At 74.2% G+C, this 56627-nt stretch carries 47 protein-coding genes and 1 riboswitch (2 of these 48 cut by a window edge); of the genes, 22 read left to right on the top strand and 25 right to left on the bottom strand.

Features of this window, described 5'->3' with window-relative positions; translation table 11 throughout:
* On the bottom strand, positions 1 to 579 hold the start of the coding sequence (locus ACZ3YO_RS32300; protein WP_465576486.1) for a serine/threonine-protein kinase. The gene continues 1299 nt to the left of window position 1, outside the view; 579 of the gene's 1878 nt are visible here — the first part of the coding sequence; it begins with the start codon at positions 577 to 579; the stop codon falls past the left edge of the window.
* Between the two features lie 336 nt (positions 580 to 915).
* On the opposite strand from ACZ3YO_RS32300, the gene nadE reads away from it, so the two are divergent.
* Both nadE and ACZ3YO_RS32290 read left to right on the top strand, forming a co-directional pair.
* Positions 916 to 1746 (top strand): ammonia-dependent NAD(+) synthetase, encoded by an 831-nt coding sequence (nadE, locus tag ACZ3YO_RS32295; protein ID WP_465576483.1) that lies wholly within the window; start codon positions 916 to 918, stop codon positions 1744 to 1746.
* Between the two features lie 128 nt (positions 1747 to 1874).
* On the top strand, positions 1875 to 2666 hold the full coding sequence (locus tag ACZ3YO_RS32290) for an MOSC domain-containing protein (protein WP_465576481.1): 792 nt from the start codon (positions 1875 to 1877) through the stop codon (positions 2664 to 2666).
* Positions 2667 to 2752: 86 nt separating this feature from the next.
* Here ACZ3YO_RS32290 and ACZ3YO_RS32285 read toward each other — a convergent pair whose 3' ends face one another.
* From ACZ3YO_RS32285 to ACZ3YO_RS32275, 3 genes are all read right to left on the bottom strand, one after another.
* Positions 2753 to 3394 (bottom strand): DUF4232 domain-containing protein, encoded by a 642-nt coding sequence (locus ACZ3YO_RS32285; protein ID WP_465576478.1) that lies wholly within the window; start codon positions 3392 to 3394, stop codon positions 2753 to 2755.
* 158 nt (positions 3395 to 3552) lie between these two features.
* The gene (gene cobC, locus ACZ3YO_RS32280; RefSeq protein WP_465576475.1) at positions 3553 to 4623 is read right to left on the bottom strand and encodes an Rv2231c family pyridoxal phosphate-dependent protein CobC; all 1071 of its coding nucleotides are present in this window, start codon (positions 4621 to 4623) and stop codon (positions 3553 to 3555) included.
* Complete coding sequence (locus tag ACZ3YO_RS32275) at positions 4620 to 5825, bottom strand: cobalamin biosynthesis protein (RefSeq protein ID WP_465576473.1); 1206 nt, start codon at positions 5823 to 5825, stop codon at positions 4620 to 4622. The genes cobC and ACZ3YO_RS32275 overlap by 4 nt, the downstream gene beginning before the upstream one ends.
* A gap of 261 nt (positions 5826 to 6086) precedes the next feature.
* On the opposite strand from ACZ3YO_RS32275, the gene ACZ3YO_RS32270 reads away from it, so the two are divergent.
* The 4 genes from ACZ3YO_RS32270 (at position 6087) to ACZ3YO_RS32255 (ending at position 10368) form a co-directional block, all read left to right on the top strand.
* On the top strand, positions 6087 to 7007 hold the full coding sequence (locus ACZ3YO_RS32270) for an alkaline phosphatase family protein (protein WP_465547885.1): 921 nt from the start codon (positions 6087 to 6089) through the stop codon (positions 7005 to 7007).
* Positions 7008 to 7012: 5 nt separating this feature from the next.
* Entirely contained in the window at positions 7013 to 8338 is a 1326-nt protein-coding gene (locus tag ACZ3YO_RS32265; RefSeq protein WP_465576470.1) for an MFS transporter, read from the top strand.
* The gene (locus ACZ3YO_RS32260) at positions 8335 to 9372 is read left to right on the top strand and encodes a TolB family protein (RefSeq protein ID WP_465576467.1); all 1038 of its coding nucleotides are present in this window, start codon (positions 8335 to 8337) and stop codon (positions 9370 to 9372) included. Before ACZ3YO_RS32265 ends, ACZ3YO_RS32260 begins: the two co-directional genes overlap by 4 nt.
* A gap of 105 nt (positions 9373 to 9477) precedes the next feature.
* Complete coding sequence (locus ACZ3YO_RS32255) at positions 9478 to 10368, top strand: hypothetical protein (RefSeq protein ID WP_465576465.1); 891 nt, start codon at positions 9478 to 9480, stop codon at positions 10366 to 10368.
* Between the two features lie 17 nt (positions 10369 to 10385).
* Here ACZ3YO_RS32255 and ACZ3YO_RS32250 read toward each other — a convergent pair whose 3' ends face one another.
* Together ACZ3YO_RS32250 and ACZ3YO_RS32245 are read right to left on the bottom strand one after the other, a co-directional pair.
* On the bottom strand, positions 10386 to 10997 hold the full coding sequence (locus ACZ3YO_RS32250; RefSeq protein ID WP_465576462.1) for a DUF3995 domain-containing protein: 612 nt from the start codon (positions 10995 to 10997) through the stop codon (positions 10386 to 10388).
* Between the two features lie 87 nt (positions 10998 to 11084).
* On the bottom strand, positions 11085 to 12176 hold the full coding sequence (locus ACZ3YO_RS32245; RefSeq protein WP_465576460.1) for an alpha/beta fold hydrolase: 1092 nt from the start codon (positions 12174 to 12176) through the stop codon (positions 11085 to 11087).
* Positions 12177 to 12295: 119 nt separating this feature from the next.
* Here ACZ3YO_RS32245 and ACZ3YO_RS32240 point away from each other — a divergent pair, with 119 nt between their 5' ends.
* Positions 12296 to 13021, top strand: a complete 726-nt coding sequence (locus ACZ3YO_RS32240) for a TetR/AcrR family transcriptional regulator (protein ID WP_465576457.1) — start codon at positions 12296 to 12298, stop codon at positions 13019 to 13021.
* Positions 13022 to 13089: 68 nt separating this feature from the next.
* Here the strand turns inward: ACZ3YO_RS32240 and ACZ3YO_RS32235 are convergent, their stop codons facing one another.
* Both ACZ3YO_RS32235 and ACZ3YO_RS32230 read right to left on the bottom strand, forming a co-directional pair.
* Positions 13090 to 14685, bottom strand: a complete 1596-nt coding sequence (locus tag ACZ3YO_RS32235) for a D-alanyl-D-alanine carboxypeptidase/D-alanyl-D-alanine-endopeptidase (protein WP_465576454.1) — start codon at positions 14683 to 14685, stop codon at positions 13090 to 13092.
* Between the two features lie 214 nt (positions 14686 to 14899).
* Positions 14900 to 16126, bottom strand: a complete 1227-nt coding sequence (locus ACZ3YO_RS32230) for an FAD-dependent monooxygenase (RefSeq protein WP_465576451.1) — start codon at positions 16124 to 16126, stop codon at positions 14900 to 14902.
* A gap of 107 nt (positions 16127 to 16233) precedes the next feature.
* Here ACZ3YO_RS32230 and ACZ3YO_RS32225 point away from each other — a divergent pair, with 107 nt between their 5' ends.
* On the top strand, positions 16234 to 16821 hold the full coding sequence (locus tag ACZ3YO_RS32225) for a TetR/AcrR family transcriptional regulator (RefSeq protein ID WP_465576449.1): 588 nt from the start codon (positions 16234 to 16236) through the stop codon (positions 16819 to 16821).
* A gap of 123 nt (positions 16822 to 16944) precedes the next feature.
* Here the strand turns inward: ACZ3YO_RS32225 and cpt are convergent, their stop codons facing one another.
* The 6 genes from cpt to ACZ3YO_RS32195 all read right to left on the bottom strand — a co-directional run bounded on the left by cpt (position 16945) and on the right by ACZ3YO_RS32195 (position 24196).
* A complete protein-coding gene (cpt, locus tag ACZ3YO_RS32220; RefSeq protein ID WP_465576523.1) occupies positions 16945 to 17487 on the bottom strand; it encodes a chloramphenicol phosphotransferase CPT in 543 nt (180 codons plus the stop codon).
* Positions 17488 to 17544: 57 nt separating this feature from the next.
* On the bottom strand, positions 17545 to 18921 hold the full coding sequence (locus tag ACZ3YO_RS32215; protein WP_465576446.1) for a cobyrinate a,c-diamide synthase: 1377 nt from the start codon (positions 18919 to 18921) through the stop codon (positions 17545 to 17547).
* A gap of 89 nt (positions 18922 to 19010) precedes the next feature.
* On the bottom strand, positions 19011 to 19616 hold the full coding sequence (gene cobO / locus ACZ3YO_RS32210; RefSeq protein ID WP_465576442.1) for a cob(I)yrinic acid a,c-diamide adenosyltransferase: 606 nt from the start codon (positions 19614 to 19616) through the stop codon (positions 19011 to 19013).
* A 5-nt stretch (positions 19617 to 19621) separates the two neighbouring features.
* Positions 19622 to 21724 (bottom strand): putative cobaltochelatase, encoded by a 2103-nt coding sequence (locus ACZ3YO_RS32205; protein ID WP_465576439.1) that lies wholly within the window; start codon positions 21722 to 21724, stop codon positions 19622 to 19624.
* Positions 21717 to 23234, bottom strand: a complete 1518-nt coding sequence (locus ACZ3YO_RS32200) for a cobyric acid synthase (protein WP_465576437.1) — start codon at positions 23232 to 23234, stop codon at positions 21717 to 21719. The genes ACZ3YO_RS32205 and ACZ3YO_RS32200 overlap by 8 nt, the downstream gene beginning before the upstream one ends.
* Positions 23231 to 24196 (bottom strand): cobalamin biosynthesis protein, encoded by a 966-nt coding sequence (locus ACZ3YO_RS32195; protein WP_465576434.1) that lies wholly within the window; start codon positions 24194 to 24196, stop codon positions 23231 to 23233. The genes ACZ3YO_RS32200 and ACZ3YO_RS32195 overlap by 4 nt, the downstream gene beginning before the upstream one ends.
* A 93-nt stretch (positions 24197 to 24289) precedes the next feature.
* A riboswitch (cobalamin riboswitch) is annotated at positions 24290 to 24450 on the bottom strand.
* A 224-nt stretch (positions 24451 to 24674) separates the two neighbouring features.
* Between ACZ3YO_RS32195 and ACZ3YO_RS32190 the strand changes: the two genes are divergently transcribed.
* From ACZ3YO_RS32190 to ACZ3YO_RS32180, 3 genes are all read left to right on the top strand, one after another.
* Positions 24675 to 25385: a helix-turn-helix domain-containing protein gene (locus ACZ3YO_RS32190; protein WP_465576431.1), complete on the top strand. Its 711-nt coding sequence runs from the start codon at positions 24675 to 24677 to the stop codon at positions 25383 to 25385.
* Positions 25386 to 25637: 252 nt separating this feature from the next.
* Positions 25638 to 26753 carry an alpha/beta hydrolase gene (locus ACZ3YO_RS32185; RefSeq protein ID WP_465576428.1) on the top strand — a complete coding sequence of 372 codons (1116 nt, stop codon included), beginning with the start codon at positions 25638 to 25640 and terminating at the stop codon, positions 26751 to 26753.
* Between the two features lie 449 nt (positions 26754 to 27202).
* Positions 27203 to 28528 (top strand): hypothetical protein, encoded by a 1326-nt coding sequence (locus tag ACZ3YO_RS32180; RefSeq protein WP_465576426.1) that lies wholly within the window; start codon positions 27203 to 27205, stop codon positions 28526 to 28528.
* A gap of 96 nt (positions 28529 to 28624) precedes the next feature.
* Here ACZ3YO_RS32180 and ACZ3YO_RS32175 read toward each other — a convergent pair whose 3' ends face one another.
* The 9 genes from ACZ3YO_RS32175 to ACZ3YO_RS32135 all read right to left on the bottom strand — a co-directional run bounded on the left by ACZ3YO_RS32175 (position 28625) and on the right by ACZ3YO_RS32135 (position 40302).
* On the bottom strand, positions 28625 to 29503 hold the full coding sequence (locus ACZ3YO_RS32175; RefSeq protein WP_374105984.1) for a CDP-alcohol phosphatidyltransferase family protein: 879 nt from the start codon (positions 29501 to 29503) through the stop codon (positions 28625 to 28627).
* Complete coding sequence (locus ACZ3YO_RS32170; RefSeq protein WP_396324209.1) at positions 29490 to 30182, bottom strand: phosphatidylserine decarboxylase; 693 nt, start codon at positions 30180 to 30182, stop codon at positions 29490 to 29492. Before ACZ3YO_RS32170 ends, ACZ3YO_RS32175 begins: the two co-directional genes overlap by 14 nt.
* A gap of 531 nt (positions 30183 to 30713) precedes the next feature.
* The gene (locus ACZ3YO_RS32165; protein WP_465576423.1) at positions 30714 to 31916 is read right to left on the bottom strand and encodes an acyl-CoA dehydrogenase family protein; all 1203 of its coding nucleotides are present in this window, start codon (positions 31914 to 31916) and stop codon (positions 30714 to 30716) included.
* A 253-nt stretch (positions 31917 to 32169) separates the two neighbouring features.
* Entirely contained in the window at positions 32170 to 32673 is a 504-nt protein-coding gene (locus ACZ3YO_RS32160; RefSeq protein ID WP_030059972.1) for a MaoC family dehydratase, read from the bottom strand.
* A gap of 19 nt (positions 32674 to 32692) precedes the next feature.
* Positions 32693 to 33655: an HpcH/HpaI aldolase/citrate lyase family protein gene (locus tag ACZ3YO_RS32155; RefSeq protein ID WP_396324207.1), complete on the bottom strand. Its 963-nt coding sequence runs from the start codon at positions 33653 to 33655 to the stop codon at positions 32693 to 32695.
* 25 nt (positions 33656 to 33680) lie between these two features.
* On the bottom strand, positions 33681 to 35708 hold the full coding sequence (locus ACZ3YO_RS32150) for a protein meaA (protein ID WP_396324206.1): 2028 nt from the start codon (positions 35706 to 35708) through the stop codon (positions 33681 to 33683).
* Between the two features lie 10 nt (positions 35709 to 35718).
* Positions 35719 to 37056, bottom strand: coding sequence for a crotonyl-CoA carboxylase/reductase (gene ccrA, locus ACZ3YO_RS32145; protein ID WP_465576417.1), 1338 nt, complete (start codon positions 37054 to 37056; stop codon positions 35719 to 35721).
* Positions 37057 to 37426: 370 nt separating this feature from the next.
* Positions 37427 to 38344 carry a TetR family transcriptional regulator gene (locus tag ACZ3YO_RS32140; protein ID WP_465547928.1) on the bottom strand — a complete coding sequence of 306 codons (918 nt, stop codon included), beginning with the start codon at positions 38342 to 38344 and terminating at the stop codon, positions 37427 to 37429.
* Positions 38345 to 38526: 182 nt separating this feature from the next.
* The gene (locus ACZ3YO_RS32135) at positions 38527 to 40302 is read right to left on the bottom strand and encodes a 3-hydroxyacyl-CoA dehydrogenase family protein (RefSeq protein WP_465576414.1); all 1776 of its coding nucleotides are present in this window, start codon (positions 40300 to 40302) and stop codon (positions 38527 to 38529) included.
* A 517-nt stretch (positions 40303 to 40819) separates the two neighbouring features.
* Here ACZ3YO_RS32135 and ACZ3YO_RS32130 point away from each other — a divergent pair.
* The 5 genes from ACZ3YO_RS32130 to ACZ3YO_RS32110 all read left to right on the top strand — a co-directional run bounded on the left by ACZ3YO_RS32130 (position 40820) and on the right by ACZ3YO_RS32110 (position 48487).
* Positions 40820 to 43516 carry an MXAN_6230/SCO0854 family RING domain-containing protein gene (locus tag ACZ3YO_RS32130; RefSeq protein WP_465576412.1) on the top strand — a complete coding sequence of 899 codons (2697 nt, stop codon included), beginning with the start codon at positions 40820 to 40822 and terminating at the stop codon, positions 43514 to 43516.
* Positions 43517 to 43592: 76 nt separating this feature from the next.
* On the top strand, positions 43593 to 45044 hold the full coding sequence (locus ACZ3YO_RS32125; protein ID WP_465576409.1) for a type I glutamate--ammonia ligase: 1452 nt from the start codon (positions 43593 to 43595) through the stop codon (positions 45042 to 45044).
* A gap of 11 nt (positions 45045 to 45055) precedes the next feature.
* Positions 45056 to 46174, top strand: coding sequence for an amidohydrolase family protein (locus ACZ3YO_RS32120; protein WP_465576406.1), 1119 nt, complete (start codon positions 45056 to 45058; stop codon positions 46172 to 46174).
* A gap of 271 nt (positions 46175 to 46445) precedes the next feature.
* Complete coding sequence (locus tag ACZ3YO_RS32115) at positions 46446 to 47951, top strand: S8 family peptidase (protein WP_465576403.1); 1506 nt, start codon at positions 46446 to 46448, stop codon at positions 47949 to 47951.
* 170 nt (positions 47952 to 48121) lie between these two features.
* The gene (locus ACZ3YO_RS32110; RefSeq protein WP_465576400.1) at positions 48122 to 48487 is read left to right on the top strand and encodes a hypothetical protein; all 366 of its coding nucleotides are present in this window, start codon (positions 48122 to 48124) and stop codon (positions 48485 to 48487) included.
* 12 nt (positions 48488 to 48499) lie between these two features.
* On the opposite strand, the gene ACZ3YO_RS32105 is transcribed toward ACZ3YO_RS32110, so the two are convergent.
* Together ACZ3YO_RS32105 and ACZ3YO_RS32100 are read right to left on the bottom strand one after the other, a co-directional pair.
* Positions 48500 to 49393, bottom strand: coding sequence for a HipA family kinase (locus ACZ3YO_RS32105; RefSeq protein ID WP_465547941.1), 894 nt, complete (start codon positions 49391 to 49393; stop codon positions 48500 to 48502).
* 10 nt (positions 49394 to 49403) lie between these two features.
* Positions 49404 to 50303: a winged helix-turn-helix transcriptional regulator gene (locus tag ACZ3YO_RS32100; RefSeq protein WP_465576396.1), complete on the bottom strand. Its 900-nt coding sequence runs from the start codon at positions 50301 to 50303 to the stop codon at positions 49404 to 49406.
* 123 nt (positions 50304 to 50426) lie between these two features.
* Here ACZ3YO_RS32100 and ACZ3YO_RS32095 point away from each other — a divergent pair, with 123 nt between their 5' ends.
* From ACZ3YO_RS32095 to ACZ3YO_RS32070, 6 genes are all read left to right on the top strand, one after another.
* Positions 50427 to 51230 carry an ABC transporter permease gene (locus ACZ3YO_RS32095; RefSeq protein ID WP_405365194.1) on the top strand — a complete coding sequence of 268 codons (804 nt, stop codon included), beginning with the start codon at positions 50427 to 50429 and terminating at the stop codon, positions 51228 to 51230.
* A 140-nt stretch (positions 51231 to 51370) separates the two neighbouring features.
* On the top strand, positions 51371 to 52378 hold the full coding sequence (locus ACZ3YO_RS32090; RefSeq protein WP_465576392.1) for an ABC transporter ATP-binding protein: 1008 nt from the start codon (positions 51371 to 51373) through the stop codon (positions 52376 to 52378).
* Positions 52375 to 53358: an ABC transporter permease gene (locus ACZ3YO_RS32085; protein WP_465576389.1), complete on the top strand. Its 984-nt coding sequence runs from the start codon at positions 52375 to 52377 to the stop codon at positions 53356 to 53358. Before ACZ3YO_RS32090 ends, ACZ3YO_RS32085 begins: the two co-directional genes overlap by 4 nt.
* Positions 53359 to 53420: 62 nt before the next feature.
* Positions 53421 to 53861, top strand: coding sequence for an SRPBCC family protein (locus ACZ3YO_RS32080; protein WP_396324181.1), 441 nt, complete (start codon positions 53421 to 53423; stop codon positions 53859 to 53861).
* Positions 53862 to 54001: 140 nt separating this feature from the next.
* A complete protein-coding gene (locus ACZ3YO_RS32075; RefSeq protein ID WP_465576385.1) occupies positions 54002 to 55156 on the top strand; it encodes a glycosyltransferase in 1155 nt (384 codons plus the stop codon).
* Positions 55157 to 55489: 333 nt separating this feature from the next.
* Positions 55490 to 56627: the 5' portion of a sugar transferase gene (locus ACZ3YO_RS32070; protein ID WP_465576382.1), read on the top strand. Its footprint extends 386 nt past the window's final position; the window shows 1138 of its 1524 coding nt (coding positions 1–1138); its start codon is at positions 55490 to 55492; its stop codon lies off the right edge, out of view.

Below are 56627 nucleotides of genomic sequence, written 5' to 3'. Positions count from 1 at the left end.
GACGGCCTTCCCCTCGGCCTGTTCGGGGGCCATGTAGAGCGCCGTCCCGATCACCGCGTGGGAGGCCGTGATCCTGGTGCTCGCCACGGCCCGCGCGATGCCGAAGTCGGTCACCGTCAGCCGGTCGTCGGGCCGGGCCATGAGGTTGGACGGCTTCACGTCGCGGTGCACGATGTCCTGCCGGTGCGCGGCGTGCAGCGCGTCCAGCGCGGTGGCGAGCAGCCCGAGCGCCCGCGCCGGAGCCATCGGGCCGCCTTCGGCGAGCACCTTGTCGAGCGGCCGCCCGTCCACCAGCTCCATGACGATGTAGGCGACCCGGTCCTCGGAGTCGTCGCCGCTCTCGCCGTAGTCGTGGACGTCCACGATGCCGGGGTGCTTGAGTGCGGCCAGCAACTGGGCCTCGCGCCGGAACCGCTTGACGAACGTGCCGTCCTCGACCAGCCCCGGATGCAGGATCTTCACCGCGACCTGCCGTGCCAACACCTCGTCGTCGGCCCGCCAGACGGCGCCCATGCCCCCGCCACCGATGCGCTCGGTCAGCGTGTAGCGCCCTCCGAGCACGGTTCCCCGGCTGCTCAATGCCCCGCCCCCATGTCATGCCCCGGCCCAAAAGGTCACTGCGCGCACAGTCTGCCAGAGGCGTCAGACCCCCCGGCCGTGTGCGTGCCCATGCTACGGATCGCTCCCGACGGATCGTCAGCGGGTGTGTGCGCCAAGGGCGGACGGAGGGCGGACGGAGGACGGGCGGAGGACGGCGGCCGCGAGGGCCGCCTTCCGGCCGGGGCGGCCGGTGCGGCGCGTCGCACCGGCGTCGGCGGGCCCGGCCGGCGCCTGCCCGGTGGGCCGTCCCGCCGGGCATCGGGGCTGAGTAGGGTGGGTGCGACAGCACCTCGTGAACCAGACCAAGGAGCAGACGTGAGCGAGTCGGCGCCCCTCGCCGTGCAGCAGGAGATCGCCCGGGAGCTGGAGGTCGCCGAGACCTTCGAGGCCGAGCGGGAGATCGAACGCCGGGTGGCCTTCCTCACCGAGCGACTGACCTCCACCGGTCTGCGCTCCCTCGTGCTGGGCATCAGCGGCGGCGTCGACTCCACCACCGCCGGCCGGCTGTGCCAGCTCGCGGTCGAGCGGGCCCGGGCCGCCGGGCACGAGGCGAGGTTCCACGCGATGCGGCTGCCCTACGGGGTCCAGGCCGACGAGCACGACGCGCAGCTCGCGCTCTCCTTCATCCGGGCGGACGACGTGCTCACCGTCGACATCAAGCCCGCGAGCGACGCCGCGCTCGATGCCGCGGTGGCCGCCGGACTGGCCTTCCGTGACCCCGCCCACCAGGACTTCGTGCACGGCAACATCAAGGCCCGCCAGCGCATGATCGCCCAGTACGCGGTGGCCGGCGCGTACGACGGCCTGGTCGTCGGGACCGACCACGCGGCGGAGGCGGTCTCCGGCTTCTTCACCAAGTTCGGTGACGGCGCCGCCGACCTCGTCCCGCTGACCGGCCTGACGAAGCGCCGGGTGCGCGCCGTCGCGGACGCGCTGGGCGCGCCCGCCGAACTGGTGTGGAAGGTGCCGACGGCCGACCTGGAGACCCTCGACCCGGGCAAGGCCGACGAGGACGCGCTCGGCGTCACCTACGACGACATCGACGACTTCCTGGAGGGCAAGCCGGTGGGCGAGCAGGCCTTCGAGACGATCGTCCGCCGCTACCGCCTCACCGACCACAAGCGCCGGCTGCCCATCGCACCGTAGGCGGCCCGGGTCGGGACGGCGGCCCGCGAACCCGGTCCGGCGCCGGCCCCGAAAGACCGGCCCCGAACTCGGTCCGGGTGGGGGACACTTCGCGGTACTGAGGCGCTGCGGTGGGCGGAGGTGGTGGCATGAGGATCGGGACGGTGGACCGGCTCCGGCGGTACCCGGTGAAGTCGATGCTGGGGGAGGAGTTGGGCGAGGCGGCCGTGTCCGAGCGCGGGCTGCACGGGGACCGGGTGCTGGGGCTGCTCGACGCCGAGAGCGGGAGGGTGGCGAGCGCCAAGAACCCGCGGCTCTGGGCGGGGATGCTCGGGTTCACGGCCGTGCTGGACGCCGGCGGCGTCGTGATCACCGGGCCGGACGGCCGGGTGGTGCGCGAGACCGAACTCTCCGGGCTGCTGGGCCGCAAGGTGAGCCTGGTGGGCGAGCGCCCCGCCGGTGCGACCGTCGAACGGGCCGTGCCCGAAGAGGTGCTGGCCCGCGGGACCTCGGCGGAGGTCGCCGTCACGGAGAACGAGATCGGCCGGGCCGCCCCCGCCGGGACGTTCTTCGACTTCGCCCCGCTGCACCTGCTCACCACCTCCACCCTGGACGCCGTGGCGGCCGGGGCGGAGCGCTACCGCCCCAACCTGGTGATCCGCACCGAGGGCGAGGGCTACGTGGAGAACGAGTGGGTGGGCCGTGAGCTGCGGATCGGCCCGGACCTCCGGCTGCGCGTCCTGGTCCCCACTCCCCGCTGCGCCGTCCCGACCCTCCCGCACGGCGAACTGCCGCGCAGTACGGCGGCGCTGAAGGTCCTCGCCGCCCAGAACCGGCTGGTGCCGCTGGAGGGGATGGCCGCGCTGCCCTGCGCAGGCGTGTACGCGCAGGTGGTGGAGCCCGGGAGGGTGCAGGTGGGGGACGCGGTCGGTCTCTGCTGACGCCTGCGGCGGCGTCCGGCGCCGGCCCGGAGCGGTCTCCACTCCACGCGGTCGGGACACGGTGGCCGACGGCCGGCCGTCGGCTATCAGACGCCGGGGACGGCATCCTTAGCGCTGGTGTGCCAGTTGGTGACGACCGGCTTGTCGACCTTGATGGAACCGACGGGAATGCTCACCGGGTTCGGGTCCGTGCGGCCGATGGCGACGATGACGTCCTTGAACTCGACGGCCTGGTTGTCCTTGGTGCTCTTGGGGTTGATCCCGGCGTAGGCGACCGTGGAACCGCTGAGCGTGATCGGCGTGCCGACGGCCTGCTCGGCGTTGGCGGCCTCGATGCCGCCCGAACCGAAGGCGATGACCGGGTGCTCGCCCGACAGGACACAGGTGATACCCGGCTTGGCCTTGGCGGTGATCTGGAGGTAGCCACCCGCCTGGGTCTCCAGCTTGGCGCTGAACGTGAGGTCGTTGGCTCCGCAGGCCTGGCCGTAGCCGGTCTTGTCGCCCGCCCCCGGGGCGGCGGCCGAAGGCTTCGCCGACTTGGCCGGCGCGGCGGGCGTCGGCGAGGCGGGCGTCGGCGCGGCAGCCGGGGGAGTGGTGGTCGCGGCGGCAGCGGTCGTCGGGGCGGGGCCCGCAGCGGACGGCGCGTCACCGTTCTCCGGGCCGCAGGCGGTGGCGGCGGCCGCGAGTGCGGTGACCGCAAGGGCGGTGAGGGCGATTCGCGCGCGCATGGAGGTCCCAACTTCCGTCTGTCGAGGGGGGATCGCTGTCTGCCTCCACGCTAGGGCCGGGTTGATCACCGGCTGGTGCGTGAGTTGTCCCGGTCCTGTCCCAGGACTGAAGTCGGCGCGCTCGGCGTCGGGGCTCGGGTCAGGGGTCGGGGCTCGGGTCAGGCGTGGGGCCCGGGCGTACGCGCACCGGCACCCGACACCGCGTCGAGTGCGGCCAGGAAGCGGTCCGTCGTCGTCGCGTCCCGGACGGCGATCCGCAGCCAGTCGGGCCCGAGGCCGGGGAAGGTGTCGCCCCGGCGGACGGCGAAGCCGTGCTCACGCAGGCGCTCGCGGACGGCGGCGGCGCCCGGCAGTTCGATCAGGACGAACGAGGCGGCCGGCTCGCCGTGCACCCGGACGGACGGGAAGGCGGCGAGGCCTTTCAGCAGGTGGTCGCGGCAGAGCGCGAGGTCCTGGGCGGCCTGCTCGGCCTCGGCCAGGGCCTCGGGCGTGCTGCACGCCTCGGCGGCGGCCAGCGCCGGGGTGGAGACCGGCCAGAGCGGCTGGGCGGCGCCGAGGGCGGCGATGAGCGGTGCCGGGCCGAGGGCGTAGCCGATGCGCAGGCCGGCCAGGCCCCAGGTCTTGGTGAGGCTGCGCAGGACGACCACCCGGCCGGGCAGGCCCCGTACGGCGGCGAGGGATTCGGTCTCGCCGGGCACGGTGTCCATGAAGGCCTCGTCGATCACCAGCGTGCGGCCGGGGCGGGCGAGGGCGGCGACGGCGGCGGCCGGGTGCAGGACGGAGGTCGGGTTGGTGGGGTTGCCGAGGACGACGAGGTCGGCCTCCGCCGGCACCGCGCCCAGCCGGAAGCCGTCCGATGGTGTGAGCAGCACCCGGTCCACGGCGTGCCCGGCGTCCCGCAGCGCGGCCTCCGGCTCGGTGAACTGCGGGTGCACGACGACGATGTGACGTGGCGTCAGTACGCGGGCCAGCAGGACGAACGCCTCCGCCGCCCCCGAGGTGAGCAGCACCTCCTCCACCGGCCGACCGTGCCGGGCGGCGACGGCGGCGCGGGCGGCCGTCCCCTCGGGGTATGCCGCGAGGTCGCCGAGCGTCGCCGCGAGGTGCTCGCGCAGCCACTGCGGGGGCGTGCCGGTCCGGACGTTGACGGCGAGGTCGACCAGGCCGGCCCCGTCGTCGCGCACCTCCGCGTCACCGTGGTGGCGGAGGTCGGGGTCGGGGGCGGTCACGAGTGGTCTCCATCGGCATGGGGAAGGGGCAGCCCGGGGATCCGCACGAGTGCGTAGCGGTCGGAGGGGGGTGGTGCGTAGGCGAGCCCGTCCCCGAGCGCGACCAGGGCGACGGCCTCCCGGTGGGAGGCGAGTTCGACGGCGGCCCGGAGGCAGTCCTCGGCGGTGAGCCGCCGGGCGGCCGGCCGCAGCAGCCCGGCGGCGACCGCCAACGCGCCCGGCACGCCGACCACCACCGACGCCCGCCGCAGCTCCGCCTCGGCGCGCGGGACGATCAGGTCGCGCTCCCCGGGGCCGAGGCCGATCACCGCGAGCCGGCCGCGTACGGCCGCGCGGGCGACCGCCACCGTCGCCGTGGACGACTTCCGCTTGGGGACGACGAGTTCGCCGCCCGGTGCGCTCGCCAGCGCGGCCGCCTCCGCCACGCTCATGGTGCCGACCGCCTCGCCGACGGACGCCGACGGGTTGGGCACCGCGACGGCCGACAGTTCCTCGGCCGTGTGCTCGTCCACCGGGAGGCCCAGCAGGGCGGCGGCCCGGCGGACGGCGGGGTGACCGCCCTTGCCGGTCAGGGTCGAGAGCCGGGCGACGGCGGAGGCCGGCAGCCCGGCCTCCCGCAGCGTGCGGCGGATCAGCCGGGTCACCTCGGGCGCCGCGGCGGCCTCGCGCAGGCCGACCCCGACGACCAGGCCGCCCGCGCGCGGTCCCGGGGGGCGGGTCGGCGGCGGGGGGCAGACCAGGACGTCCTCGTCCCACCCGGGGAGGTCCCACCCAGGGAGCTCGTGGCGCCCCACGGTGGCGTCGTGCCCGACGCCGGCCGGGCGGGCGGGGGTGCGCGGGGCGCGGGCCCGGCCGCTGGTGATCACCGGGCAGGTGTCGAGGAGGGCCGACACCTCGCCGGCCAGGTCGTCCGCGCCCCCGGCGGCCCCGGTCAGCGACACGGCGAAGCGCCGCTCCGGGTCGACACAGACCACGCCGGGCAGGGGACGGCCGATGGGCGGGCGGCGGAGCAGCATTCGTACGGTCGCACCGACGGGCGCGAAACAGACCAGCTGCCGGCAGCCGCGCAGCGCGGTCTCCAGGAGCTCGTCCGCGCCCTCGCCGTCGTCCTCCGCCCGGAGGACCAGGCTGTCCGGCCAGAGCCGGTGCACCGCGTCGGCGAGCGGGCGACCCGCCTCGCCGAGGGCCAGCAGCCCGATCACGTCGCGTTCCCTTCACCCGGTAGCCGCCCATGAGCCGCTGAACAGCCGCTCGACAGCCGTTCGCCGGCCCACGAGATCCCACCACGGTCGCGACGAACGGGTCAATCGGGGCGCCTGTGACCTCCGCCGCCCCCGCGCGGCGGCTGTTCGCCTGTTCTTCACCTTCCTTGTGCCGTGACCGCCACCGCCGCGCTCCTACTGTTCTCGGCGCTCCAGACCCGGCAGTTCCCGACGGCAGTTCCCGACTCAACGGAGGACACCATGCCCTTCGCACGAACCCGCACCAGTGACAGCGACGCCCGCACCGGCGGCACCCGTCCCCGCCGCACCCTCACCGCCCTGACGGCCGGCCTCGGCCTGGTCGCCGGCTCGCTCGGACTCTGGGCGGCCACCGGCTCCAGCGCGCAGGCGGCGACCCTCCCCACGCCCGACCACGTGGTCGTCGTCGTGCTGGAGAACCACGCCTACTCGCAGATCATCGGCAGCTCCGGCGCGCCGTACATCAACAACACCCTGAAGGCCGGCGGCGCCACCCTCACCCAGTCGTTCGGGATCACCCACCCGAGCGAGCCCAACTACTACCAGCTGTTCTCCGGCTCCAACCAGGGCCGCACGGACGACAGCTGCGTGCCGGTCGGTTCGATCAACAAGCCCAACCTGGGCTCCGAGCTGATCGCCGCCGGCAAGACCTGGGGCAGCTACAACGAGGGCCTGCCGAGCCAGGGTTCGACCACCTGCAGCAGCGGCAAGTACGCGCAGAAGCACAACCCGTGGTTCGGCTTCAGCAACGTACCGACCAACACCGCGTACACCTTCACGCAGTTCCCGACCGACTACAGCACCCTGCCGAAGGTCTCCTTCGTCGTGCCCGACCTCTGCAACGACATGCACGACTGCTCGGTCTCCACCGGCGACACCTGGATCCAGAACAAGCTCGGCGCGTACGCGGCCTGGGCCAAGAACAACAACAGCATCCTCGTCGTCACCTTCGACGAGGACAACAGGCTCTCCGGCAACCGCATCCCCACCGTCTTCTACGGCGCGCACGTCACTCCCGGCGCCACCACCGCCACCACCTACAACCACTACAACGTGCTGCGCACGCTGGAGGACCTCGCCGGGCTGACCACCCACGCGGGCAACGCCGCCTCCGCCGCCACCATCACCGGCATCTGGAACTGACGCCCGTGTACGTCGCGGAATCCCGCAGCTCCAAGGCCCCCGTCGCCCCGGCCCCCCGGCCGGGGCGGCGGGCGGCCGCCGCCGTGCCCGGAACCGTGCTGGCCCTGGGCACCGTCAGCCTGGTGACCGACGTCTCCTCGGAGATGGTCAGCGCGGTGCTGCCGCTCTACCTGCTCACCGGGCTCGGCCTCTCCCCGCTCGGCTTCGGGCTGCTGGACGGCATCCAGAACGGGTTCAGCGCGTTGGTCCGCCTGGCCGGCGGCCACCTCGCCGACCGGCGCGGCGCCGACGGCGCGCCCCGGCACAAGGCGGTCGCGGCGGCCGGGTACGGGCTGTCGGCGCTCTGCAAGCCGCTGCTGCTGCTCGTCCACACCGTGCCGCTGATCGGTGCGGTGCTCGCCGTCGACCGCACGGGCAAGGGGCTGCGCACCGCGCCCCGGGACGCGATGATCTCGCTCGCCACCGAACCCGCCCACCGGGGGCGGGCGTTCGGTGTCCACCGGGCGATGGACACGGCGGGCGCGCTGCTCGGACCGCTCACCGCCTTCCTGGTGCTCCGCCTGGCCGGCGGGCCGATGCTCGCCGACGGCGGCGAACGGCACGGCTACAACGCGGTCTTCACGGTCAGCGCCTGCGTCGCCCTGCTCGGTGTGCTGGTACTGCTGCTCTTCGTCCCGGGCCGCCCGGCGCCGGCCGACGACGGGCCGGCTCCGGCTCCCGGCCTGCGCGACGGCCTCGCCCTGCTGCGCCTGCCCGGCCTGCGCCGGCTGGCCCTGTGCGCGGTGCTGCTCGGCCTGACGACCGTCAGCGACTCCTTCCTCTACCTGCTCGTGCAGCGCCGGCTCGGCCTCGCCGTCGACCTCTTCCCGCTGCTGCCGCTCGGCACCGCCGCGGCCTTCCTGCTGCTGGCCGTCCCGCTCGGCGCGCTGGCCGACCGGATCGGCCGCCGCCGGCTCTTCCTGGCCGGCCACGGCCTCCTGCTGCTGGCGTACGGGATGCTGCTCTCGCCGCTGCGCGGGCTGCCCGTGGTGGTCTGCGTCCTCGTCCTGCACGGTGCCTTCTACGCCGCGACCGACGGCGTGCTGGCCGCCGCGGCCGCCGACGCCGTCCCTGCCGCGCAGCGCGGCGCCGGGCTGGCACTGGTCGGCGCCGGGCAGGCGCTGGCCCGGTTCGCCTGCTCGCTGGTGTTCGGCGCGCTGTGGAGCGCGGTCGGCGGCAGCGCCGCACTGGCCTGGTCGGCGGCCGCGCTGGCCGGCTGCGTCCTCGGGGCCGCCTTCGTGCTCCGGGACTCCCACGACGTCCCCGCCACCGACTCCGAGGTGCCCTCGTGACCCCACCGCTCCAAAGCCGTACCAGGGTGCTGATCCTGCTGGTCGCCGTGCTGCTGCTCGGCTCGGTCGGCACCGGAGCCGTGCTCCACGCGTCCGGCCAGTCGGCCCGCAAGGACCAGGTGCAGCCCGGCGGCCCGGTGGTCACCCCCGGGCCGGCCTCGCTGGGGAAGCCGTCCGGCCGGCGGCAGCTGGTGTTCCGCAACATGGCCTGGGGCCCGCACCGCGACGAGCTCGCCACCGTCCCCGCCGACCACCCGGACGGCCCGCGCACCTCCTCCGGCGTCCAGTGCCTGCGCTTCTACACGGCGGGCGGCACCGGCATCTGCCTCCAGGCCGAGCGCGGCGCGCTGCAGGACACCTACCGTGCCGTCGTCCTCGACGACCACCTGCGTGAGCTGCGGTCCTTCCCGGCCGCCGGCATCCCCACCCGCTCCCGGGTCTCGCCCTCCGGCCACCTCGCCGCCTGGACGGTCTTCGTCAGCGGCGACTCCTACGCCGGCACCGACTTCTCCACCCGCACCTCGATCGTCGACGTCCGCGACGGCAACCTCCGGGAGAACCTGGAGGCCTTCGACCTGATCAAGGACGGCAAGCCGGACCGGGCGCCCGACGTCAACATCTGGGGCGTGACCTTCGCCGACGACGACACCTTCTACGCCACCGCGGCCACCGGCGGCCAGACCTACCTCGTCCGCGGCGACCTCGCCGCCCGCACCCTCACCACCCTCCACCAGAACGTCGAGTGCCCCTCGCTCTCCCCGGACGGCACCCGGATCGCCTACAAGAAACGCGTCCCCGGCCTGCCCGCGGACGCGCCCTGGCGGCTCTACGTGCTCGACCTGGCCACCATGACCGAGACCGCCACCGCCGAGCAGCGCAACATCGACGACCAGGCGGTCTGGACCGACGGCTCCACCCTGCTCTACGCCCTCCCCGGCGACTTCGGCGCCGACCTGTGGAGCGTCCCCGCGGACGGCAGCGGCTCGGCGCGGCGGACGATGGAGGCGGCCGTGGCCCCGGCCTATCCGGGCTGACAGGGGCGGTTGGCAGCTCCCGGACCCACGAGCGTAGGGTCCACGTCGGGCAGTGCGAGTGGCGCGCGTGGCCCGAGCGGTGCGAGGCGGGGGAGCTGGGGAGCGGTGAAGGAAGCAGGGCGCGCCGCGCCGGAACGGATGGTGAGCGACTCCTGGCCGGCGCTGCACGGCCGGCCGGTGCTGCGACGGACGGTCGCGATGGGCCTGGTGCTCTTCGTGGCGGTCACGGCGGCCCTGGCGGTCCGCGGCATCAACGCGCTCTCGCTGGGCCGGGGCGTCATCGAGACCGACCGCGACCGCGCCGAGCTGCTGGCCGGTCTCCACCCCTCCCAGCACCCGGGCGCGGGGCGGTACTACGTGCCCGTGGGCGCGGTGTACACGCGGACGGCCGACGGCGCGCCCGTCGCGTACCTGCACTACCGGCTGGCCGGCGGCCAGGACGTCGGGCTGGGCGACTTCCTGCGCACCTACGACCTGCCGGTGCCGGGCCCGAGTGCACCGCTGCCGTCCGACCTGGCGGCCGCCCTCGGCGGCGACGAGCCGGCCGAGGCACCGGAGCTGCCCGGGGCGGTGACCGCCGTCCCCGGCCCGACCACGCCGCCCACGCCCGGCCCGACGGCCACGGCCACTCCCACCCCCACGGCCACCGGCACGGTGACGCCCGCGCGCGACGTGACGCCTGACGCGACGCCTGCGGAGACCGAGCCGGACCTGCCGGCCGAACCGGTCGCCTCGCCGTGCCCGGCGGACGACGCCAGGGAACCCGCTCCCGCCGCCCTCCCGGCCGAGGAGCCGCAGCCCACCCCCGCCGATCCCGTGCCCGTCGATCCCGCGCCGGCCGTGCCCCCCACGCCCACCGCCACGACGACGCCCGCCCCCACGCCCACCCCCGAGCCGGCACCCGCGCGCCTCGGCCCGGGCCGGCGGATCTACGTCGCCGCCGACCCCGGAGGACTCCCCGGCGCGGCCGACATCTACGTCCGCGCCACCGGCTGACCCCGCGGCCCCGCTCCTCAGCCGACCCCGGCGACGGTCATCGCCAACGACAGGACCAGCGCGCCGAGCGCGCCCGCCGCACCGAGCAGCCGCAGGCCGCGCCGGTCGTCGTCCGCACGGACGTGGCGCACGGTGGCGGTGGCGAACGCCAGCCCGCCGGCGACGAACCACGGTCCCCACAGGTAGAGGTACCAGTGGCTCAGCCGGAGCAGAGCGGGATCGAAGGAGACGGCCCCGGCCTCGACCAGCAGCCCGTGCGCGACGAAGAGACAGCCGTGCCAGACCAGCAGGACGGTCGCACCGCCGCCGCAGAACACCAGGAACCGGCCGGTCCGCAGGCCGCACGCCCTGACCAGGCCGATGCCGACCACCGCCCCGAAGAGCTTGAGGAACCCGGTCGCCCACAGGACGGCCAGGAACCACGGCACCCCGTCGCGGGCGAGCTGCACCAGCTCCGGCGCCACCGTCGACTCCGCGCCGACCGTGCCGCCCAGTGCCCAGACGAAGCTGGGGACCGCGAACAGGACGCCCCACACCGCCACCGCGTACCCCGGCCACCGGCCCGGGCGCGGCGCCGGGCGCGGCACCGGGCGGACGGTGGCGGCACCGGGAGAGGTTTCGATCTGCATGGGCTCCACGGTGCCGGACCGGAGCCGGCGGCACGTCGTCTGCACGGAGGAGCGCCTCCCCCCGAGGAGCTACCCCCACGCCGGCGTTCACCGGCCGGCGGTGTGGAAGCCGCCGGTGACGACGGGCCGGACCTTGGCCAGCATCAGCTCCAGGAACCGGTCGGGGTGCTGGAAGGACGCGAAGTGGCTCGCGTCCTCGATGAGGGCGAACTCCTTGACCGGGGCCTGGACGTCGTCGAAGAAGCGCTTCGCGCGGTCGGTCGGGGTGAGGACGTCCCGGTCGCCCTGGAAGACGAAGAACGGCAGGTCGAAGCGGGTGCCGTCGGCGCGGTCGTCGAAGCCGGCGGTGGCGGGGAGGACCCGCTCGGAGAGCTTCATGCCCTTGCCGAGGGTGCTCAGCTCGCTCAGCGAGTGCAGCGGGGAGAACCAGAGCGACTTCATGACCACGGACTTCATGGTGGAGAAGGTCAGCGGGTCGGTGGTGGCGACGATCTTGGCGTAGGCGCCGTGCTGCTCGGCGGTCCGGGTCCGCAGGTCGGGGCCGATCTCCTCGACGGCGGCGAGCTCCTTGCGCTTGCCGGCGGCGTGCAGCCGGGCCAGCAGGGCCAGGTGGTCGCCGGTGTCGCGGCCGGCGTCGTGGATCTTCTGGTCGGTGCCGACGTAGGCGCTGTAGCGGTCGGGGTACTGGCGGGCCAGGCGCAGTCCGAAGGTGCTGCCGAAGGAGTTGGCGACGAGGAGGACCTGCTCGACGCCGAGCCGGGCACGTGCGTGGTCGGTGACCTCGACGGCGTCCTCGTACATCCGGGTGAAGCTCAGCTCGCCCTGGCCTTCGGCGCCGCCGCGGCCGAGGGTCTTGCCGGCGCCGCGCATGTCCCAGCGGACGATCGTGAAGTGCTTCTCCCAGGCCCGGGTGCGCGGCCCGTAGATCGCGTTGGAGGCGCCGGGCCCGCCGTGGATCTCCAGCATCACCGGGTTGGTGCGGTCCTCGCCGCGGATCGAGATCCACTGCTCGATCCCGCCGATGCGGACGAAGCCCTGCTCGTCGATGCCGTTCGGCGTGTCGATCCGCATCAGCCGGGCGCCTGCAGCCTGCTTGATCCGGCGGTGGCCGAGGGCTGCGGCTACGGGGGCGGCGACGGCGGAGGCGACGGCGGAGGCGAGGAGAACGGTGCCGAGCATGGGGTGACTCCCTTGAACTGTGTATCGGATACGCAATTGAGTGTATGTTATACACAGTTCTGAGAGGGCGTCAATCGCCCGCCGGAACCAGCACGAGAACCACAAGGGAGCTGACGCGTATGGCCGGAAGCCGGGAGAAGAAGCGCGACCCGAAGGCGAGCCTGGCGCTGCTGTGGGGGGAGCAGGACCAGCCCCGCCGCGGTCCGAAGCCCTCACTGACCGCCGAGCGCATCGTCGCCGGCGCCATCGAGGTCGCCGACGCGGAGGGCCTGGACGCCGTCTCCATGCAGCGGGTCGCCACCGAGCTCGGCGTCACCACCATGGCGCTGTACCGGTACTTCCCCGGCAAGGCCGAACTGGTCGACCTGATGGTCGACTCCGCCCTCGGCGCGCCCCCCGGGTCCATCGGCCGCCAGGACGGCTGGCGCCCCCGGCTGACCGAGTGGGCCCGCCAGTGCTGGGCGCTGTACCGCCGCCACACCTGGATCCTGGCCGCCACCGCCATGCGCCGCCAGCTCATGGGTCCCAACCAGCTCGCCTGGATGGACTCGGCCCTGGCAGCCCTGGCCCCGACCGGGCTCTCCGCGGCGCAGCAGCACGACACCGTGCTGCTGATCATCGGCCACATCCGCAGCCTCGCCCAGCAGCTCGTCGACGCGGACGAGGAAGGCGGTGAGGAGTGGAACCGGCTCGCCGGCGAGGTGCTGGAGCGCCACGGAGACCGGTTCCCCGCACTCACCGCGGCGATCGCCGCCGGAGCCTTCGCCCCGCAGGGCGGCGACCCGCTCGACTTCGGCCTGGAGCGCATCCTCGACGGGGTCACCCCCCTGGCCGATCGGGGCTGAACCCCTGCGGACCGGCGAGGGCCCCGGCTGCCTGGCAGCCGGGGCCCTCGCCATCCTGTGGTGCGCTGTCAGGACCGCGCCTCCGCCTGCTCCTGGAGGAGGCCGGCGATCCGGTTCAGGTCGTTGACGACGTCGAAGAAGGTGTTGATGTTCGGGGTGGAGGCGCCGTTCACGGCCAGGTAGAAGGTGTGCAGTCGGCCGTGGCCCGCGGCGAGGTAACCGCCGAGGGTCTCGCCGCCGACGGCGAGCCGGTCGTTGACCGCGTCGTAGCCGATGACGGAGCCGGGCTTGGCCCACACCTTGCCCTTGCCCGGGCAGGTCGGACAGCCGTCGCAGGCACTGGCGAGTGAGCCGTCCACGCCGAGGATCGGCAGCGCCTCCCGGAACCGGTCGGCGTCGGCGGTGCCCTGCCAGTAGTGCAGGATCTCGTTCTCCACGTCAGGGGTGACCCGGTCGACGGGGTTGCCGCCGCGGCCGTCCAGCAGCTGCACCTTGGTCGGGTCGATCCCGGCGCCGGTCAGGAAGTCCCTGAGGACGGGGAAGCCGTCCGCGCACTGGTGGCTGCCGGTGGTGACGGCCATCAGGCAGATGCCGAGGTTGGCGCCGAGGTTGTGGCTGACCTTGAGGATCAGCCGGGCGTACTGCTCGTAGACCGGGGAGACGTACGCGGCGACGCGTTGGGTGCCGTCGTACGAGTCGGGCAGCAGGCCCGTCGGGTTGGGGCCGGTGGGCGGGGCGGTGACGGTGACGCCGGCGCGGGCGAGCGCCTCGATCAGAGCGGTGCGGCCGAAGGCGTTCGGGTCCAGCACGTGGGAGACCCGCAGGGTCGGCGGCGCGTCGGCCGCGATGGTGCCGGACAGGGTGATGTGCGTGCCGTCCGGCGAGGTGGAGAACGCGATGTCGGTGGTGCCGCCGGCCTCGACCGTCCGCACGGTCGACTCCACCTGGTACGGCGCGACCTGCGGCCGCCAGCTGAGCTGGGCGGGCTGTCCGGGGGTGGTGGCGGTGGACAGCAGGTCGATCAGGTTGTCGTTGACGATCAGCGGGGTCGGGGTGGGGTCCAGCCCGGGGTCGGGGGCGAAGAGCCGGGGGTCGATCGCGACGTCCCCGTGCACCTCGGTGATGCCGGACGCGCGCACCTGCTGGGCGATCGAGTCGAGGCCGGCGAGCGGGTCCTCGGGGGTGAGCGTCGCGCCGGGGACGTCGTCGGCGTAGGTGTGGTCGATCGGGGTGAAGTCGACCGAGCCGTCCGGCTTCGTCCGGCCGCCCATGGTGAGGTCGCCCTGTGCGACCAGGGCCAGCGACCCGTCCAGCACCGACCCGGACCGGTTGCCGATGGCCTGGACGGGGGTGGTGAACCGGTGGTCGCCGCCGAGCGTGTGCCAGGTGCCCGACACGCTGACCAGTTTGGCCGTCGAACCGGGGATGAAGAACTGGTTCGGGTACTGGGAGTGGATGACCTCGCCGGTCGTGTCGTCGATCTCCAGTAGGCCCCACTGCGCGTGTTCGTAGGCGGGCTTGTGCATGATCGCCAAGATGTCGGGGCTGAGCCCGCCGTAGTCCTGGACGGGCGCCGCGCCCGCCGGGCCGACCGTCACGACCATGGCCGCCACCGTCGTGACGGCGGCGGCCACGGCACGCCGACTTCGAGAAAACGCTCTCATGAACCCACCTGTGTTCCGGGCCGCACGCCGGCCACCCTGACGGCTACTCAGCCCGAGCAGGGATACCGCGCGGAACCTGCCCGCCGAACCGCCCCACCCGGCCGTTCACCCGCATGCCCCGTGAATGCGATCTCCTGCGAGGGCGAGCGGAACGAGGGAAGCCGACGGCGGGTCACGAATCGCGCGAGCCCGGTCAGGTCGACGGTGTCCGAGGTCAGCGGGACGACCGGCCGCTGCTGCCGGGCTCCGGCTGGTGCCTGCCGGTGGGGGCCGGGGGGTGCCAGTCGTAGGTCGCGCCGGCGCGGCCGAGCAGGACGCGGTCGGGGAGGAGGCCGCCGAGGGTGAGGGCGGCGTCGCGGAGCAGGACGGCGAGCGGGGAGCGGCGGGCGACCAGGGCGCCGATGCGGCGGGAGCCGGCGACGACCGACGTGGCGCGGGGGAGGCGGGCGGCGGTGTAGGCGGGGAGGGTGGCGGCCGGGTCGGTGCCGGGGGCGATGCCGGCGGCGAGGACGACCGCGTCCTCGATGGCCTGGCAGGCGCCCTGGCCCTGGAACGGGCACATGGCGTGGGCGGCGTCGCCGAGCAGGGCGACCCGGCCGCGGTGGTGGGCGGGCAGCGGGTCGGCGATCTCCCAGACGTCGTGGCGCAGCACCTCGGCGGGGTCGGCCGAGGCCAGCAGCTCCGGCACGGGCGCGCACCAGTCGCCGTACAGCCGCAGCAGTTCGGCCCGCTCGTCGCCGTCCGCCGCGCGGGCCCCGGCGGGGGCGAGGGCGGCACCGTACACGTACACCCGGCCGTCGGCGAGCGGGACGATGCCGACCAGCCGGCCGCGCCCCCAGATCTCGCCGGCGGCGAACGGGGCGCGCGGCGGCTCGGTGACGATGGTGCGCCAGGTGGTGAAGCCGGAGTAGCGCGGGCCGGGGTGGTGCGGGAAGAGCAGCGCGCGGCTCGCCGAACGAATGCCGTCGGCGGCGACCACCAGCTCGGCGGGTCGCTCGCCCGCTCGGGTGCGGACCACGGCCAACCGGTCGGCGTCGCCCGGGTCGGCCAGTTCGGCGGGGGAGCCGGTGTGGATGCTCCCGGCCGGGAGGGCGTCGACCAGGGCGTCGACGACGGCGGCGCGCGGGACGGCGATCACCTTGTCGCCGAAGAACGCCTCGACCGCGTCGGTGCCGGTGCGGGCGAGCCAGCGGCCGGAGGGGCGGCGAAGGCCGACGGCGGGATGCGGGGACGCGAGGGCGCGCAGCCGGTCGCCGACGCCGAGCCGGTCGAGGGCGCGGAGCGCGTTGGGGGCCAGGGCGAGGCCGGCGCCGACGGGTTCGAGCGAGGCGGCGCGCTCGTGGACGGCGACGGTGACGCCCTGGTGGTGGAGGGCGACGGCGGCGGCCAGTCCGCCGATGCCGCCACCGATGACGACGGCTTGTGGCTCTGCCTGGTCCATTTGGGCTCCCCTCTCGAACTACACCTGTAGTTTCGGTATCGAGAGCACCGTACTACATCTGTAGTGTGAGTTGGGTGCTTCTCCCGGGACCCGCGAAAATCGGACCCATGACACCCCCGCGTCCGACGCTGATCGCCGACACCGCCATTGCCCTGATCGCCGAGCGCGGCCTGCGCGGGCTGACCCACCGCGCGGTGGACGAGGCGGCCGGACTGCCCGCCGGCTCGACCTCCAACCTCGCCCGGACCAGGGCCGCCCTGCTGGAGCTGGCGCTGACCCGGATCGCGGAGCTGGAGTCGCCGGGCGTCCTCGCGGCGGCAGGGCCGGCCACCCCCGGGGCCGGGCCGCGCGACCTGCTCGCCCAGGTCGCCGCCGATGCCGTGCACCAGGCGCTGACGGCCGGCCGCGCGCTCACCGTGGCCCGCTTCGAACTGGCCCTGGAGGCCACCCGCCGCCCCGAACTACGCGCCGTCTACGACCGGTTGGGTGCGGGCTTTCTCGACTTCGCGGTCTCCGCGCTGGAGGGCTGCGGCTCCCGCGCGCCGGACGCGGACGCCCGCCGGCTGGTCCGCTGGTGCGAGGGCGTGCTGATCAACGTGACGGCAGGCAGCGGCCATGGCCGCATGCCGGAACGGGCCGAGCTGCACGAGGACGTGGCGGGCTACCTCGCCGCGCTGCTCGACCGGGAGCCGTAGGGCGACTACGCCGCCACCGTCACCACCGGCTCGTGCCGGACCGGGAAGTTCACCGAGTTGGCCTGACCGCTTCATTGGAACGGCTCGGGCACCCAGTCGACCGTGGCGCCGGCGGGCCGCGTTTCAGCGGATGGCCCGCTTCGCGACGAGTCGGGCGCAGGCCGCCGCGTCGGTGCGGGAGGTGTCCACCTCCAGGTCGTAGACGACGCCCCGGTGCACGGCCTCGGCCTGGGCGGCGGCCATGCCGGTGGCGCGGTCGCCCCGGGCCCGTTCCCGGGCGGCGGCGACCTCGGGCGCGCAGTGCACACCGACCCAGAGCACGTCCAGGCCGTCCAGGGCCCGGCTCCAGCGCTGCTGCGAGGCGGTGGTGCCGAGGAAGACCTCGTCGACGATGATCCGGGCGCCGGCCCGGGCCATCGCCGCGACGCCGACGGTCCAGGCCTCGTCCAGTGCGGCGAAGGCGGGCCCGACGGTCACCGTGCCGTCGCCGTCGTCCAGCCCGCCGATGCCCTGGCCGTCGCCGTCCTGCCCGTCGCGCAGCGCGGCGGGCAGCGCGTCGACCAGGGTGTCGGCCCCGAGGGTCAGCCACGGGTCGGGCAGCAGCTCCTGGAGGTGGCGGGCGATGCTCGATTTCCCCGAGCTGGAGCCTCCGTTGAGGACGATCACCTGTGCAGCGCTCATCCCGCCACCCTAGACCGACGGCCTGGACCGACGACCTCCCGCTCAGCCCGCCCGGTGCGCGGCCGCGGCGGCCGCGAAGGAGGCGGCGAGCTGCGGTGATCCTGCCCAGTGCAGGTGCAGATACGAAGCGTGAACGTTGTCGGGGGTGCCGCCGGCGAAGCCCTCGGTGCGCGGACCGGTCGGCAGCCGCCAGCCCCAGGCCGGCCGTTCGCCCGCCGCGGGCTCGCAGACCGTGCGGTGGAACTCGTGCCCGCGTACCCGGGTGCCGGCCGGTGCCAGCGGCGAGTCGTGGAGTGCGACGGCCTCCCGGTAGCCGAGGGTCAGCCGTTCGGTCATCCGGGCCGCCGTGTCCAGCACGCCGCACATCGGCAGGCCGTCCAACTCCCGCCCGAGGTAGAGCAGTCCGGCGCACTCGGCGGCGATCGGCGCACCCGAGGCGGCGAACGCGGCGATCGCTGTGCGCAGTTGGGAGTTCGCGCTCAGCTCCCGGACGTACAGCTCGGGGAAGCCGCCGCCGATCACCAGACCGGCCGTGCCCTCGGGCAGGTCGTCGGCGTGCAGCGGGTCGAACGGGACGACCTCGGCGCCCGCCGCGGTGAGCAGCTCGGCGTTCTCCGCGTACGAGAAGGAGAACGCGGCGCCGCCGGCCACCGCGATCCGGGGCGTGCCGGCGACCGGCGTGACCTCGGCGGTGGCGTCCCAGGGGGCGGCGTCCAGCGGGGGAGCGGTCCGGGCCAGCGCCAGCACCGCGTCCAGGTCCACCGAGGCGGCGATCAGCCCGCCCATGTCGGCCACCGCCTTCAGGGCCTCCGCCGAGCGTTCCACGGCCGGGATCAGGCCGAGGTGACGGGACGGCGTGGCGACCGCCGCCGAGCGGCGCACCGCGCCCAGCACGGGTACACCGGAGCCCTCCTCCAGCGCCTCGCGGAGCAGCAGCTCGTGCCGGTCGGAGGCGACCCGGTTGAGGATCACCCCGGCGAGCCGGACCTCCGGGTCCCAGGAGGCGAAGCCGTGCACCAGCGCGGCCACCGAGCGGGACTGCGAGGAGGCGTCCACCACCAGCACCACGGGTGCCCGCAGCAGCTTGGCCACGTGGGCGGTGGACGCCAGCTCGCCGCGCCCGGACGCGCCGTCGAACAGCCCCATCACGCCCTCGACCACCGCCACGTCCGCACCGGCCGCGCCGTGCAGGAAGAGCGGCGCGACCCGCTCCGGCCCGCACATGAACGCGTCCAGGTTGCGGCCCGGCCGCCCGGCGGCCAGCGCGTGGTAGCCCGGGTCGATGTAGTCCGGGCCGACCTTGTGCGGGGAGACCGCCAGCCCGCGTGCGGCGAGCGCGGCGATCAGGCCGGTGGCGACGGTGGTCTTGCCGGAGCCGGAGGACGGCGCGGCGACGACGAGACGGGGGATGGTGTTCAACGGCCTACCACTCTCAACGGGCTGCCACTCTCAACGGCAGGCCACTCTCGACGGCCTGCCACTCTCGACGGCAGGCCACTCTCAACGGGCTACCACTCGATACCGCGCTGGCCCTTGCGGCCGGCGTCCATGGGGTGCTTGACCTTGGCCATCTCGGTGACCAGGTCGGCGAAGTCGGTCAGCGCCTCGGGGGCGTACCGGCCGGTGATGACGACGTGCTGGCTGCCCGGGCGGTCCTTGAGCACGGACACCACCTCGTCCGGGTCGATCCAGCCCCAGTGCATCGGGTAGGTGAACTCGTCCAGCACGTAGAAGCGGTAGGTCTCGGCGGCCAGGTCGCGCTTGACCTGCTCCCAGCCCTCCTTGGCGGCCGCCTCGCTGTCCATCTCCATCTCGCTGGAGCGCTGGATCCAGGACCAGCCGGAGCCCATCTTGTGCCAGTCGACCGTGCCGCCCTCGCCGGAGGCGCCGAGTACGCGCAACGCGTTCTCCTCGCCGACCTTCCACTTGGCGGACTTCACGAACTGGAAGACCCCGACCGGCCAGCCCTGGTTCCAGGCCCGCAGCGCCATGCCGAACGCGGCGGTGGACTTGCCCTTGCCGGGGCCGGTGTGCACGGCCGTGATCGGCAGCGTGCGGCGCTGACGGGTCGTCAGGCCGTCCTCGGGAACGCTCTCGGGAACACCCTTGGGCATCGGGATCAGGCCGCCTTTCGTATCGCGTGGGTGGAGCGGTTCTCGCGGACGAGCGAGGCCACGCCCTCGGCGCGCAGCTCGTCCAGGGTCACGGCGGAGGCGCCGAGTTGCGCCGCCAGCGTACGGGCCAGACCGAGCCGGACCGGCCCGGACTCACAGTCCAGCACAACGCTCGCCACGCCCTGCGCGGCCAGCAGTCCGGCCGCCCGCCGCGACTGCGCGACGGCGTCCCGGGCGCCGGTGGCCCGGCCGTCGGTCACCACGACCAGCAGCGGACGGCGGTGCGGGTCGCGCATCCGCTCGACCCGCAGCACCTCGTGGGCGCGCAGCAGTCCGGCCGCCAGCGGGGTCCGGCCGCCGGTGGGCAGCGACTCCAGCCGGGCCGCGCCGACCTCGACGGACGAGGTGGGCGGCAGCGCCAGCTCGGCGGACGCGCCGCGGAAGGTGACCATGCCGATCTTGTCGCGGCGCTGGTAGGCGTCCATCAGCAGCGAGAGCACGGCGCCCTTGACGGCGGTCATCCGCTGCCGGGCCGCCATCGAGCCGGAGGCGTCCACCACGAAGAGCACCAGGTTGGACTCCCGGCCCTGGCGGACCTGCTCGCGGAAGTCGTCCTTCTGCAGCAGCAGCGCCCGGGACGCCCGCCCGCGCGCCACCTGGTGCGGCGCGGCGGCCTGCAGGGTGGCGCTCAGGTGCAGCCGGGCCAGCCGGCCCTGCGGGCGGCGGGCGCGGATGGTGTGGCCGCCGTCGGTCTCGGCGGGGGAGCGGCGGCCCTGGGCGCCCTTCCCGGTGCCGTCCACCTTGAACAGCTTCGTCCGGTACGGGTCGCCGGCCGCCACCGGGGCGGACTCCCGCGCGGGGGCGGGGTGCTGGGCCGGTACCGGCTGCTGCTCGGGGGCGTCCTGGGGTGCGTCGGGGGTGGGGGCGTCGGCGCCCGCGGGGGCCTCGGGCCCGGCCGGCTCGGGTGCGCCGCCGCCGCCGTTGTCGGGGCCGCCGCCGTCCGGGCCGGGGCCGTCGTCCTCGGGGCCCTCCGGCTGCGGGTCGTCCGGTCGCGGGTCCTCGGGCTGGGGGTCCTCGGGCTGCGGCTCCTCGGGCTGGGCGTGCTCCTCCAGCGTCCGGTCCAGCTGCTCCTCGTCCAGCCCGGGCGCGTCGAAGGGGTTGCGCCGGCGGCGGTGCGGCAGTGCCAGCTGGGCGGCCTTGCGGACGTCCTCCTCCAGCACCTCCGTGCGCCCGGCCCAGGCGGCCAGCGCGACGGCGGTGCGCGCCATCACGATGTCCGCGCGCAGCCCGTCCACCTCGAACGCGGCACAGACAGCGGTGATCTGACGAAGCGCCACATCAGTCAGCTCAACCTTCGGCAGCAACTCCCGTGCCACGGTGATGTGCTCGGCGAGTGCCCGCTCGTCCTCGGCGAACCGCGCGGCGAACCCGGCCGGGTCGGCGTCGTACGCCAGCCGGCGGCGGACCACCTCGGCGCGCTCGGCCGGCTCCCGGGTGGCGGCGATCTCGACGGTCAGGCCGAACCGGTCGAGCAGCTGCGGCCGCAGCTCACCCTCCTCCGGGTTCATCGTCCCGACCAGCAGGAACCGCGCCGCGTGCCGCACCGAGACGCCCTCGCGCTCGACGTACGAGCGGCCCATCGCGGCGGCGTCCAGCAGCAGGTCCACCACGTGGTCCTGGAGCAGGTTGACCTCGTCGATGTAGAGCACGCCGCGGTGCGCCTGGGCCAGCAGCCCCGGCTCGTACGCCTTGACGCCCTCGGCGAGCGCCCGCTCCAGGTCGAGCGAGCCGACGATCCGGTCCTCGGAGACGCCGACCGGCAACTCGACCAGCCGGGCCGGGCGTTCGGACGCCGGCAGGCCGCTGTGCGCGCCGTCCGGGCAGTGCGGGTCCGGTGCGGCCGGGTCGCAGGCGAAGCGGCAGCCGTCGACGGTGGCGATGGACGGCAGCAGGCCGGCCAGCGCGCGCACCATGGTCGACTTGGCGGTGCCCTTCTCGCCGCGCACCAGCACGCCGCCGACGGCCGGGGAGACCGCGTTGAGCAGCAGCCCGAGCCGCAGGTCGGCCATGCCGACGATGGCGGTGAAGGGGTAGCGGACGTCACTCATGATTCTCCAAGGGGGCCCCGGGCGGCAGGAACGGCAGCGAACCCGCGGCCGGCACCCCGCCCTCGATCAGCTTCCACAGCGCGTCGGTGTCCGCGTGCTCCTCGATGAGGTCGCCCAGCCGGTCGAGCCGGGCCTCTCTCGCCTCGGCGAACGAGACGTCCGGCGCGGGCACGAACGCCCGGCCCGACAACCCGGCCACCTCGCGCAGCAGTTCGCGCCGGAACCCGTCGTTCTCCAGCGCACCGTGCCACGTCGTGCCCCAGACCGCCCCCACCCGGCAGCCGTCCAGGAACGGTGTGCCGCCCTCGACGGACACCACCCCGTGGTGGATCTCGTACCCCTCGACCCGCTGTCCGTACGCCTCGCCGACCGGCCGGCCGAGCACCTTCTCGGCGCCGAAGCGGACGTGCGTGGGCAGCAGCCCGAGGCCGTCGACGGCGCCGGCCTTGGACTCGACCTCGTCCACGATGGTGCGCGCCAGCATCTGGTAGCCGCCGCAGACCCCGAGGACCGGCAGCCCGGCCGCTGCCCGCGCCCTGAGCGCCGGCTCCAGGCCGCGCTCGCGCAGCCAGGCCAGGTCGGCGACGGTGGCGCGGGTGCCGGGCAGCACGACCAGGTCGGCGTCGGCCAGCTCCTCGGGCCGGGTGGCCCAGCGGACCAGGACGCCCGGCTCCTGGGCCAGCGCGTCCAGGTCGGTGAAGTTGGAGAGCCGGGGGAAGCGCACCACGGCCACCCGCAGCACGTCCGCGCCGAGCGGCCCGCGGCCGGCGGTCCGGTCGACCACGGTCGACAGGTCGAGCGAGTCCTCGGCGTCCAGCCAGAGGTCCGGCAGCATCGGCAGGGTGCCCAGCACCGGGCGGCCGGTCAGCTCGCGCAGCATCTCCAGGCCGGGCGCGAGCAGCCGCGCGTCGCCCCGGAACTTGTTGACGAACCAGCCGGCCACGTGCCGCTGGTCCTCGGCCGAGAGCAGCGCCAGCGTCCCGTACATCGCGGCGAACACGCCGCCGCGGTCGATGTCGCCGACCACCACGACCGGCAGCCCGGCGGCGGTGGCCAGGCCCATGTTGGCGATGTCGCGGTCCCGCAGGTTGATCTCGGCGGGCGAGCCGGCGCCCTCGCAGACCACCACGTCGTAGCGGCGGCGCAGGTCGGCCAGGCACTCCAGGGCGCGCTCCAGCAGGACGGGCTTGCGTTCGCGGTAGTCCAGCGCGCCCACCTCGGCGACCGGTCGGCCGAGCAGCACCACCTGGCTGCGGCCGTCCGCGCCCGGCTTGAGGAGCACCGGGTTCATCGCCGCCTCGGGCTCCACCCTGGCCGCCTGGGCCTGCATCGCCTGGGCGCGGCCGATCTCGGCACCGTCGGCGGTGACGAAGGAGTTCAGCGACATGTTCTGCGCCTTGAACGGCGCCACGGCGACACCCTGCCGGGCCAGCCAACGGCAGATGCCCGCGGTGACCACGCTCTTGCCCGCGTCCGAGGTCGTTCCGGCGACCAGAAGCGCGTTGCTCATGCGTTCCCCCTCCTTCTCGTGAAAGCCCGGATCACCAGGTGCCCGGCCACGGTCGTACCCAGTGCCAGCGCGCCCACCCGACGGGAGAGCCGGCAGGCGCGCTCGATGTCGTCCACCGTCACCGGCCGCAGCTCCTCGCCCAGCACCGGCCGGTGCTCGATGCGCTCGCCGTAGCGCAGGGTGCCCCCGAGCCGGACGCCCACCGCTCCGGCGAAGGCCGACTCGGCCTGGCCCGCGTTGGGGCTCGGGTGCGCGGAGCCGTCCCGCCGCCAGACCCGCCAGGCGGTCCGGGGCTCGGGCGCGGCGGCCACCGTGAGCAGGGCGGTCAGCCGGGCGCCCGGCCAGCCCGCCACGTCGTCCAGCCGCGCCGAGGCCCAGCCGAACCGGGCGTGCCGCGGCGAACGGTGGCCGACCATCGCGTCCAGGGTGTTGACGGCCCGGAACGCCAGCAGCCCGGGCGTGCCCGCGACCGCGCCCCAGACCAGCGCGTTCACCACGGCGTCGGCGGTGTTCTCGGCGACCGACTCGACCACCGCGCGGGCGATCTGCTGTCCGTCCAGCGCACTCGGGTCGCGCCCGCACAGGTGCGGCAGCCGCGCGCGGGCCGCCGTCAGATCGCCCGCGGCCAGCGAGCGGCCGATGGTCCGGGCCTCACGGGTCAGCGAGGTGCCGCCGAGCACCGTCCAGGTCGCGGCGGCGGCCAGCGCGGCCCGGCCCAGTGGCCGGCGGCCGACGACGCGCTCGGCGGCCACCGCGCCGGCGGCGACGGTGCCCACGCAGAGCGCGGTGTAGGCGGCGCCGGCGGCCCGGTGGTCGCGCCAGAGGCGCTGCTCCAGCCGGCCGGCCGCGCTGCCGAAGACGGCCACCGGGTGGCCGCGGCGCGGGTCGGCGAACCGGGCGTCGGCGAGATACCCCGCGACGGCGCCCAGCGCGAAGGCGGCGGCGCGGGTCAGCGGGCGCACGGCGGACAGCAGAGGGCTCGGAGGGGCGGGGCAGCCTGCATGGCGTGCGAGTCCTCACTCAGGGTCCGCGCCCTGGATCGACGTACCGGGGGCGAGAGTCTCCTGGCTTCCGGGTCGAACGCACTCCCGGGCCTTCCAGCGGCTTCTGACGGCCCGCCGTGGCATCGTCCGGACGTGCTCCCCGGTGACAGTGGCGGGACCGCGCCGGACTCTCACCGGCTTCCTCTGCATGCCTCCGTATTGGCTGAAGGATCCCATCACGGGGCCGAACCGCGAGTCAACCAAGGTCACGGAGGGTTTGGTCACACGGTCTCCGCGTTTCCCGCCCCGTTCCCGTCCCCGTCGCTACCTCCGATCGCCACCCCCCGCAGGGGCATGACAGCCTGTGCGATCGTCCAGCGGCCTGTAGGCCCCTACAGTCGCGCTTCGTGTGTTCGGCGGCTGGGGCGGTCCGACCGCCGACCCCTACCGTCGGGCCATGCGACGAAGACAGCCCCCCGCCGTGCCCCCGGTGCCCTTCTCGCCCGCGGCCGCCCGCGCGCATCGCGCCGGCCTCGGCCTGACCCCCGAGCGGGTGGCCGAGGGCATGGCCGCGCACGGGGTGCGGCTGCTGTCCGCCCATGTGCTCGGCTGGGAGAGCGGCGAGCTGCGCCCGACCGAGGAGGAGTTCATCGCGCTGGCCCGCGCCCTCTGGTGCCCGCCCGCCCAGCTGATGGGCGTCCGCCCGGCCGGGCTGAGGGACTTCCGGGTCGCCCGCGAGCTCAACCAGGAGAACGCGGCCGGCAGGATCGGCATGGCCCTGCACCACTACCGGCGGGCCGAGGCCACCGGCGTCTGGGACGGCGACCAGGAGCAGACGTACGCACTCGCCCAGGTGCTCGGCCTGACCCTGCGCGAACTGGTCGCCGTGACGGGCCGTCGGGACGAGCTCGACCAGCGGCTGCGGCAGTGCGTGGACGGCCGCTGGCAGGCACACGTCCGGGCGATCGGCCGGATCGTGCCGGTGCACGAGGGCGACCTCGCCGCCGTGCTGACGGCGCTGCAGAACGAGAACCAGGTCTCCTCCCACTGGGGCGCCGGCAGCTGGGGCTCCCCGGCTCCGGCGGCGCGGAGCGCGCAGCCGGAGCAGCCGCTCGGCGAGCGGTTCTGGGAGTTGCTCGGGCGGCTGGAGACCGAGATCCCGGTCTGAGGGGCTCTCCCGCCCACGCATGCGAGCGCCGTCCCGCCTGCGCGTGCGAGCGCCGACCCGTCCCGCCCACGCATGCGAGCGCCGTCCCGCCTGCGCGTGCGAGCGCCGACCCGTCCCGCCCACGCATGCGAGCGCCGTCCCGGCACGGGCCCGGTATGACCCGGACGGCCGTGCCCGGTGGCCGGGCGCCGCCCCCGCGAGTGGACTGGTGGGTACAGTGCCCAGTCCACGACCAACAGAGCGGGGAGCGATATGCGTTGGGGAACCGCAGCCGCCGTGGCGGCCGCCGCCGTCGGTGCCGGGGCCGCCGTACTGGTCATCGGCCGAAGGGCCTCCGAGCGGATGGTCCGCCCGTCGGCGGCCCGGGGGCGGGCCGCCGGCCCCGTCCTGGTCCAGGCCCTCGCCCCCGGGCGCGTCACCTTCACCCGCAGCCCGGAGAGCATCCGCCCCGGCCGCTGGGCCGTCGAGTGGGGCGACAACGGGCACGCCGTGGTGGACGAGATCCTGCACGGCGACGAGCGGGGCGTCACCCGGCGGCTGGCCCGCGCGGACCGCGGCATCCTGACGCCCGGCACTGCGGTCCGCTTCACCCCCCGCGTCCACCTCGGTGACCCGACCAGTGCCCTCGGCCTGCCGTTCACCGAGACCACCGCGGCGGGCGAGCTGGGCGCCTTCCCGGCCTGGTACGTCGACGGCAAGCGCGGGACCTGGGTCGTGCTGATCCACGGCGCCGGCGCCGACCGGCAGCAGACTCTCCCGGTGCTTCCGCTGCTGGACCGGCTCGGCCTGCCCGCCCTGGCCGTCACCTACCGCGGGGACGCGGGCGCGCCCGCCTCCCCGGACGGCCTCGGCCACTTCGGCGAGACCGAGTGGCGGGACGTCGAGGCGGCCGTGCGGCTCGCCCTGGACAGCGGCGCCGGGCGGATCATCCTCTACGGCTGGTCGGTCGGCGCCACCATCGCCCTGCAGACCGCCGCCCGGTCCGCCTGGGCCTCCTCGATCAGCGGCCTGATCCTGGACTCGCCCGTCCTCGACCTGCCCGCCACCGCCCGCCGGGGTGCCGCCCGGGCCGGCTTCCGCGGCGCCGCCGCCGAGCTGGGCGCCCTCGCGGCGGAGGGCCGCACCGGCGTCGACCTGGCCGACTTCGCGCGGATCGCGGACGGTACCGACCTGCGGGTGCCCACCCTCGTCCTGCACGGCCCGGACGATCCGGTGGCGCCCTGGCAGGCCGCCGCCCGGCTCGCCGGCCGCCGCTCCGACGTGGTCGGACTCCAGTCCGTCCCCGGCGGCGACCACGCGGCCCTCTGGAACGCCGATCCGGCCCGCTACGAGGAACACCTCCGCCGCTGGCTCACGCCGCTCCTCTGATCCCCGGTGGCGCCCCCGGCGGCGCCCCGGCGGCCGAGCCGTGCCGCCGGGGCGCCGTGCCGCCTTCACCGGCCGTCTCCGTGGCCTCCTCGCCCCCTCCTCTTCCTCCTCCCACCCGTCACCGCGTTTGCATGACGTGCCCACGCCACACAGATCCGGCCAGGCGGTTTGGCCTCTGTTGCCCGATCTTGTGGACCCCCCGCGCCCGCCTCCCGGTGCCCGTGGCGAACCGGATGTGACAGAAGGCCGGTACAAGGGGAAGACTGCACGACGTGACGTCTCGGAACCCGCGCGACCGTGATGCCCCGCTCCCGCCGACGATCGGTTCCGGTGCGACGGTTACCCGTCTCCCCGGAACGGCCCACCACCCCGCCGGCGCCCGGCCGGGCGGCCCCGGCGTACCCCGCCGACGAGGCCCCGCACCCGCTCCCGGCCGTGGCCGGGTCCCGGTGCCCGAGGGCTTCCCCGCTCCCGCCGAGCTCGCGCCGCTGGCCCGGCGGATGCTGGTCGACGCCGTCCGGATCGCCCGTTGGGCCGGTGAGCTCGCCGAGGTCGACAAGCGTGGCGAGCTGCTCCCCGAGGACGCCCGCGCGGCCGGCCGCGCGCTGGCCATGACGGTCGGCGCCGCCGCCAACGCGTGGGGCCAGGCCCTGCTGGTCGGCCTGGTCGAGGCCCGGGACGGCGGCGCCGCCCCCGGCTGGCGCCTGCACGCCTGGGAGCACGACGACGAGGCCGTGGTCCGCGGCTGGTCGGCGTTGTTCGACGCCTGGACACTGCTCGCCCCGGTGCCGCCGGCCGCCCTGCGCGGCGTCTTCGCGCTGCTCGCCGGGCAGGCCGTCGACCAGGCGCCGCAGCTGCTCTCCTTCCTGCACCTGGTGGCCGGCCCGGTCGCCGACAGCGAGCTGCTGGAGCTGCTGCGCCGCGGCCTGGACGAGCGCCGGGTCGGCGGCGGCACCGGGGCGCTGGGCCTGTCGCCCGTGCCGCACGCCGCGTCCGCCGTCTCGGCCGTCCGCGGCACCTGCCGCGAGCCGCAGATCGACACCCCGGCCGCCACCGCCGACGTCGCCGCCGTCCTGGACTGGATGCTGGACGGCCTGGCCGCCGTCGGCGCGGTGGTCCGCAAGGACGAGGCGGCCGAGCTGTCCCCGCTGGGGCACTGGGCGGTGCGGGCCAAGCTGGAGGAGATCTGCACCGTCGCGCAGACCGCCGCCGGCCACATCGAGCAGAGCGCCTTCGAGCTGCTCAACGCCTGCGCCGACTACTCGCCGGGCCCGGCCCGCGCCGAGTTCCGCGCCTGGGTGGCCGCCCGCCCGGCCGACCGCGCCGTGGCCGAGCTGCTGGACGCCGCGCAGGGTGACGACGCCCTGGTGCGCGGCCTCGCCTTCGAGGCGCTGCGGGTGGCCGGTTCCACCGCCGAGCAGGCCGTGCGGGCCGCCGTGGACGAGCCGGTGCTGCGCCCGTACGCGCTGCTCTGGCTGGCCGAGCAGTCGGACGAGGGTGTGGCCCCGGCGGACGTGCTCGGGGCGGAGGACGCCGCCTGGCTCTGGGTGGACACCGCCGCGGCCGTACTGGACCACGGGGAGACCGAGCTGCTGGTGGGCCATGTCGAGGGCGCCTCGGCCGGTGACCCGGTCCGGCTGTTCGCCCGTGCCCGGCAGTCCGGGCACCCCCGGGCGGCCTCGGTGCTGACCGCCGTCTCCGGGGTCCATCCGGACCCGGCCGTGGCCCGCGCGGCCCGCCGTTCGGCCTTCAGCGTCCACCGCGGCGGCGCCTGAGCCGCAGGAACGGCCGCGTCGCCCGGACGACACCGGACACGACGAAGGGCCCGGATCCGTTCACCGGATCCGGGCCCTTCGTCGTGCGTGCCGTGATCAGTCGAGCCGCGACTCGGCGCGGCGCGCCCGCACGTCCCCGACCTTCTGGCCGACCTTGCGCCGGATGACCAGCAGCGGGGCCATCGCGGCCAGCGTGATCTGGCCGTAGGCCCCGATGTGCAGCAGGTAGTCGCCGCCCTTGAGGCCGGTCGCCCAGGCCGCGAGGCAGCCGATCGAGAGGACGATCCAGCAGAGCGTGGCGGTGGCCAGCAGCCCCTGCGGCTTCGGGTACTCGATCCGGCTCATCATCAGGTACGCGGTGCCGGCGATGGCCAGCAGACCGGGCAGGAACGGCGGGTCGAGCAGCACGATGGCGATCACCGTCATGGCGCCCATCGGGCAGGGCATGCCCTGGAACACCCCCGGCCGCATCTTCACGGCCGAGAACCGGGCCAGTCGCAGCACCACGGACAGCAGTACCGTCAGCGCGATCAGGGCCGAGAGCCGGCTGTCGGAGCCCGGCGAGACCATGCCCCAGACCGCGACGAAGTAGGCCGGCGCGATGCCGAAGCTGATCAGGTCGGCCAGGTTGTCGAGTTCGGCCCCGAGGGCGGAGGAGCGCAGCTTGCGCGCCACCAGCCCGTCGAAGAGGTCGCACATCGAACCGATCAGCAGCAGCGTCACCGCGGTGGCGGCGCTGTGCTTGTCCGGCGCGGCGTCCGGGTTGGTGATGTGCGGGACCAGGACCCCGGTGGTGATCGAGTAGATCGCCAGGAAGCCGCAGACGGCGTTCCCCAGGGTCAGGAAGTCGGCGGTGGACAGGTGCTGCGGCGAGCGCGGAGCACGCAGCTCGCGGTCGCGCGCCCAGCGGCGGCGGCGCAGGGCCGTCTCCTCGTCGTCCAGACCGACGATCGTCTCAGGTTCAGTCACGGTCAAGGCGCGTCACCCCGGCTGTGGTCTTCTGGCCGACCTCGACGCCGACCTCGACGCCGGCCGGCAGGTAGGTGTCGACCCGGGAGCCGAAGCGGATCAGACCGATCCGATCGCCCTGCTCGACCTTGGTACCGGCGTCCACGTACGGCACGATCCGGCGGGCCACGGCCCCCGCGATCTGCACCATCTCGATGTCGCCGAGTTCGGTGTCGAAGTGCCAGACGACCCGCTCGTTCTGGTCGCTGTCCTTGTTGAACGCGGGCACGAAGCCACCGGCGACGTGTTCGACGGACGTCACCGTGCCGGGCAGGGGCGCCCGGTTGACGTGGACGTTGAGCGGGCTCATGAAGATCGCGACCCGGGTGCGGCCGTCCGGCCAGGCGTCGATGCTCTGCACCACGCCGTCGGCGGGCGAGATCACCGTGCCGGTGCCGATCTCACGCTCGGGGTCGCGGAAGAACCACAGCATGCCCGCGCCGAGCGCACAGGCAGGAACAGCCGCCAGGGCCCACTTGCCACTGCGCCGGGTGAGGGCGGTGGTCACGGCGGCCGTGGCGAGGGTGGGGACGAACCAGGGGGTGGCTCCGCGCGCGATGGTCACGCGGGGTCGCCGACCGGCCGTCGTGGCTGCGAGGGCATCGCGGTCCGTGACGGAGGTGTGAGGGGACGGGCTGATGGGCATCGAAGACCTTTGTCGCGGGGGATCATGGCCGCTGGACGGGGGCCACCGCGGGGATCGAGTAATAGAGGGACGGCTGCTGTCCCGGTGGATGCTATCGGGAGCACACGGTGGGTGGGCAACCCGCCTGCTCGTTCATGTGTCCTGCGTGAGGCGTCGTTGCGCCTCCTTGGTATACGACCGTAGCTCGACCCGCTCCGGTTCCCAAGGGTCCGGACGGGGCTGGTGACTCTTGTCTCAACGGGTGGGCCGGCGGAACCGGGCGCGGCGTGGCGCCGTACCCCAGGTGGGGGATGGTGCCGCCGTCCGGCGGGGCGGGTGAGGGTGCGCCGAAGCGGCCGCAAGGCGCGTGACAGCAGCTGTACGCCCTGCGGCCGCTTCGGGAGCCGTGCCGGACCCCAGGCGGACCAGGCCGGGGCCGTGGTGGGCACGGCGGGGTGCCGGGACGGGCCCGCACGCCCGTCGTCCGGCCGTCAACGGGCCGTTCTCCCGACCCTCGGCGCGTCGCCGCACCGGGGGCCGGGTCACCGTCGGTCACTCCGCGATGCGGTACTCCTCCAGCAGGCGGCGGCCGACGATCATCTTCTGGATCTCCGCAGTACCTTCACCGATGAGCAGCATCGGGGCCTCGCGGTAGAGGCGCTCGATCTCGTACTCCTTGGAGAAGCCGTAGCCGCCGTGGATGCGGAAGGCGTCCTCGACGACCTCCTTGCAGTACTCGGAGGCCAGGTACTTGGCCATGCCGGCCTCGAGGTCGTTGCGCTCGCCGCTGTCCTTCTTGCGGGCGGCCATCACCATCATCTGGTGGGCGGCCTCGACCTTGGTGGCCATCTCGGCGAGCTTGAACTGGATCGCCTGGTGCTCGGCGATCTTCTTGCCGAAGGTGGAGCGCTGCTGGGCGTAGGAGATGCCCAGCTCGAAGGCGCGGCGGGCGACGCCGCAGCCGCGGGCGGCCACGTTGACGCGGCCGACCTCGACGCCGTCCATCATCTGGTAAAAGCCCTTGCCCGGGACGCCGCCGAGGACGCGGTCGGCCGGGATGCGGACGTCCTGGAGCACCAGCTCGGTGGTGTCGACGCCCTTGTAGCCCATCTTCTCGATCTTCCCGGGCACGGTGAGGCCGGGGACGGTCGGGTTCGGGCCGAAGCCCGCCGTCTTCTCGATCAGGAAGGTGGTCATGTTCTTGTACGGGGAGCTGCCGCCCTCGTCGGTCTTGCAGAGCACCGCGACCAGGGTGGACGTGCCGCCGTTGGTCAGCCACATCTTCTGGCCGTTGAGGACGTAGAAGTCCCCGTCCTTGACGCCCTTGGTGGAGATGGCCGAAACGTCGGAGCCGAGGCCGGGCTCGGACATCGAGAAGGCGCCGCGGATCTCGCCGGCCGCCATTTTCGGCAGGAAGTAGTCCTTCTGCTCCTGGGTGCCGTGCGCGTTGATCATGTGCGCCACGATGAAGTGCGTGTTGACGATGCCGGAGACGGACATCCAGCCGCGGGCGATCTCCTCCACCACTAGGGCGTAGGTGAGCAGCGACTCGCCGAGGCCGCCGTACTCCTCGGGGATGGTGAGCCCGAAGAGGCCGAGCTGCTTCATGCCCTCGACGATGGCGGTGGGGTACTCGTCCTTGTGCTCCAGCTCGGTCGCGACCGGAATGATCTCCTTGTCGACGAAATCCCGCACGGTGGCGAGGATGTCCCGCTGGATCTCGGTGAGGCCGTCGGTCTGTGCGAGGCGTCCCATCGTGCGGCTCCTGTGGCGAAGAGAGAAGGGGTGTCGGCCGGCGCTCCCTCGAAAGGGTGGCGGCGGGCGACGGGAGGGTGGGGGAGAGAGCGAAAAAGCGGGGGGGGGGGGGATTGCCGGGGGCCCTGCCGGCGTGGCTGCGGCAGCAGGGCCCCCGTTCCGGGTGGGGATCGGCCGATGACGGCGGCCTACCCGTCCGGGGTCCAGGAGCTCCGAGGTTCCGGGAGCTCCGGGGTCCGTGGGTCTCCCGGGCTCAGGAGAGGGGAGTGGGACGGCCGGGCTGCTCGCCGCCGCGCTCCTTGATGTACGTCTCGGTCGGCACCATCACCTTGCGGCGGAAGATGCAGACGACCGTGCCGTCCTGCTTGTACCCCTTGGTCTCGACATAGACGATGCCGCGGTCGTCCTTGGACTTGGACGGCCACTTGTCGAGCACGGTCGTCTCGCCGTAGATGGTGTCGCCGTGGAAGGTCGGCGCGATGTGCCGCAGCGACTCGATCTCCAGGTTGGCGATCGCCTTGCCGGAGACGTCCGGGACGGACATGCCGAGCAGCAGCGAGTAGATGTAGTTGCCCACCACGACGTTCTTGCCGAAGTCCGTCGTCTTCTCCGCATAGTTGGTGTCCATGTGGAGCGGGTGGTGGTTCATGGTCAGCAGACAGAAGAGGTGGTCGTCGTACTCGGTGACCGTCTTGCCGGGCCAGTGCTTGTAGACCGCGCCGACCTCGAACTCCTCGTAGGTGCGTCCGAACTGCATCTCAGTGGTCCTTAGGGGGTCAGGCCTGCGGGGGCTCGAACTTGGAGGTGCGCTGGAAGCCGGCGGCGCGGCCCTTGCCCGCGATGACCAGGGCCATCTTGCGGCTGGCCTCGTCGATCATCTCGTCGCCGAGCATCGCGGAGCCCTTGGCGCCGCCCGCCTCGGAGGTGCACCAGTCGTAGGCGTCGAGGATCAGCTCGGCGTGGTCGTAGTCCTCCTGCGAGGGCGAGAAGATCTCGTTCGCGGCGGCGACCTGGTCCGGGTGGAGCACCCACTTGCCGTCGAAGCCGAGCGCGGCGGCGCGGCCGGCCACCTCGCGGTAGCCCTCCTGGTTGCGGATCTGCAGGTAGGGGCCGTCGATGGCCTGAAGGTCGTTGGCGCGGGCGGCCATCAGGATGCGCATCAGGATGTAGTGGTAGGCGTCGGCCGGGTAGCCCGCCGGCTGCTCGCCGACCACCAGGGACTTCATGTTGATCGAGGCCATGAAGTCGGCCGGGCCGAAGATGATGGTCTCCAGGCGCGGGGAGGCCTCGGCGATCGCGTCGACGTTGATCAGGCCCTTGGCGTTCTCGATCTGCGCCTCGATGCCGATCTTGCCGACCTCGAAGCCCATGGTCTTCTCGATCTGGGTGAGCAGCAGGTCCAGCGCCTTGACCTGCTCGGCGTCCTGGACCTTCGGCAGCATGATGCAGTCGAGGTTCGGGCCGGCGCCCTCGACGACCGTGATCACGTCGCGGTACGTCCAGTGGGTGGTCCAGTCGTTGACCCGGACGACCTTGGTCTTCTTGCCCCAGTCGCCGTTGTTCAGCGCGTCGACGATGTTGTGCCGGGCGCTCTCCTTCACCAGGGGGGCGCAGGCGTCCTCCAGGTCGAGGAAGACCTGGTCGGCCGGGAGGCCCTGGGCCTTCTCCAGGAAGCGCGGGTTGGAGCCCGGCACGGCGAGGCAGGAGCGGCGGGGGCGCAGGCGGTTGACGTTAGCCATGAGGGGTGGTCGGTTCCTTCCGGGATCAGCTGCTGGACGCGGCGGGGGTCGGCGTCCACGGCTGGAGCCTGTTGGCCAGCCGGATCTCGTCCACGATCCGGCCGATGATGGTCGTGATGCCGAAGTCCTTCGGGGTGAACACGGCGGCGACGCCGGCGGCCTTGAGGGCCTCGCCGTCCGCTGCCGGGATGATGCCACCCACGATCACCGGGACATCCTCCACCCCGGCCCGGCGCAGCCGGTGCAGGACGTCGGGCACGAGCTCGGAGTGGGCGCCCGAGAGGATCGACAGGCCGACGCAGTGCACGTCCTCCGCGACGGCCGCGGAGACGATCTGCTCGGGCGTCAGCCGGATGCCCTGGTAGACCACCTCGAACCCGGCGTCACGGGCCCGGACGGCGATCTGCTCGGCGCCGTTGGAGTGCCCGTCCAGTCCGGGCTTGCCGACCAGCAGGCGCAGCTTGCCGCTGCCCAGCTCGGCGGCGGTCGCGGCGACCGCCGCACGGACGGCGGCCAGCTCGCCGCCGGGCTCGGCCGCCACGGCGACCGGGGCGCCGCCGACGCCGGTGGGCGCGCGGTACTCGCCGAAGACCTCGCGCAGGGCGAAGGACCACTCGCCGGTGGTGACCCCGGCGCGGGCGCAGGCGAGCGTCGCGGTCATCAGGTTGGCGTCGGTGGCGGCGACGGCCTTGAGCTCCTCCAGCGCGCGCAGCGCCGCGCTCTCGTCGCGCTGCTCGCGCCACTTCTCCAGGGAGGCGAGCACGGACTGCTCGGAGGCCGGGTCGACCACCATGATCGCGGTGTCGAGGTCGGCCGTGAGCGGGCTCTCCTCGGTGGTGTCGAAGCAGTTGACCCCGATGATCTTGTCCTCGCCGGACTCGATCCGGGCCCGGCGGGCGGCGTGCGAGGAGACCAGGTTGGACTTCAGGTAGCCGGACTCGACGGCGGGGATGACCCCGCCCATCTCCAGCACCTTGGCGATCTCGGCCTCGGCGCCGGCCAGCAGCGCGGCGGTCTTGGCCTCGATCACCTCGGAGCCGTTGAAGATGTCGCCGTACTCCAGCAGGTCGGACTCGTAGGCGAGCACCTGCTGGATGCGCAGCGACCACTGCTGGTCCCACGGCCGGGGCAGGCCGAGCGCCTCGTTCCAGGCCGGCAGCTGGACGGCCCGGGCGCGGGCGTCCTTGGAGAGCGTGACGGCGAGCATCTCCAGCACGATCCGCTGGACGTTGTTCTCCGGCTGCGCCTCGGTCAGGCCCAGCGAGTTGACCTGGACGCCGTAGCGGAACCGGCGCTGCTTCGGGTCCTGGATGCCGTACCGCTCCAGCGTGACCTTCTCCCAGAGCTGGGCGAAGGCGCGCATCTTGCACATCTCCTCGACGAAACGCACGCCGGCGTTGACGAAGAAGGAGATCCGGGCGACCACCTCGCCCATCCGCTCCGCCGGCACCTGGCCGGAGTCGCGGACGGCGTCCAGCACCGAGATGGCGGTGCACATCGCGTAGGCGATCTCCTGGACCGGGGTGGCCCCGGCCTCCTGGAGGTGGTAGCTGCAGATGTTGATCGGGTTCCACTTGGGGATGCTGCCGACCGTGTAGGCGATCATGTCGGTGATCAGGCGCACCGAGGGCCCGGGCGGGAAGACGTGCGTCCCGCGCGAGAGGTACTCCTTGACGATGTCGTTCTGGGTGGTGCCGGTGAGCTTGGCGATGTCGGCGCCCTGCTCCTCGGCGACCACCTGGTAGAGCGCCAGCAGCCACATCGCGGTGGCGTTGATCGTCATCGAGGTGTTGGTCTGCTCGAGCGGGATGCCGTCGAACAGGGTGCGCATGTCGCCGACGTGGCCCACCGGCACGCCGACCCGGCCGACCTCGCCGCGGGCGAGGATGTGGTCGGAGTCGTAGCCGGTCTGGGTCGGCAGGTCGAAGGCCACGGAGAGGCCGGTCTGGCCCTTCGCGAGGTTCCGCCGGTACAGCGCGTTGGAGTCGCTCGCGGTCGAGTGCCCCGCGTACGTGCGCATCAGCCAGGGCCGGTCACGCTTCTGGTCGGTCATCGGATCGCCCTTAGATGTCGCGGAAGCGGTTGATGGCCGGCAGGTGCTTGGCGCGGAACTCCTCGTCGCGCACACCCAGGCCCTCCTCCGGGGCCAGGCAGAGCACGCCGACCTTGCCCTGGTGCTTGTTCTGGTGCACGTCGAGGGCCGCCTGGCCGGTCTCCTCCAGGGAGTAGACCTTCGACAGGGTCGGGTGGATCTTGCCCTTGGCGACCAGGCGGTTCGCCTCGAACGCCTCGCGGTAGTTGGCGAAGTGCGAGCCGACGATGCGCTTCAGCGACATCCACAGGTAGCGGTTGTCGTACTGGTGCATGAAGCCGGAGGTCGAGGCGCAGGTGACGATGGTGCCGCCCTTGCGGGTGACGTAGACCGAGGCGCCGAAGGTCTCGCGGCCCGGGTGCTCGAAGACGATGTCCACGTCCTCGCCGCCGGTGAACTCGCGGATCTTCGAGCCGAGGCGCTTCCACTCGCGCGGGTCCTGGGTGTGCTCGTCCTTCCAGAACTTGTAGCCCTCGGCGGAGCGGTCGATGATCGCCTCGGCGCCCATGGCCCGGCAGATCTCGGCCTTGGCGTCGTTGGAGACCACGCAGATCGGGGTGGCGCCGCCGGCCAGCGCGTACTGGGTGGCGTACGAGCCGAGGCCGCCGCTGGCGCCCCAGATGAGCACGTTGTCGCCCTGCTTCATGCCGGCGCCGTTCCGGGAGACCAGCTGGCGGTAGGCGGTGGAGTTGACCAGGCCCGGGGAGGCGGCCTCCTCCCAGCTGAGGTGCTTCGGCTTGGGCAGCAGCTGGTTGGTCTTCACCAGCGCGAGCTGGGCCAGGCCGCCGAAGTTGGTCTCGAAGCCCCAGATGCGCTGCTCCGGGTCCATCATCGTGTCGTTGTGGCCGTCCGGGGACTCCAGCTCGACGGAGAGGCAGTGGGCGACCACCTCGTCGCCCGGCTTCCAGGCGTTGACCCCGGCGCCGGTGCGCAGGACGACGCCCGCGAGGTCCGAGCCGAGGATGTGGTACGGCAGGTCGTGACGCTTGGTCAGCGGCGAGAGCCGGCCGTAGCGCTCCAGGAAGCCGAAGGTGGAGACCGGCTCGAAGATCGAGCTCCACACGGTGTTGTAGTTGACGGAGCTCGCCATGACGGCGACCAGGGCCTCGCCGGGGCCCAGCTCGGGCAGGGCGACCTCGTCGAGGTGAAGGGACTTGCGCGGGTCCTTGTCACGGCTGTCGAGGCCCGCGAACATCTGCTCCTCGTCCTTGTGGAGCGTGACGGCTCGGTAGGACTCGGGGAGCTTGATCGCGGCGTAGTCCTCCGACGTGGCGTCGTTGCTGAGGATCGCGTCGAGGATTTCCTGCATGGCTGCCTCCGAAGGCGTACCTGTGTGAGGGGCACAGGGCGTCTGGGGGAGCCGGGAGCGGACACCGGCTTCGCTGAAATGGGTGGTGGGTGGTGTGGCTGGTGGGCCTGGTGTGCTGGGCACAGCTCCCGGGGTGTGGGAGCGCCTGACGACGGCGCGCCGAGGTGGGGAGCCGCGGCGCCGCGGACTGGTGGGTAACAAGGTAGTGGCACCCTGTGCCACTCGTAAAGACACCGGGTGTCATCAATTCGGGTGGATCAAATCCGCGTTCGAGCGCCTGTGCGCGGGCGCGCGAAGGGCCCGCACCGGCACTCCGGTACGGGCCCTCGAAGCCGCCTCGTGCGGCTGTGACCTGCGAATATGCTGGAGGTCAGGCCTCCCTGGCGCCGCTCAGCGCCGCCCTGATGCTGTCCACCACGACGTCCAGCGGAGCGTCGGTCCGGGCCACTGTGATGAGCACCTCACCTCCGGGGCTGGCACTCAGTGCGCTTGCGGCAGCCGCCTCCAGTCCCGCCACACTGGCACCGGGTGCCACCAGTGACCCGCGCCGGCGGGCACCGGGGGCGGAGGCGGCCCAGAAGGTCCGCCGGATCACCTCGAAGGAGTGGTCCAGCTGCGCCTCCACGTCCCCCCGGCCGCCGGCCCGCAGCCAGCGCCGCAGCACGTGGTTGTGGGCCGCGACGACGGCCGCCGCCGACACCTCGGCCAGCATCGAGTCGTCCTCGCCGCCGTGCTGCCAGCCCGAGGGGATCTCCCCGGCGGTGTCGAACCGCCCGAGCAGGTACCGGGTGAAGAGCCGCTCGTACCGCGCCACCACGGCGATCTCCCGCTCGCGCAGCGCTGGCACCTGACGGATCAGCTGGTACCGGGCGACCGAGACGGCCGGGGTGGAGGCGTACATCCGGAGCACCTCCTTGATGCCCCGGCAGACCACGTCCAGCGGGTGCTCCTCGGGCTCGGCGCTGGCCAGCAGGTCGGCCACCCGGACCAGGGTGTCGTCGTGGTCCGGGAAGATCGCCTCCTCCTTGGACCGGAAGTACCGGAAGAAGGTCCGCCGGGCCACCCCGGCGGCCGCGGCGATCTGGTCGACCGTCGTCTCCTCGTAGCCCTGCGAGGCGAACAGCTCCATCGCGGCGGTGGCCAGGTCCTGGCGCATCTGCTGGCGCTGGGCGGCCGCCCGGCGGCTGCCCGGACCCCCGTCGGAGGCGGCGGGGCCGGAGCCGGCCGGCCGGTCGGCGCCGCGCGCTGCGGCGGCGTGCTGCGGGGAGGCTGACTGAACCCGATCCATGCCCGGAACGCTACACGTCCCGGCGGCCGGCGCCGTGGGCCTTCCCCGCCGCACCGGCGCGACCGGGCCGGTCACGGCCGGTCTGGGCCAGCGGGCGGACACCGTCCCGGGGCTCCAGCCCGGCCGCGCCGCGCCGCCGGTCACCGCGGCGCCGGGAGCCGGCCCGCCGGCCGAGGGCGTGGTCACCGGCGCGCGTGGTCGCGGAAGCCGCGGCCGGTCTTGCGGCCCAGGCAGCCGGCCGCGACCAGGTGCTCCAGGAGCGGCGCCGCGGCCAGGCCCGGCTCGCGGAACTCCTGGTGCAGCACCTTCTCGATGGTCAGCGAGACGTCCAGGCCGACCACGTCGAGCAGCTCGAACGGGCCCATCGGGTAGCCGCAGCCCAGCTTCATCGCGGTGTCGATGTCGTCCACCGTCGCGTAGTGCTCCTGGAGCATCCGCACCGCGTCGTTCAGGTACGGGAAGAGCAGCGCGTTCACGATGAAGCCGGCCCGGTCGCCGCACTCCACCGGGTGCTTCTTCACCCTGGCGCACAGCTCCAGCACGGTCGCGGTGACGTCCGGCGCGGTGAGCACCGTGGAGACCACCTCGACCAGCCGCATGGCCGGCGCGGGGTTGAAGAAGTGCATGCCGATCACGTCCTGCGGCCGGGAGGTGGCCGAGGCGCAGCTGATCACCGGCAGCGAGGACGTGGTGGTGGCGAGCACCGCGCCCGGCTTGACGATCTTGTCCAGGGTGGCGAACAGCTCGCGCTTGACCTGCAGGTCCTCGGCGACGGCCTCGACCACCAGGTCGACGTCGGCCAGCTCGGCGTACTGCCCGACCGGGGTCACCAGCTCCAGCGCCGCGTCCCGCTGCTCCGAGGCCAGCCGGCCCTTGGAGACGGAGCGCTCCAGCGACTTCGCCAGCTGCGCCTTGGCCCGCTCCGCCTTCTCCAGGCTGCGGGCGGCCAGCAGCACCCGGTACCCGGCCTTGGCGAACACCTCGACGATGCCGGTGGCCATGGTGCCCGAGCCGCAGACGCCGACACTGCGCACCTCGCGGCCCGGCACCGCCGCCCGCGCCGGCCCGGTGGCGGCGTCGACCGCCCTGGACGAGCCGGGCGCCTCGTAGGTGTAGAAGCCGCGGCCGGACTTGCGGCCCAGCAGCCCGGCCGAGACCAGCTGGCCGAGGATCGGCGCGGGCGCGTGCAGCCGGTCCCGGGACTGCTCGTACATCGCCTCCAGGACGGTCCGGGCGGTGTCCACGCCGATCAGGTCGAGCAGGGCCAGCGGGCCCATCGGCAGGCCGCAGCCGAGCCGCATCGCGGCGTCGATATCCTCCCGGGTGGCGTACCTGGACTCGTACATCGCGGCGGCCTGGTTCAGGTACGCGAAGAGCAGCCCGTTCACCACGAAGCCGGCCCGGTCGCCGGCGGCCACCGGCTCCTTGCCGAGGTCCCGGGCGAACGCCGCGGCGTCCTCGGCCACCTGCGGGGCGGTCAGCACGGTGCGGACCACCTCGACCAGCTTCATGGTGTGCACCGGGTTGAAGAAGTGCAGGCCCAGCACCCGCTCCGGGCGGGCGGTGGCGGCGGCGATCCGGGTCACCGACAGCGCGGTGGTACCGGTCGCCAGCACCGTGCCCTCCGGGCAGATCCGGTCCAGCTCGGCGAAGATCTCGCGCTTCAGCTCCAGCTGCTCGGGCACCTCCTCGATCACGAGGTCCGCCTCGGCGGCGGCGGTCAGCGCGTGGCCGACCGAGATCCGCGCGAGCAGCGCGGCCCGCTCCTCGGCGGTGATCCGCTCCCGGGCCACCGCGTGCGCGGTCGCCTCCTCGATCCGGGCCAGCGCCCGGGCGGCGGAGTCCTCGTTGGCCTCGATGCCGATCACCCGGCGGCCGCTCTTCGCGACCGCGACGGCGACGCCGGCACCCATCGTGCCGAGGCCGACCACGGCGACTGTGGGGAAGGGACGCTCCATCTGTCCTGACTCCTTGTCATAAGGGCCCGCGCGCGCTCCGGCGGACGCGCCGTCGGAGGAGGGTCCGCGCGCGGGGGCTGGGGAGATGACGGTTGCGGCCACCGACGCAGCCGCCGGTCCGCTCCGGCCGTGCTGCGGGTGTGCCGTGGTACTCAGGCGCTCGAGGTGAAGGAAGCGGCTCTGATACGAGGAGAGAATCCGGCCCCGCCGCGATCCGCGGCACCGGCCGGTGAAAGGACGCACCACGCGCCCGCCGCGAACGCGACGACCGCGGCCCCGTCGGTGCGGCTCCCGAAGCCCGACGGTGGTGCGTGCGGCCACTGTAGCGAAGCTACTGGTCAGTAGGAAGAGGGCGGGAGCGCCCGGCCGGAAATTCGTTCGGCGCGGTCGGGCGACTTCGCTAGGGTGGGCGGCGCGGGGGCGGCTCCGCGGCGTGCTTCCTTCTCCTCATCTCCTAAATGACCCGAGTGCGCCCACTCTCCGCCCCCGCTTCGTCGTATCTCCGGGGGATCCACCAGTGAAGAAGCAGAACACCGCCACGCCCGACACCGGCCTCGACGAGCTGCTGCTGCGGCGCCACGGGGCCGTCGCCGTCACGGGGGGTGCGCCGCAGGGAAAGCACGATCCGTGGAGCGCGCGGGGGCTGCTCGCGCTGGAGGCGGATCTCGCGCAGCGCGGGTACCTGCTCACCGGGCCGCTGCGGGCGGCGCTCGGCCGGCTGCGGCCGGCCGAGCTGGGGGAGGCCGGGCAGGCGCTGCTGCGGCGGCTCGACGGGCTGACCGGTGCGGACCGGCGGCACCGCCCGCTGTTCCGCCGGTTCCCCGACGGGGTGCCGGACCACGCGCACGGCTACTACTCCGCGAACGTCCGCGCGTTCCTGCTCAACCAGCCGAACCAGCCCTGCGCCTCCTGCGAGCGCACCGGCGCCGAGTGCGGCGTCGGCGCCCTCGCACCCTGCGCCCACCTGCTCTGCGGGGACTGCTACGACGACCTCGGGGTCTTCGACGACGGCCGGGCCTGCCCGCTCTGCGCCACCCCGATCGCCGCCGAGCGCTACCTGCCGCTGGACGCGAAGGCCGTCCGCAACGCCGCCCGCGAGCACGGACCGGACGCCAGGCTGCGCCCGCTGCGGCTCGCCGAGGGCGGCGACCAGGCCGCCGTCGCCGTCGCCGAGCTGCGCCGTCTGCTGGAACGCCGCACCCCGCTGAACCCCCAGGACCGCGAGGACCTCGCGCTGCTGCTCCGGTTCGCCCCCGCCGACCCGGCCGGCTGGCTGCCCGCCGACATCCCGGTCCGGGAGAGCCGCGCCACCGTGCTGGCGGCCCTGCTGCACCGTGACCGCGACGCCGTCCGCCCGCTGCTCGCCGTCCACCTCACCACCGCCACCGACGTGCTCCGGCTGGTCTGGGCGTGGTCCGGCGCCGAGCCCGACCTGCTGCCCGCCACCGCCAAGGGCCTGCGGCTGCGCAACCTGCCCCGCCCGCTCCGCCGCGACCTGCTGGCCGTCCTCGACGCGCTCCCGGTCGGCACCCTCGCCGAGGACCTCGGCCGGCACCGCCAGGCCTGGCTGCGCGCCGGCGAGCTGCTGCACCCGTACGAGCACCGCGAGCGCTTCCCGTACGCGGCCGCCGCGTTCGCCGTGCTCCGGCAGAGCGACCTCGACCTGCACGGCCTCGGCCCGCAGCTGCGCGAGGCGCCGGCGCCTCTGCGGGTCAACGAGACCCCGGCCGGTCACACCCGGCTGGTCGTCACCACCTTCGCCGCCCGGGTCGAGCAGGCCCTGGCCGGCGGCGACGTGCCCGCCGCCGTCCGGCTGCTGGCCCGCCGCCCGGGCGAGCTGGTCCGCCGGCTGCACCACCTGCTGCGGGTGCACGCCTCCTGGCGCCCCGGCGAGCCGCTGCCCGCCGAGCTCGCCGAGGAGCTGCCGGCCGCGCTGCGCAGGGTCGCGCCCGGCCCGCTGCTCGGCGCGTACGGGCGGCTGCGCGCACCCCGCGAGATCGGCGAGCGCCGGCTCTACTTCCCGCGCGGGCGGGTCGCGCTGGCGCACGCCCGCGACGACTGGGGCACCGCCGTCCCGGCCGCGCTCGGCGCACCCGTCTGCACCCTGATCGAGGCCGAACTGCTGCGCCGCGCCGGGCAGCACGACCGTCTCGACGTCGCCGTGCTGGACGACGGCCTGGCCGACCTGGTGGTCCCGTTCGCCGAGCGGGCCAGTGCCAGGACGCTGGTCGCGGTGCCGCGCGGCAGTGTCCAGAAGCTGCCCGACGGCGGGCGCGTCCGGCTCTTCCTGCACTGGATGCAGCAGCCGCACCAGCGGGTCGACCTCGACCTCTCGGTGGCGTTCTACGACGAGCACTGGCAGTTCACCGGCCTCTGCGACTACACCCACCTGGTGCACGGCCCGCGCGCCGCCGTGCACTCCGGCGACTTCACGTCCGCCCCGCCGCCGCACGGCGCCAGCGAGTTCGTCGACCTCGACCTTCCCGCGCTGGCCGGCCGGGGCGACCGGTACGCGGTGGTCGTCGTCTTCGCCTACAACGACATCCCGTTCGAGGACCTCACCGACGCCTTCGCCGGCTTCATGGAGCTGGACGCCTGGGCGGCGAGCGCGTACCGCAAGGACCGGTTCCACCCGCAGGCCGTGCGGCAGCGGCTGGACCTCGGCGGCGACGCCAAGGTCAGCGTGCCGATGATCGTCGACCTGGAGCGGCGCAGTTACACCTGGACCGACCTCAACACCAGCGCCTCCGGCGGCTTCCACAACGTCTGGCGGTACCGGGACCGGATCGGCACCCTCGCCGGGGACGTGGCGGCGCACTTCGCCGAGGGCTCCCGCGCCACGCTCTGGGACCTCGCCGTCGCCACCGCCGCCGCCCGCACCGACGAGGTGCTCGTCCGCACCCGCGGCGGTGCGCTCGACGGCTACCGCCGGGCCGCCGGCGAGCCGGTGACGGCCTTCGCCGAGCGGGTGCGCGCCCGGCACCTGCCGGACCAGCAGCAGGGCGGCCCGGCCGACGACACCGCCCTCGGCCTGGCGGAACGGCTCGCCGGAGCCAGGGCCTTCACCGCCCTGGTGCACGCCGACGTGCCGGCGCCGGCGGGCCTCGGCGGCGCCCTCTACCGGCTGTACCCGGGCCGGCTGGACGAGGCCCCGGACACCCTGGAGCGGCTGACCGCGGGGGATCTGGTGGCACTGTTCGCCCCGGACGAGTGAACGGGCGGACAGGCGTCCGCCCGTTCCACCCGATAGGGGAGTACCGCGCGTCCAACTCCCGGGGCAGCATGGAGGTATGAGCACCGGAACCGTCGCCGCCGGCCAGGCCGAGCCCGCTGCCGAGCCCCACGGGGGGCCCGCCGCCCCGGGGGCCGGCGCCGTCGCCCTGCCGCCGCGCGCCGAGCGTGCCGAGCGGGCGCAGGCGGCGGTCGAGCGGCTGCGCCCGGCCGGCGTCGACGCGGTGGCCGTCACCTGGGTGGACAACGCGGGCATCACCCGGGTGAAGGCCGTCCCGCTGGCCGGCCTGGCGCACGCCGCCCAGTGGGGTATCGGCGCGGCGCCCTGCTTCGACGTGTTCCTCGCCGACGACACGATCGTCACCAGCCCGCTGATCGGCGGCCCCACCGGGGACCTGCGCCTCTACCCGGATCTCGACCGGCTGGTCCCGCTGGCCGCCCAGCCGGGCTGGGCCTGGGCGCCGGGGGAGCGGTACACCCAGGCGGGCACCCCGCACCCGGGTTGCCAGCGGCTGTTCGCCCGCCGGATGACGGCGGCGGCCGCCGGGCGCGGGCTGACTCTCAAGGCCGGCATCGAGGTCGAGTGGGTGGTGGCGCTCGCCGGGGAGCCGCAGGAGGAGCCCCGCTACCCGACGGCCGGCCCGGCGTACGGCATGCACCGGCTGACGGACCTCTCCGACTACCTCCGGGACGTCCTGCGCGCCCTCGCCGAGCAGGGCCTGACGGTGCTGCAGATCCACCCCGAGTACGCCCCGGGCCAGTTCGAGGTCTCTGTCGCCCCCGAGGGGCCGGTCGAGGCCGCCGACACCACCGTCCTGGTGCGCCAGACCATCCGGGCCGTCTCCGCCCGCCACGGCCTGCGGTCCTCCTTCGCCCCGGTGGTCGAGGCCGGCTCCGTCGGCAACGGCGGCCACCTCCACCTCAGCCTCTGGCGCGACGGGCGGAACCTCGCCCGCGGCGGCTCCGGCCCGCACGGGCTGACGGCCGAGGCCGAGGGCTTCCTCGCCGGGGTGCTCGGCGCCCTGCCCGAGCTGCTGGTGCTCGGCTCCTCCAGCCCGGCCGGGTACCTGAGGCTGGTGCCCTCGCACTGGGCCGGCGCCTACCAGTGCTGGGGCCTGGAGAACCGGGAGGCCGCCCTGCGGCTGGTCACCGGCTCCTCGGGGGAGCGGTCGACCGCGGCCAACGCCGAGATCAAGTGCTTCGACGCCACCGCCAATCCCTACCTGGCGGTCGGCGCCGTGCTCGCCGCCGGTCTCGCCGGGCTGGACCAACGGCTCGCGCTGCCACCGGAGTTCACCGGGGACCCAGCCGCCGCCGCGCCCGGCACGGTGCCCCGTCTGCCGGCCGCCCCGGCCGAGGCGATCGCGGCCTACCGGAAGTCGGCGGTGCTCCGCGAGGCGCTCGGCGAGCCGCTGTACGAGGCGGTGCTGGCCGTCCGCACGGCCGAGAGCGAGCAGTACGCCGCGGCCACGCCGCAGGAGCTGGTCACGGCCACCCGCTGGCGGTACTGAGAGCCTCCGCGATGCCCTCGCTGGACGTCCCCGCCCTGGTCGACCACCACTGCCACAGCGTGGTGGCCGCCGACCTCGCCGACGACGCCCTGGCCGGGCTGCTCACCGAGTCCGACCGGCCGCCCGCGCCCGGCACCTCGCCGTTCGACAGCGCGCTCGGCCTGGCCGTCCGCCGCTGGTGCCCGCCCGCGCTCGGCCTGCCCGCGCACACCCCCGCCGCGGACTACCTGGCCCGCCGGCGCGACCTGGGAGCGCCCGAGGCCACCCGCCGGCTGCTGGCGGCCGCCGCCCTGGACACCTGCCTGGTGGACACCGGGCTGACGGCGGCTGCGGGCCACCCGCTGCTGCCGCTCAGCGAGTTCGCCGGTGCGTCCGGTGCCCGGGTGCGCGAGGTGGTCCGGCTGGAGCCCGTCGCCGAGTCCGTGCCGGCGGGCGCCGGGGCCTGGCCGTTCGCCGTCCGCGAGGCGCTGGCGGCCGCGGCCACCGGCGCGGTGGCGGTCAAGTCGGTGCTGGCCTACCGCAACGGCCTGGCGGTGCCCGCGCTCCCGCCCGCCGCGACGGCGGTGACGGCCGCCGCGGGGCGGTGGCAGCGGGCCGGGCGCGGCCGGCTGACCGACCCGGTGCTGCTGCACCACCTGATCTGGACGGCCCTGGACGTCTGCGCCGAGCTCGGCCTGCCGCTCCAGCTGCACACCGGCTTCGGCGATCCCGACCTCACCCTGCACCTGGCCGACCCGTCGCTGCTCACCGACTTCGTCCGGGCGGCCGAGCCGAGCGGCGTGCCGCTGGTGCTGCTGCACGGCTACCCCTATCACCGGCAGGCGGCCTGGCTGGCCCAGGCCTTTCCGCACGTCTACACCGACCTCGGGCTGACCGCCTCCTACGTCGGTCCCCGGGTGGCGGCCGTGCTCGGCGAGATGCTGGAGCTGGCGCCGTTCGGCAAGCTGCTCTTCTCCACCGACGCCTACGGGTTGCCCGAACTGTACCTGGTCGGCGCGGCCCAGTTCCGGCAGGGCCTGGGCGCCCTGCTGGACCGCTGGCGGGCCGACGGTGCCTGCTCGGCCGCCGACGCCGAGCGCCTCGCCCGTCAGGTGGCCGCCGACAACGCCCGCCGCCTGTACCAGCTCTGACCGCGGCGCCGGACCGGCCCGCGAGGCGTCGCCCCCACGGGAATTGTGGATCGTCCACGCTCTGGCGCGGGAAATCGGCGGAAGTCCGGATATTCACTTTATGGATTGACGGTGGGTCGGCGGGGGAGGAGCCGCAACCCTCGGAAGTGGTCGAACGGTGTCGATTAGATGACTACCTCTTGCGGATTGCAACGCATGTTCACTAGCGTCCCGATCATTCCAGTGCATCTGTCAACCGCAGCTGCATGACGACTCGGGAGGGCCAACCCCTATGAGTGTTCCTCGGATCAGCCGGACCCGGTACGCCGCGGTGGGCGTTGTCCTCGCCACGGCCGGTGCCCTGGCGCTGCCTGCCGGTACCGCCGTCGCGGCCACCGGGGCCGAGCCGACGACCGGGCCACTGCTCAGCTACGTTGTCAACACCCAGGCCAACCACGGCCAGGTGCAGAAGGTCGAGAAGGCCATCACGGGCCTCGGTGGCTCCGTGGTGTACTCCTACGAGCAGATCGGCGTGGTGATCGCCCGCTCGAACGACACCAAGTTCGCCGCCAAGCTGCGGCTGGCCAAGGGCGTCCAGTCGGTCGGCGCCAGCCGCACCAAGGGCATCACGGCCGCCGACTCGCAGAAGGCCGAGGTCGCCGCCGAGCCGACCGCCGCCGCCGCGGCCGCTGCGGCCGCCGCCGGCGAGGAGCCCAACTGGGCCAACCAGTGGGACATGCGCCAGATCGGCGTGGACAAGGCGCACAAGATCTCGCTCGGCAGCAACAAGGTCACCGTCGGCGTCCTGGACTCCGGCATCGACGCCAACCACGAGGACCTCAAGGCCAACGTGGACGCCTCGCAGTCGGTCTCCTGCATCGACGGCGGCAAGCCGAACACCGCCTTCGACGCCTGGCAGCCGGGCCCGGACGGCGACCACGGCACCCACGTGGCCGGCACCATCGGCGCCGCCAAGAACGGCAAGGGCATCGAGGGCATCGCCCCGAACGTCAAGCTGGCCGCGGTCAAGGTCGTCGACGACGGCGGGTTCATCTACCCGGAGTACGCGATCTGCGGCTTCGTCTGGGCCGGTGAGCACAAGTTCAAGGTGACGAACAACAGCTACTACGTCGACCCGTGGATGTTCAACTGCCAGAACGACGCCGACCAGGCGGCGATCACCACCGCCGTCCGGCGCGCGATCGAGTTCTCGCAGCGCAAGGGCGTCCTCAACGTGGCCGCGGCGGGCAACGAGAACATCGACCTCGCCCACAAGACCACCGACGTGAGCAGCCCGGACGACACCACCCCCGGCACCCGTCCGGTCACCACGGACTGCCTCAGCCTGCCGACCGAGGTGGACGGCGTCGTCGCCGTCTCCTCGGTGGGCGTCAACGGTGACAAGGCCTACTACTCCAGCTACGGCAAGGGCAAGGTCACCGTGGCCGCCCCCGGTGGCGACCGCCGCTACCAGATCCCGGACACCCCGGACAAGAACGGCCGCACCCTGTCCACCCTGCCGGGTGGCAAGTACGGCTACATGCAGGGCACCTCGATGGCCTCGCCGCACGCCGCCGGTGTGCTCGCCCTGCTCGCCAGCACCTTCCCGTGGGCCAGCCCGGAGGAGCTGACCGAGATGCTGACCAGCCAGGCCGAGTCGCACGCCTGCCCGTCGGCCCCGTTCAACCCGGGCGGTGCCGGTGAGTGGACCGCCACCTGCGAGGGCGGTGCGGACGACAACGGCTTCTACGGCGCCGGCATCATCAACGCCGAGAAGGCGGTCCAGTGGTGGCGCTGACGCGCTGACGCGCTGACCGGGTGACCGGCTGAGCCGACGACGCCGAGGTGGGGAGCGGGACTCTGGTCCCGCTCCCCACCTCGTTTTGAGTACGGGTACTCAGGCGACGGCCCGGCGGTGATTGCCAGAATGGAGCCACCGACGGCACCAGGCACGAGGAGCGGAACACCATGGCGCAGAGCTACCCCGGATGGCAGGCCCCGGCCCGTCCGAACGGCGAACGGGTCTGGCCGTGGCTGCTGTTGGGGATCGCCGAGCTGCTCACCGCCGCTCCGATGCTGACCCTGATGTTCGGTGGCGGCCTGGTGGTCGGTGTCATGGGGCTCGCCTCCGGCTCGACCGTGGCCACCGTGCTGGGCGTGGTGCTGCTCCTGCTGCTCGGCCCGGTGCTCGGCCTGGCACTGCCGGCCCTGGCCCTGCTCTCGCCGTCCGTGCGCCGGATGAACCGGGCCGCGCTCTTCGCGCTGCACTGCTTCGGCCTGCTGGTCGGCACGGCGGTCGAGTACGTCGGCTGGATCCGCCCGGCGATGGGCTGACCGGCCCGGGCCTCACTCGAAGTGGTGGTCCCAGACCGTCTCGACCGAGGGCTTGCCGTGCAGGTCCGGCACCTCCTGGAGCCAGGCCGGCCGGCCGGCCCTGGTCCGAGCGGCCCGTCGGAGCTCGGCCTCGCGAAGCTGCTCGGGCGTGGGGAAACCGTCCGGCAGCCACTCGGCGGAGAGCCCCGCGCGGGCGGCGAGGTGCGTGACGTACGCGTGCCGCAGCGCGTCCACCGAGTCGAAACCGGGTTCGTCGGCCAGCCACTCGTCCGGGACGAGCGCCAGCACCTCCTCCAGCAGCCCGGCGGTGACCAGTGGTCCGAGCTCCTCGTCGGCCAGCCGGACGTCGGGGGTGCAGCCGCCGAGCGCGTGGGCGCTGAGGTCGTACCGCTTGCCGACGGCGGCCCCGGCGCTGGACCAGCGGTGGTGGAAGACCAGTGCGGCGCCGTTGTCGATCAGCCAGAGCTTCCCGTGCCAGACCATCAGGTTCGGGTTGTGAACGGTGCGGTCGACGTTCCCGGTGAGCGCGTCCAGCCAGATCACCCGGCCGGCCTGGACGGGGTCGACCGGGATCATGCCGGGCCGGTAGTCGCGGGCGCCGGGCAGCAGGTCCATCCCGAGGTTGAGCCCGCCGCTGGCCCTGAGGATGTCCTGGATCTCGGCGTCGGGCTCGCTCTCGGCGACCGCCGGGTCGAAGTCGACGAGCCGCAGTTCGGGCACCGGAAGGCCGAGCCGCCGGGCCAGTTCGCCGACGATCACCTCGGCCACCAGCGCCTTGCGGCCCTGGGCGGCGCCGGTGAACTTGACCACGTACGTGCCCAGGTCGTCGGTCTCCACCACGCCGGGGACGGAGCCGCCGGCCCGCAGCGGGTCGACGTAGCGCATTGCTGTCACCTGATCGAGCACACCGGCCACCCTAACCCGGCAGACCCCGGGCCGGGCCGGCCACCTCCCGCGCATCCGCGAGCGCCTGCCGGACGGCGCCCGGGATGTCGGTGACCGGGAAGGCCACCCGGCGCACCACCCGTTCGCGGTCCAGCACCAGCACCGCCCGCTTCAGCCGCAGGCCCTGGCCGACATGGAAGGTGGGCAGTCGCAGCGTGGCCGTCAGCCGGACGTCCAGGTCGGAGAGGAGCGGGAACGGAATGTCCTCCGCCTCGGCGAACTCCCGCTGTTCGTCCGGCCGTTGGGTGGAGATCCCGCGCAGTGCCAGGCCGGCCGCGCGGAACTCGGGGTACGCCTCGCGGAACAGCCGGTTCTCCAGCGTGCAGCCGACCGCGCCGGGGATGTCCCCCCAGCCGGCCGGCAGCGGTGCGGGCCGCCCGGTGGCGGGGTAGCAGAACAGCACGGTGGCGCCGGCCGCCGGGTCGACCGGGTCCAGCTCGCCGCCGGTGTGCACGGGCAGGGTGAGCTCCGGCAGCCGGGTGCCGGGCAGTGCGGCCAGCCGCGCGGCCTCGGCGCTGTCGGGTGCGGCCGAGCCGGAGAGCGAGCCGTCGCCGAGCAGCCAGCGGTCGGCCCAGTCCTGCATCGCCACCAGGACCGGCAGCAGCGCCCGCCCGGATTCGGTGAGCCGGTACTCGTACCGGACGGGGCCGCTCTGGTACGGCACCCGCTCCAGGACGCCGGCCTCGGTGAGGTGGCCGAGCCGCTCGGTGAGGACCTTGCGGGAGATGCCCAGCTCGTGCTGGAGCTCGTCGAAGCGCAGCCGGCCGCGCGCCGACTCGCGGACGACCAGGATGCTCCACCAGTCGCCGATCACCGCCGCCGACTGGGCGATCGCGCAGCTGGCGTCGCGCTCTGGCACGTCTCTGAGCACCGTCGCTCCTCTTCCCGTCCGGACGGTCCATCCTTGCACCCCCTTGCGAGTTTCGAAAGGGAACTTGTAAGTTCCCATTGGAAACTCAAGGACTTCGAGCTCGTGAGAGGGAAAGGGGGGCACATGCCCGTCGCCTGGGCGACCCTGCGCCGGACCTGGACGATGACCAGCCGGGCCTACCCGTGGTCGTACGCCGTCGGCTGCCTGCTGATCGGCGTGTTCACCATCGGCCTGTCCTACCTGGGCCTGCACGCCATCGGCGGCGGCTCGGTGGCCGAGGACTTCACCGCCCGCACCGGCGGCGCCGACTACCTCGGCTACATCGCGATCGGCGCCGCCGGCTACATGTTCACCGTCAGGATGCTGCTCTGGAGCAGCAAGGCGCTGATCACCGAGCAGCGCCAGGGCACCCTGGGTGCGCTGCTGATCGCCCCGGCCGGGCGGCTGCCGTACCTGCTCGGCTTCACCGGCTTCGCACTGCTCAACACCGCCGTCGAGGTCGGCCTGCTCGGCGGGTTCGCCGCCGTCCTCGGCGTCACCCTGCCCGCCTGGCACCCGCTGGCCGCCCTCGCCGGCGTCGTGGCGCTGGCCGCCGCCGTCTTCGCGGTCGCGGTCGTGCTCGGCGCGCTGATGATCGTCGCCGGCGAGGCGCACATCTCGCAGAACACCGTCTTCCTCGCCGTCTCGCTGCTCTGCGGCATCACCTTCCCGAACAGCTACCTCCCGGCGCCCGCCCAGTGGCTGGCCGAACTGCTGCCCGTCACCTCCGCCATGGACGTGCTGCGCGACGCGCTCGGCCAGGGAAGGCCGCTCACCGACCTCCTCCCACGGCTGGTCACCTGTCTCGCCCTCAGCGCCGGCTACCTGCTGCTCGGCCTGCGGCTGCTGCCCGCCGCCGAGCGCCGCGCCATCGAACGGAGCTTCTGACCCGTGACCGAGCGACCCGTGACCGAGCGACCCGTGGCCGACAGGCCGGTGACCGCGCGACCCGCGACCGACAGACCCGTCACCCGGAGACCCGAGAACCGGCCGACCCGTACCCGCCGCCGACCCGAGGAGCCGTTGGCATGATCCGCACCCGCGCCCTGCGCAAGACCTTCCGCACCCGCGACAGGGGCCTGTTCGGCCCGCGCACCGTGAAGACCGCCGTGGACGGCCTCGACCTGGAGATCCCGCCCGGCCGGGTCACCGGCCTGCTCGGCCTCAACGGCGCCGGCAAGACCTCCACCATCAAGATCCTCGCCACCCTGCTCCGCCCCACCTCCGGCACCGTCACCCTGGACGGCCTCGACGTGGTCGAGCACGCCCGCGACGCCCGCCGCCGGATCAACCTGATCGCCGGCGGCGAGCGGATGGTCTACGGCAAGCTCACCGGCGCCGAGAACCTCCGCTACTTCGGCCACCTCTACGACGTCCCCAACCCCGTCCTGCGCCCCCGGATCGGCGAACTGCTGGAGCTCGTCGGCCTCACCGACGCCGCCGACACCCCGGTGGAGCGGTACTCGCGCGGCATGACGCAGCGGCTCTCGATCGCCCGCGGCCTCATCAACGACCCGGCGTACCTGCTGCTGGACGAGCCCACCCTCGGGCTGGACGCGCCGATCGCCCGGGACCTGCGCCGGGTGGTCGCCTCGCTCGCCGCCGAGGGCCGGGGCGTGCTGCTCACCTCGCACTACCTGACCGAGGTCGAGGAGCTCTGCGAGCACGTCTACGTGATCTCCGGCGGCCGCCACCTCGCGGCCGGCAGCCCGGCGGAGCTCAAGGCGGCGACCGGCAGCCACCGCAGCGTCCGGGTCACCGTCACCAATCCGTCGCCCCGGCTGGAGTCCGCCGTCGCCGACTTCGCGGGCCGCCTCGGCGTCGCCGCGCAGCTGGAGGCCACCGGGGAGGGCGCCCTGCTGGTCACCGTCCGCCACCCGGAGGACGTGGCCGGCCCGCTGGCCGGGGCGATCGTCGCCGCCGGCGGGTCGATCGGCGGCCTCGAGGTCACCGAGGCCAGCCTGGAGGACGCCGTCCTCGCCCTCACCGACTCCGCGCCGGCTCCCGCGCGGCCCCGGTCGGCGGTGGCCGCATGACCGGCCTGCCGCCCACCGACGCCCTGCTACTCGGTCTGGCCGACCGGAGCGTCCGGTCGCCGCACCCCGCGGGACGCACCCTTCCACCGCCGCTCCCGGGCACCACCCGCCGCCCCCGGCCCCGCCCCGGCGGCCGGGACCGGCGCCGGGGGCGCACGCTGCGGCACGCCGGCAAGGTGTTCGCCGCCGAGGCGCTGAAGCAGCACCGCACGCTGTTCGGCCAGCCGCTGGTGGTCGCCTCGATGCTGGTCTGGCCGCTGCTCCAACTGGCCGCCACCTACTACACCTTGCACCCGATCGCGGCCGGCTCGGCCGCCGCCGCCCGCTGGCCGCTCGCCTCCGACCCGGCCCGGCTCCTCGGCTTCCTCGCCACCGGGGCGCTGGCCTGGGCGTTCTTCTTCTCGCTGGTCCAGTCCGCGTGGAACTTCGCCTTCGAGCGCACCACCGGCACCCTGGAGCTGCTCTTCCTCTCGCCCGCCGACCGGCTGGTCCTGATGCTCGCCAACGGTGCCGGCGCACTGCTGCAGAACGCCTGGCTGCTCACCTGCTTCCTGGGCGCCGCCGCGTTCGGCTTCGGTGCCCTGGACGTCGCCGGGCCGTGGATGTACCCGGTGGTGGTGCTGGCCCTGCTGCTGCCCGCAGTGGCCTGGGGCGCGCTGCTCAACAGCCTGATGGTGTTCTCCCGGGACTCCACCTTCGTCTACACCGTGCTGGACGACCCGATGTGGTTCGTCGCCGGCGTCCGGCTGCCCGCCTTCGCCCTCCCCGGCGTGCTGCGCGTACTCGGCGCGGCGCTGCCCCTGACCGGCAGCCTGGCGGTGGTCCGCGGCGCCCTCCTGGAGGGCCGGGGCCTCGGCGAGCTGGCGCCCGGTCTGGCCTGGCTGGCAGCGCTCTGCGCGCTGCTGACGGCGGGCGCGGTGCTGGCCCTGCGCCTCGGCGAGGCCCGGGCCCAGCGCACCGGAGGCCTCCGGCTGGCGTGAGCCCCTCGCTGTGGTTGGCTTGCCGGTGAAACCGCAGTCCGAGGACGAAGGAGAGCAGGACCATGGGACAGGTGCAGGCCACCACCGAGCGGGTCTACGACGCCGCCCCCGAGCGAGTGTACGAGGCGCTGGCCGACTACCAGGTGACCCGCCCCAAGCTGCTGCCCGCGCAGTACAGCGAGTACGAGGTCCGGGCGGGCGGTACCGGTGCGGGCACCCAGGTGCACTGGAGGCTCCAGGCCACCGAGAAGCGGGTCCGGGACTGCCTGTTCACCGTCTCGGCGCCGACGCCGGACCAGCTGGTGGAGAAGGACGCCAACTCCAGCATGGTGATCACCTGGACGGTCTCCGCGGTCGGCGAGGGCCGGTCGAAGGTCACCGTCTCGGCCACCTGGCAGGGCGCGGGCGGCATCGGCGGCTTCTTCGAGCGGACCTTCGCCCCGAAGGGCCTCAACCGCATCCACGACCAGGTGCTGGCCAACCTGGCCGCCGAGGTCCGCTGACCCGGAGCCCGATTCGGGCGGATCTTCGATGGGTTCGTCCACCCGTACGACCACCAAGCCGTACGGGTGGACGGCCACCACCTGCGGGTGACGGCGGGCCCCCGGCGCGGCGGAGCCACCCTAGGCTCGCCGCCGTGCATATGACGATCCTTCACATTTCGCAGCCCGTCGACGGCGGAGTCGCCCGCGTCGTCGTCGACCTGGTCCGGGGCCAGCGCGAGGCCGGCCACCGGGTGCTGGTCGCCTGCCCGCGCGGCGGCCGGCTGGCCGAGGAGGCCGCCGCGGTCGGCGCGCTGGTCCACGACTGGCCCGCCCGCCGTTCGCCCGGCCCGGCCACCGCCGCCGAGGCGTGGCGGCTGCGCCGGATCGTCCGGGCCGCCGCGCCCGACATGGTCCACCTGCACAGCGCCAAGGCCGGTCTGGCGGGCCGGCTGGCCATCCGGGGCGCGGTGCCGACCGTCTTCCAGCCGCACGCCTGGTCGTTCGCCGCCGTCGACGGCGCACTGGCGGCGGCCACCCTGCACTGGGAGCGGTACGCGACCCGCTGGGCGCACCGGCTGCTCTGCGTCAGCGTCCAGGAGCGGGCCGACGGTGTCGCGGCCGGCCTGCACGCCGACTGGGCGGTGGTGCCCAACGGCGTCGACGTCCGCCATTACGCGCCGGCCGAGCGGCGGGCCGCCCGGATCGCGCTGGGGCTGGACCTGGACGCCCCGCTGGCGGTCTGTGTGGGCCGGCTCTGCCGGCAGAAGGGCCAGGACGTGTTGCTCGCCGCCTGGCCCGAGGTGCTGCGCCGGGTGCCGCAGGCCCGGCTGGCGCTGGTCGGCGGCGGCCCGGACGAGACCAGCCTGGCCGGCGCCGTGCGGGAGTCCGCCGAGCCGTCCCGGGTCCGGATGGCCGGGGACGTCCCGGACCCGCGCCCGTGGCTGGCGGCGGCCGACCTGGTGGTGCTGCCCTCCCGCTGGGAGGGGATGGCACTGGCGCCGCTGGAGGCGATGGCGGCGGGCCGTCCGGTGCTGCTGACCGATGTGCCCGGGGCGCGGGAATGCCTTCCGCCGGCCGAGCGGAAGCAGGCCGTGGTGCCGTCGGAGGACGGTGTCGCGCTCGCCACCCGAATGGCCGAAGCATTGTCCGATCCGATCGAGTGCGAGCGACGCGGCGCACGCCTGCGTGACCATGCCGTGGCCCGCCATGACGTGCGATCGGTGGTCGAACAGGTGGACGCGCTCTACCGGGACCTTCTGGGGGCCGGGCCGGCGGCCGGACGGCGCCGCGCCCGTGTCCCGCAGCGGATCTGATCGTTTCACATGCCGTGAATGCCGGTCGCTCTGGCGCTGTCGTATTCGCACCCTCAGCCGGTTGTGGGCGAGGCGTGAAATCGGAAATACCTATTAATGGGCGGCCGGAATGAAATGGCAAGTCGACTTCCAGCATTCCAGTCCGCGGTCGGTAATGTCTGATTTTGCCTGCATCGTTTCGATTTCACGCCGGGAATTTGCGAGACAACCGAAAGCCGCCGGCGGCAGCAGGTGCTGTCAGGACCGCGCCCACCGGGCCGGGACGGCCGCTCCGGGCCAACCGGCGCCGGGAGGCCGTCACCCCGGGCACACAGCAGGGGAGTTCGTGCGCTGATGACCATTGACCACGACAGCGTGCCACGGCCCGGCCGGCCCCTGTCCGGCCAGCGTCGGCCCACCACCGGGCTGCTCGACCGCCCGGCCCGGTCCGCCCAGACCCGCAGCGCCCCGCCGACCCGCCGCCACCGTCGGCCGGTCCGCTCCCGGCTCGCCCTGCCGGCCGCCCTGGCCGCGGTCGACGCCCTGGCGCTGTGCACCGCCACCGGGCTCGCCAACCGCGCCCTCGACCCGGCCGTCCGGGTCGCACCGCTGCTCGGCGTGGCCGCCCTGCTGCCGCTGCTGCTCGTGCTCAACCTGGCCGCCGGCCTCTACCGCACCCGGCTCACCCTCTCCGTCCTCGACGAACTCCCGGCGCTGACCGTCCGGGCCGTGGTCGCCACCGCCTTCGCCGTCACCCTGGCCGGCTGCCTCGACGGCCGCTGGCCCGACTGCGGCCCCGCCACCCCGACCCGGCTGACCGCCCTGCTCGGCACCCAGCTGCTGCTCGCCGTCTGCGGCCGCGCCCTGCTCTACCACCTCGTCCGCCGGATCCGCCGCAGCCGCCCCAGCCCCGTCCTGGTGCTCGGCGCCGGCCGGCTCGGCCGCCGGGTCGCCGCCGCCCTCAGCGAGCGCGGCGAGTACGGGATGCGCCCGATCGGCTTCCTCGACGCCGACCCGCCGCTGCTGGCCGGCGACACCGACCTGCCCGTCCTGGGCGGCCGCGAGGTGCTGGAGCGCGAGATCCGCCGCCACCGGATCCACCACGTGGTCGCCACGGCCGGCGCCGCCGACGAGGCCGAGACCGCCGCCGCCCTGCGCGACGCCGCCAGGCTCGGCTGCCAGGTCTGGCTGGTGCCCGCGCTACGCGAGTACGGCTCGCTGGAGACCGGCCGGCACACCGGCGGCGACCACCTCTGGGGCTTCCCCTGCCTGCGGGTCGGCCGCCCGGCGATGCGCCGCCCCGGCTGGGCCGCGAAGCGCGCCCTCGACGTGACCGCCGCCGGCCTCGGCCTGCTCGCCCTCGCCCCCGTGCTCGGGCTCTGCGCCCTCGCCGTCCGCTTCGACACCGGCCCCGGCGTGCTCTTCCGCCAGCAGCGGACCGGGCTCGACGGCCGGGTCTTCACCGTCCTGAAGTTCCGCACCCTGCGCCCCA

Source organism: Kitasatospora sp. NPDC022785 (assembly GCF_055561295.1).
This window is presented reverse-complemented; position numbering and strand designations above follow the sequence as displayed.

Excerpts from the sequence above, each read along its gene's own strand:
- ACZ3YO_RS32190 (WP_465576431.1), top strand. The coding sequence starts at position 24,675 with ATGCGACGAAGACAGCCCCCCGCCGTGCCCCCGGTGCCCTTCTCGCCC.
- ACZ3YO_RS32250 (WP_465576462.1), bottom strand. The coding sequence starts at position 10,997 with ATGCAGATCGAAACCTCTCCCGGTGCCGCCACCGTCCGCCCGGTGCCG.
- ACZ3YO_RS32205 (WP_465576439.1), bottom strand. The coding sequence starts at position 21,724 with ATGAGTGACGTCCGCTACCCCTTCACCGCCATCGTCGGCATGGCCGAC.
- ACZ3YO_RS32165 (WP_465576423.1), bottom strand. The coding sequence starts at position 31,916 with ATGGGACGCCTCGCACAGACCGACGGCCTCACCGAGATCCAGCGGGAC.
- ACZ3YO_RS32120 (WP_465576406.1), top strand. The coding sequence starts at position 45,056 with ATGCCCTCGCTGGACGTCCCCGCCCTGGTCGACCACCACTGCCACAGC.
- ACZ3YO_RS32155 (WP_396324207.1), bottom strand. The coding sequence starts at position 33,655 with ATGGCTAACGTCAACCGCCTGCGCCCCCGCCGCTCCTGCCTCGCCGTG.
- ACZ3YO_RS32230 (WP_465576451.1), bottom strand. The coding sequence starts at position 16,126 with ATGGACCAGGCAGAGCCACAAGCCGTCGTCATCGGTGGCGGCATCGGC.
- ACZ3YO_RS32080 (WP_396324181.1), top strand. The coding sequence starts at position 53,421 with ATGGGACAGGTGCAGGCCACCACCGAGCGGGTCTACGACGCCGCCCCC.
- ACZ3YO_RS32125 (WP_465576409.1), top strand. The coding sequence starts at position 43,593 with ATGAGCACCGGAACCGTCGCCGCCGGCCAGGCCGAGCCCGCTGCCGAG.
- ACZ3YO_RS32090 (WP_465576392.1), top strand. The coding sequence starts at position 51,371 with ATGATCCGCACCCGCGCCCTGCGCAAGACCTTCCGCACCCGCGACAGG.
- ACZ3YO_RS32185 (WP_465576428.1), top strand. The coding sequence starts at position 25,638 with ATGCGTTGGGGAACCGCAGCCGCCGTGGCGGCCGCCGCCGTCGGTGCC.
- ACZ3YO_RS32085 (WP_465576389.1), top strand. The coding sequence starts at position 52,375 with ATGACCGGCCTGCCGCCCACCGACGCCCTGCTACTCGGTCTGGCCGAC.
- ACZ3YO_RS32075 (WP_465576385.1), top strand. The coding sequence starts at position 54,002 with ATGACGATCCTTCACATTTCGCAGCCCGTCGACGGCGGAGTCGCCCGC.
- ACZ3YO_RS32160 (WP_030059972.1), bottom strand. The coding sequence starts at position 32,673 with ATGCAGTTCGGACGCACCTACGAGGAGTTCGAGGTCGGCGCGGTCTAC.
- ACZ3YO_RS32200 (WP_465576437.1), bottom strand. The coding sequence starts at position 23,234 with ATGAGCAACGCGCTTCTGGTCGCCGGAACGACCTCGGACGCGGGCAAG.
- ACZ3YO_RS32270 (WP_465547885.1), top strand. The coding sequence starts at position 6,087 with ATGCCCTTCGCACGAACCCGCACCAGTGACAGCGACGCCCGCACCGGC.
- ACZ3YO_RS32110 (WP_465576400.1), top strand. The coding sequence starts at position 48,122 with ATGGCGCAGAGCTACCCCGGATGGCAGGCCCCGGCCCGTCCGAACGGC.
- ACZ3YO_RS32170 (WP_396324209.1), bottom strand. The coding sequence starts at position 30,182 with ATGCCCATCAGCCCGTCCCCTCACACCTCCGTCACGGACCGCGATGCC.
- ACZ3YO_RS32140 (WP_465547928.1), bottom strand. The coding sequence starts at position 38,344 with ATGGATCGGGTTCAGTCAGCCTCCCCGCAGCACGCCGCCGCAGCGCGC.
- cobO (WP_465576442.1), bottom strand. The coding sequence starts at position 19,616 with ATGCCCAAGGGTGTTCCCGAGAGCGTTCCCGAGGACGGCCTGACGACC.
- ACZ3YO_RS32150 (WP_396324206.1), bottom strand. The coding sequence starts at position 35,708 with ATGACCGACCAGAAGCGTGACCGGCCCTGGCTGATGCGCACGTACGCG.
- ACZ3YO_RS32225 (WP_465576449.1), top strand. The coding sequence starts at position 16,234 with ATGACACCCCCGCGTCCGACGCTGATCGCCGACACCGCCATTGCCCTG.
- ccrA (WP_465576417.1), bottom strand. The coding sequence starts at position 37,056 with ATGCAGGAAATCCTCGACGCGATCCTCAGCAACGACGCCACGTCGGAG.
- ACZ3YO_RS32235 (WP_465576454.1), bottom strand. The coding sequence starts at position 14,685 with ATGAGAGCGTTTTCTCGAAGTCGGCGTGCCGTGGCCGCCGCCGTCACG.
- ACZ3YO_RS32285 (WP_465576478.1), bottom strand. The coding sequence starts at position 3,394 with ATGCGCGCGCGAATCGCCCTCACCGCCCTTGCGGTCACCGCACTCGCG.
- ACZ3YO_RS32245 (WP_465576460.1), bottom strand. The coding sequence starts at position 12,176 with ATGCTCGGCACCGTTCTCCTCGCCTCCGCCGTCGCCTCCGCCGTCGCC.
- ACZ3YO_RS32115 (WP_465576403.1), top strand. The coding sequence starts at position 46,446 with ATGAGTGTTCCTCGGATCAGCCGGACCCGGTACGCCGCGGTGGGCGTT.
- ACZ3YO_RS32240 (WP_465576457.1), top strand. The coding sequence starts at position 12,296 with ATGGCCGGAAGCCGGGAGAAGAAGCGCGACCCGAAGGCGAGCCTGGCG.
- ACZ3YO_RS32135 (WP_465576414.1), bottom strand. The coding sequence starts at position 40,302 with ATGGAGCGTCCCTTCCCCACAGTCGCCGTGGTCGGCCTCGGCACGATG.
- ACZ3YO_RS32290 (WP_465576481.1), top strand. The coding sequence starts at position 1,875 with ATGAGGATCGGGACGGTGGACCGGCTCCGGCGGTACCCGGTGAAGTCG.
- ACZ3YO_RS32095 (WP_405365194.1), top strand. The coding sequence starts at position 50,427 with ATGCCCGTCGCCTGGGCGACCCTGCGCCGGACCTGGACGATGACCAGC.